37 protein-coding genes and 5 pseudogenes (1 of these 42 running past the window's edge) are annotated in these 57,671 nt (G+C 41.3%); 23 read left to right on the plus strand and 19 right to left on the minus strand.

Features of this window, described 5'->3' with window-relative positions; genetic code table 11:
- Positions 1-75: 75 nt before the first annotated feature.
- Together QYT14_RS03310 and QYT14_RS03315 are read right to left on the minus strand one after the other, a co-directional pair.
- Positions 76-1,077, minus strand: a pseudogene (locus QYT14_RS03310) (PDDEXK nuclease domain-containing protein); the annotation flags it as partial.
- A 66-nt stretch (positions 1,078-1,143) separates the two neighbouring features.
- On the minus strand, positions 1,144-2,424 hold the full coding sequence (locus QYT14_RS03315; RefSeq protein ID WP_005795594.1) for a site-specific integrase: 1,281 nt from the start codon (positions 2,422-2,424) through the stop codon (positions 1,144-1,146).
- Positions 2,425-2,812: 388 nt separating this feature from the next.
- Here QYT14_RS03315 and QYT14_RS03320 point away from each other — a divergent pair, with 388 nt between their 5' ends.
- Entirely contained in the window at positions 2,813-4,045 is a 1,233-nt protein-coding gene (locus QYT14_RS03320) for a 6-bladed beta-propeller (RefSeq protein ID WP_288325216.1), read from the plus strand.
- A gap of 1,055 nt (positions 4,046-5,100) precedes the next feature.
- Positions 5,101-5,667, plus strand: coding sequence for a DUF4840 domain-containing protein (locus QYT14_RS03325; protein WP_288325214.1), 567 nt, complete (start codon positions 5,101-5,103; stop codon positions 5,665-5,667).
- Positions 5,668-5,735: 68 nt separating this feature from the next.
- Here QYT14_RS03325 and QYT14_RS03330 read toward each other — a convergent pair whose 3' ends face one another.
- On the minus strand, positions 5,736-6,623 hold the full coding sequence (locus tag QYT14_RS03330) for a response regulator transcription factor (protein ID WP_288325221.1): 888 nt from the start codon (positions 6,621-6,623) through the stop codon (positions 5,736-5,738).
- A gap of 233 nt (positions 6,624-6,856) precedes the next feature.
- Between QYT14_RS03330 and QYT14_RS03335 the strand changes: the two genes are divergently transcribed.
- Positions 6,857-7,933 (plus strand): alpha/beta hydrolase, encoded by a 1,077-nt coding sequence (locus tag QYT14_RS03335; protein WP_288325213.1) that lies wholly within the window; start codon positions 6,857-6,859, stop codon positions 7,931-7,933.
- A gap of 76 nt (positions 7,934-8,009) precedes the next feature.
- Here QYT14_RS03335 and QYT14_RS03340 read toward each other — a convergent pair whose 3' ends face one another.
- A complete protein-coding gene (locus QYT14_RS03340; RefSeq protein WP_288325212.1) occupies positions 8,010-10,586 on the minus strand; it encodes a glycoside hydrolase family 3 N-terminal domain-containing protein in 2,577 nt (858 codons plus the stop codon).
- 197 nt (positions 10,587-10,783) lie between these two features.
- On the opposite strand from QYT14_RS03340, the gene QYT14_RS03345 reads away from it, so the two are divergent.
- From QYT14_RS03345 to QYT14_RS03370, 6 genes are read left to right on the plus strand one after another with little or no spacing between them, the layout of a single operon-like run.
- Positions 10,784-11,545: an amidohydrolase gene (locus QYT14_RS03345; RefSeq protein ID WP_237038378.1), complete on the plus strand. Its 762-nt coding sequence runs from the start codon at positions 10,784-10,786 to the stop codon at positions 11,543-11,545.
- Positions 11,546-11,592: 47 nt separating this feature from the next.
- Positions 11,593-13,209, plus strand: coding sequence for a thiamine pyrophosphate-dependent enzyme (locus tag QYT14_RS03350; RefSeq protein WP_288325211.1), 1,617 nt, complete (start codon positions 11,593-11,595; stop codon positions 13,207-13,209).
- Positions 13,206-13,787, plus strand: coding sequence for an indolepyruvate oxidoreductase subunit beta (locus QYT14_RS03355; protein ID WP_237038376.1), 582 nt, complete (start codon positions 13,206-13,208; stop codon positions 13,785-13,787). Before QYT14_RS03350 ends, QYT14_RS03355 begins: the two co-directional genes overlap by 4 nt.
- 6 nt (positions 13,788-13,793) lie before the next feature.
- Positions 13,794-15,101, plus strand: a complete 1,308-nt coding sequence (locus QYT14_RS03360; protein ID WP_288325210.1) for a pyridoxal phosphate-dependent aminotransferase — start codon at positions 13,794-13,796, stop codon at positions 15,099-15,101.
- A 39-nt stretch (positions 15,102-15,140) separates the two neighbouring features.
- Positions 15,141-16,442: a phenylacetate--CoA ligase gene (locus tag QYT14_RS03365; RefSeq protein WP_237038374.1), complete on the plus strand. Its 1,302-nt coding sequence runs from the start codon at positions 15,141-15,143 to the stop codon at positions 16,440-16,442.
- A 14-nt stretch (positions 16,443-16,456) separates the two neighbouring features.
- A complete protein-coding gene (locus QYT14_RS03370) occupies positions 16,457-16,873 on the plus strand; it encodes an ACT domain-containing protein (RefSeq protein ID WP_237038373.1) in 417 nt (138 codons plus the stop codon).
- An 81-nt stretch (positions 16,874-16,954) separates the two neighbouring features.
- Here QYT14_RS03370 and QYT14_RS03375 read toward each other — a convergent pair whose 3' ends face one another.
- From QYT14_RS03375 to QYT14_RS03410, 8 genes are all read right to left on the minus strand, one after another.
- A complete protein-coding gene (locus QYT14_RS03375) occupies positions 16,955-18,049 on the minus strand; it encodes an OmpA family protein (protein ID WP_237038372.1) in 1,095 nt (364 codons plus the stop codon).
- Positions 18,050-18,178: 129 nt separating this feature from the next.
- On the minus strand, positions 18,179-20,383 hold the full coding sequence (locus QYT14_RS03380) for a sodium-translocating pyrophosphatase (protein WP_237038371.1): 2,205 nt from the start codon (positions 20,381-20,383) through the stop codon (positions 18,179-18,181).
- Between the two features lie 317 nt (positions 20,384-20,700).
- On the minus strand, positions 20,701-22,605 hold the full coding sequence (locus QYT14_RS03385; RefSeq protein WP_288325220.1) for a YgiQ family radical SAM protein: 1,905 nt from the start codon (positions 22,603-22,605) through the stop codon (positions 20,701-20,703).
- 7 nt (positions 22,606-22,612) lie between these two features.
- Positions 22,613-22,942: a hypothetical protein gene (locus tag QYT14_RS03390; RefSeq protein WP_237038370.1), complete on the minus strand. Its 330-nt coding sequence runs from the start codon at positions 22,940-22,942 to the stop codon at positions 22,613-22,615.
- An 88-nt stretch (positions 22,943-23,030) separates the two neighbouring features.
- A complete protein-coding gene (locus tag QYT14_RS03395; protein WP_288325209.1) occupies positions 23,031-25,901 on the minus strand; it encodes a xanthan lyase in 2,871 nt (956 codons plus the stop codon).
- Between the two features lie 295 nt (positions 25,902-26,196).
- Positions 26,197-26,829, minus strand: coding sequence for a hypothetical protein (locus tag QYT14_RS03400; RefSeq protein ID WP_237038368.1), 633 nt, complete (start codon positions 26,827-26,829; stop codon positions 26,197-26,199).
- Between the two features lie 165 nt (positions 26,830-26,994).
- Positions 26,995-27,552 carry a lysophospholipid acyltransferase family protein gene (locus tag QYT14_RS03405; RefSeq protein ID WP_237038367.1) on the minus strand — a complete coding sequence of 186 codons (558 nt, stop codon included), beginning with the start codon at positions 27,550-27,552 and terminating at the stop codon, positions 26,995-26,997.
- Positions 27,553-27,566: 14 nt separating this feature from the next.
- Positions 27,567-27,815 carry a hypothetical protein gene (locus tag QYT14_RS03410; protein ID WP_237038366.1) on the minus strand — a complete coding sequence of 83 codons (249 nt, stop codon included), beginning with the start codon at positions 27,813-27,815 and terminating at the stop codon, positions 27,567-27,569.
- 151 nt (positions 27,816-27,966) lie between these two features.
- Between QYT14_RS03410 and QYT14_RS03415 the strand changes: the two genes are divergently transcribed.
- The 5 genes from QYT14_RS03415 to QYT14_RS03435 all read left to right on the plus strand — a co-directional run bounded on the left by QYT14_RS03415 (position 27,967) and on the right by QYT14_RS03435 (position 33,733).
- Positions 27,967-29,610 (plus strand): diphosphate--fructose-6-phosphate 1-phosphotransferase, encoded by a 1,644-nt coding sequence (locus QYT14_RS03415; RefSeq protein ID WP_288325207.1) that lies wholly within the window; start codon positions 27,967-27,969, stop codon positions 29,608-29,610.
- A 120-nt stretch (positions 29,611-29,730) separates the two neighbouring features.
- Positions 29,731-30,621, plus strand: a complete 891-nt coding sequence (locus QYT14_RS03420) for a glycoside hydrolase family 25 protein (protein WP_288325206.1) — start codon at positions 29,731-29,733, stop codon at positions 30,619-30,621.
- Between the two features lie 151 nt (positions 30,622-30,772).
- The gene (locus tag QYT14_RS03425; protein ID WP_288325205.1) at positions 30,773-32,080 is read left to right on the plus strand and encodes an ABC transporter permease; all 1,308 of its coding nucleotides are present in this window, start codon (positions 30,773-30,775) and stop codon (positions 32,078-32,080) included.
- 6 nt (positions 32,081-32,086) lie between these two features.
- Complete coding sequence (locus tag QYT14_RS03430) at positions 32,087-33,346, plus strand: ABC transporter permease (protein WP_237038362.1); 1,260 nt, start codon at positions 32,087-32,089, stop codon at positions 33,344-33,346.
- An 18-nt stretch (positions 33,347-33,364) separates the two neighbouring features.
- On the plus strand, positions 33,365-33,733 hold the full coding sequence (locus QYT14_RS03435; protein WP_237038361.1) for a YccF domain-containing protein: 369 nt from the start codon (positions 33,365-33,367) through the stop codon (positions 33,731-33,733).
- Positions 33,734-33,940: 207 nt separating this feature from the next.
- On the opposite strand, the pseudogene QYT14_RS03440 reads toward QYT14_RS03435, so the two are convergent.
- Positions 33,941-35,377, minus strand: a pseudogene (locus QYT14_RS03440) (RagB/SusD family nutrient uptake outer membrane protein); the annotation flags it as partial.
- 575 nt (positions 35,378-35,952) lie between these two features.
- On the opposite strand from QYT14_RS03440, the gene QYT14_RS03445 reads away from it, so the two are divergent.
- The 6 genes from QYT14_RS03445 (at position 35,953) to QYT14_RS03470 (ending at position 48,992) form a co-directional block, all read left to right on the plus strand.
- Positions 35,953-38,907, plus strand: coding sequence for a TonB-dependent receptor (locus tag QYT14_RS03445; protein ID WP_288325219.1), 2,955 nt, complete (start codon positions 35,953-35,955; stop codon positions 38,905-38,907).
- 16 nt (positions 38,908-38,923) lie between these two features.
- Positions 38,924-40,552 (plus strand): RagB/SusD family nutrient uptake outer membrane protein, encoded by a 1,629-nt coding sequence (locus QYT14_RS03450; RefSeq protein ID WP_288325204.1) that lies wholly within the window; start codon positions 38,924-38,926, stop codon positions 40,550-40,552.
- Between the two features lie 75 nt (positions 40,553-40,627).
- Positions 40,628-42,103: a DUF6057 family protein gene (locus tag QYT14_RS03455; RefSeq protein ID WP_288325203.1), complete on the plus strand. Its 1,476-nt coding sequence runs from the start codon at positions 40,628-40,630 to the stop codon at positions 42,101-42,103.
- Positions 42,104-42,114: 11 nt separating this feature from the next.
- The gene (locus tag QYT14_RS03460) at positions 42,115-43,578 is read left to right on the plus strand and encodes a cytochrome C biosynthesis protein (RefSeq protein WP_288325202.1); all 1,464 of its coding nucleotides are present in this window, start codon (positions 42,115-42,117) and stop codon (positions 43,576-43,578) included.
- A 491-nt stretch (positions 43,579-44,069) separates the two neighbouring features.
- Positions 44,070-47,183 (plus strand): TonB-dependent receptor, encoded by a 3,114-nt coding sequence (locus QYT14_RS03465; protein ID WP_288325201.1) that lies wholly within the window; start codon positions 44,070-44,072, stop codon positions 47,181-47,183.
- Positions 47,184-47,195: 12 nt separating this feature from the next.
- Complete coding sequence (locus tag QYT14_RS03470; RefSeq protein WP_288325200.1) at positions 47,196-48,992, plus strand: RagB/SusD family nutrient uptake outer membrane protein; 1,797 nt, start codon at positions 47,196-47,198, stop codon at positions 48,990-48,992.
- 104 nt (positions 48,993-49,096) lie between these two features.
- On the opposite strand, the gene prmA is transcribed toward QYT14_RS03470, so the two are convergent.
- The 4 genes and pseudogenes from prmA to QYT14_RS18835 all read right to left on the minus strand — a co-directional run.
- Positions 49,097-49,942, minus strand: coding sequence for a 50S ribosomal protein L11 methyltransferase (prmA, locus tag QYT14_RS03475; protein WP_237038354.1), 846 nt, complete (start codon positions 49,940-49,942; stop codon positions 49,097-49,099).
- A gap of 10 nt (positions 49,943-49,952) precedes the next feature.
- On the minus strand, positions 49,953-50,213 hold the full coding sequence (locus QYT14_RS03480; RefSeq protein ID WP_237038353.1) for a thioredoxin family protein: 261 nt from the start codon (positions 50,211-50,213) through the stop codon (positions 49,953-49,955).
- A gap of 97 nt (positions 50,214-50,310) precedes the next feature.
- Positions 50,311-50,883: pseudogene (locus QYT14_RS03485) on the minus strand (AAA family ATPase); the annotation flags it as partial.
- Positions 50,884-51,275: 392 nt separating this feature from the next.
- Positions 51,276-51,623: pseudogene (locus QYT14_RS18835) on the minus strand (DUF3874 domain-containing protein); the annotation flags it as partial.
- A gap of 270 nt (positions 51,624-51,893) precedes the next feature.
- Here QYT14_RS18835 and QYT14_RS03495 point away from each other — a divergent pair.
- Positions 51,894-52,517, plus strand: a complete 624-nt coding sequence (locus tag QYT14_RS03495) for an HU family DNA-binding protein (protein WP_288325197.1) — start codon at positions 51,894-51,896, stop codon at positions 52,515-52,517.
- Positions 52,518-52,673: 156 nt separating this feature from the next.
- Here the strand turns inward: QYT14_RS03495 and QYT14_RS03500 are convergent.
- A pseudogene (locus tag QYT14_RS03500) lies at positions 52,674-52,937 on the minus strand (DNA damage-inducible protein D); the annotation flags it as partial.
- Positions 52,938-53,315: 378 nt separating this feature from the next.
- Here QYT14_RS03500 and QYT14_RS03505 point away from each other — a divergent pair.
- A complete protein-coding gene (locus QYT14_RS03505) occupies positions 53,316-54,743 on the plus strand; it encodes a hypothetical protein (RefSeq protein WP_288325196.1) in 1,428 nt (475 codons plus the stop codon).
- Positions 54,744-54,791: 48 nt separating this feature from the next.
- The gene (locus QYT14_RS03510; RefSeq protein WP_288325195.1) at positions 54,792-56,372 is read left to right on the plus strand and encodes a hypothetical protein; all 1,581 of its coding nucleotides are present in this window, start codon (positions 54,792-54,794) and stop codon (positions 56,370-56,372) included.
- 204 nt (positions 56,373-56,576) lie between these two features.
- On the opposite strand, the gene QYT14_RS03515 is transcribed toward QYT14_RS03510, so the two are convergent.
- On the minus strand, positions 56,577-57,671 hold the 3' portion of the coding sequence (locus tag QYT14_RS03515; protein ID WP_288325194.1) for a DUF4421 domain-containing protein. The gene runs 39 nt beyond the window's last position; the window shows 1,095 of its 1,134 coding nt (coding positions 40-1,134); its start codon lies beyond the right edge, outside the window; it ends in the stop codon at positions 56,577-56,579.

Below are 57,671 nucleotides of genomic sequence, written 5' to 3' on the forward strand. Positions count from 1 at the left end.
ATACAAAGGATTAGAGTTAGAAGCCAACATAAATGGCTACGCAACATATGAATTGTTATGTTGTGCACAACATAATAATTCCACGACGACATAGGCGTGGAGCTTGATATTATATAGGATCAGGTCGGCGAAAAAGTCACTGTCCCCAATCTGGAAATGTTTCTGTCTGGCAACGAAAGCAAAGCCGTTACCCATTTCCAGCAAGTAACGGGTTACATGCTTTACCAGCTGTTCTTCTATATCCCTTTCGTCAGCCTTTTCCTTTGCTCCTGCCAAGTCAAAGATATACGGGTCTTTTAACAGATAATTGGCAAGATCGCTTTGAGGTGCCGGAAGTGTGGCAGTGAAGTTGTTTACCTTGTTACTCTTGATTTGTCTGTCATACAGATTACTTTCAATCTGCATTTTCAGCACATTACTGCTCCAACCCATTTCTACAGATTGTTTCATATACCAATACCTTACACCTAATGGTAGCGGATTATTGAGTATGACCATATGGCTTGCCCAATTTATCCTTGCAATCGGTGATGCCAAGAATAAATTTTCTATTTCCTCAATCTTTATTTGATAAATGGCAGATACTGTTTTTGCCACATTTAGAAATTGCGCAGGAACTTCCTGCGTAATTTCTAAAGATTGATTATCTGTAGATTGTATTTGCGCAGTAAGCTCCTGCGTAAATTGTCCGCTATTGAGCTTAAGGACTTCATTAGTAATGTTTTGAATATTTGGGACCGACAGTATTGAATCTGCTTCAATAAAACTACGAAGTACATTTAACGGATATAAACGGGCAAACTGGCACATATAAGTAAGATTACGCTCCGAATATCCCTTCTTTTCAGGATAATTGAATCTGATTGCTTGTGCCAACTTCTTGATAATTTTACCACCCCAGCCATGCAGGTTTTGGTGGTACAGTATATAATTGCCCATTTTCCAGTAATGGAACAACATCTGGGCATTGGCTGCGGTAATGAGCCGGACTTGTGCCTGTTCTATTTCCGAACCGACAGCATGGACAAAGGCATCAAAATGACCTTTCTTTATATTATGTTCGTTGTTATTTTCCATATTACTAACTATTACTTAACAAAGATAACTCTAATAATGGATAATCTGTGAAACAGACTGATACTTTTATAGTTGGTTAAACTTGTTCATTGCATTAGCCTTAATATCATCGGCTATGTCAATGTAGGGCTTCATGGCTTTATAATCACTGTGTCCTGTCCATTTCATTACAACCTGTGCCGGAATACCGAGAGCCAGCGCATTACAGATGAATGTTCTTCTTCCTGCATGAGTACTGAGCAATGCGTATTTCGGGGTAACTTCATCTATGCGCTCATTCCCTTTATAGTAGGTTTCACGTATAGGTTCGTTAATTTCTGCCAGTTCTCCCAGTTCTTTCAGATAATCATTCATTTTCTGATTGCTGATAACAGGCAATACCATGTGGTTTTCAAAATGGATGTCCTTGTATTTTTCAAGTATGGCTTTACTGTACTTGTTCAGTTCAATACTCAGACTATCTGCCGTTTTAACGGTGGTGACTTCTATATGGTCGGACTTGACATCACTTCTCTTTAGGTTGCGAACATCTGAATAACGCAGACTGGTAAAGCAACAGAACAGGAAAACATCCCGGACACGTTCCAGATACTGTTTGTCTTTGGGTATCTGATAGTCTTTAAGTCTGTTCAGTTCTTCCCATGTCAGGAAGATTACCTTCTTGGGGGTGGTTTTCAATTTCGGTTTGAACGTATCGTATGCTATATTCTGGTGATAGTCTTTCTTGAAGCTCCACCGCAGGAACCATTTGAGGAATCCCATTTGTTTACCGATGGTACTGTTCCTCATATCCTTTTTGTCGCGCAGGAAATTGACATATTCGTTCAGTCCGAATTCATTGAAATATTCAAAGGTTAAATCTTCCTTGAACTCCTTGAGGTGATTTTTAACGGCTGCAAACTTTTCGTATGTGGATTCAGTCCAGTTATTCTGGTTGCCGCATTCTTTTACAAATTCATCGAATACCTCCCAAAAACTTATCTTTACGTCTTCCTGGTCTTCACTTGTATCTTTCATCCGCAGGTTGAATGCGTCCTTTAGCTGTTGGGTAGTGGGCATGGCTTCCTGTACCTCAAATTCCTTGAACACGTTTTGAATTTCGGTATAGTATTTCAGCAGATCGGCATTGATTTCAGATGCACTTTGCTTTAGTTTGTTGGTACACCCGTTCTTCACTCGCTGCTTGTCAGCATCCCACTTGGCTACATCAATGCGGTAACCCGTTGTAAACTCAATGCGTTGGCTTGCGTATATGACGCGCATACGGATGGGGACATTCTCCACAATTGGCACACCGTTCTTTTTCCGGCTTTCCAATGCAAAAATGATGTTTCGTTTGATATTCATAATTGGGTGCGTTTGAAATTCTACACCCAAATATACACCCAATATTTGGAATAGCAAAAGATATTCAGAAAGATTTAGATTTACTATGTATTCCAAATTGTGTGTGATTATCAGTAATTTGTAATTTTATGATATTTCTTGAATGTATAGGTTCGAGAGCCTGTCTCTCCGCAAAAAAAGGTGCAAATCAAGTGATTACGTGATTTACACCCTTTTTCTATATCCAAAAATATAAACTTCAGATAGTGTGTTATGGAATGTTCAGGCTGATACATCTTCTTTAAAGTTTGGTCGCTTCAAAGAAAGATACAATTGGGTTGATACCGAAACTTCTTTAGAAAAAGATTTCAGGTATCTTTAAACAGGCTCTAAAACAAGTCTTAAAGAAATGCATGTAATTAAAGAAAATGTTGATAGTTTGTTTATAAACGAACTTTTAATAAAATGTAAGATTATGAAACTCGTTTGTTATTTGATGTTTTTTTTATTCTTTGGAATAACCTCTTGTACTAGTACTAGTAAAGAGGAACTGAAATACGGAACAATAGATGTTATAAACCTTAAATTATATCAGAAAGAAAATATAATACGACTGTCAGAAATAGCAGATTCTATTCATTATATTTCACTAGAAACATTAGACTCTTGCTTGATTGGAGCTATCGATAAAATACTACGGACTGATAATGATGATATAATTGTAGTAGATAAGGATGTGGCTTCTTCTATTTTTGTATTTAATGATGAAGGGCGTTTTAAATGTCGCATCGGTACACGAGGACCAGGTATGGCGGAATATATTAAAATAGAAGATGTGACTTATGGATATGGATTTATTTATGTATGGGATAGCGCACAAAAGAAAGTCTTGAAATATTCAGAGAATGGTGACTTTCTAGATTCTTATAAGTTTGACTATACAGCTTATTCGTTATGTTGTATAAATGAAAATCTGTTATCGTTTTGCTGTGATTATACTCCAAACTATTCATTATATAAGGATAAAAAATATCCAAGCGTGATATATTTCAATACAGTAGAGAATGAAATTGCTGGATATTTATATTTTAATGAAGATGTGAACAACTTGGCTTATACGTCCACACTAAATAACTTGTATGACAAGAATTTATATTTGCCATTAAATGATACTATTTATAGACTAGATGCAGATTTAATATCGGCAAAATGCCTTTTGAAATATGATGATAAATATTTGTTATATAAAAATGAGTACATAGAACGCAGTTATACTGAACGAATGACCGTAAATGATGCCGAAGAAGCCTGTAATGAAGGAAAATTCCCTCAATTGATAACATATTTTTCATGTGATAATGTGCATTTATTATTCATGCGTATGAATGGTTTTCTTTATTTCGGTTTTTATTATCCTGATACGAAAGAATACAAAGAGGCATCTTCTTTTGGGAAAATTCCTATAGAGAATGATATAGATAAAAGTTTTTTGTTTTCTCCGCGATGTGTTGAAGGAAATAAAGCTTATTGTGTTATAGAACCTTCTGAAATACCGGAAAATAATAATTTACCCATAAATGTTGGGATTGATGAAAACCCTGTTTTAGCTGAAATCTATATGAAGTATGGAAATAAAAAATAGAAGAATTAATATTGATATTAGAAAAAATGAGAAATGCTTCAACAACTATTGAAACATTAAGCTTAGAATGGTATGACGGAGCCTGACACAATGACATATATACATGCAGGCTTATGCATACGTACGTGTAGGCTTATGCGTATATACGTGTGGACCGATGCGTATATATGTGCAGGCTTATGTCACCGTATGTGTGACCGATGCGTGCGCATTTAAATATAGGCAGCCCACACAGAGTGTGGCTAAAAGACCTTGATGTTTTCAAAAAAGCTCGGTATGTTTTCTAAAAACATCAGCATCTTTTTTAAAAAGCTCGGCATGTTTTTCATGTAGGAGCAGATAAGATTACCCTCCCCTCACTAATCCGGTCATTCCTTTTTCTCCGTTCATCCTTACATTTGAATCAAAACATGCGGAGAATCAGTCGGTTAAGAATGACAGGACATCCCTTCATCCTCCTTTCAGCCGTGCTGCCCAAGTCCTTTCAAATCTGCCTTCAATTAGTCAATCAAAAACAGGAGTACACATTAAGTACACAAGGAGTACACATTAAGTACACAAAGAGTACACATTAAGTACACAAAGAGTACACAGGTATGCATTAAGTACACAAGGAGTACACATTAAGTACACAAAGAGTACACAGGTATGCATTAAGTACACAAGGAGTACACATTAAGTACACAAAGAGTACACAAAGAGTACACATTTAGTACACATTGCCTTACGGATGAAAGGAGGCTGAAAGGGTGATGACGAGCTGTCTATTCACTACCGGAACGCCCACCAACAGGACGTTTCAATGGCTGATGAAAGGAAGAAACGGCTCTTCGGACAAGGGTACAGAGCGGTGAGGCTGTGACTTTTTATGTGGCAGACAGCATTGCCAGATACATTTGCGCCAATAGAAAAATGAGCGTGTATCAAGGAAATGCAAAATGCGAATAAAAAAATTGCTTTTTATTCGTCGACTAAAAAATATTTGTGTAGTTTTGCTTTAAATGATAAAGGCATATGTATGTGTTTGGGGTAACATAATAATTAATCGATTTGATATGAAAACAAAAGGACTGTTAAGGATAGTAGTGTTATTCTGTTGTATGATAGGATTTGCCGGATGTAATGACGATGAATCTGGCTTTTCATCTGCTGAAATTCAACAAGCACTTTTCGACATGAAAGGCACGTACAAGGGTACCGTGGAAGTTTCATATTATAGAGGTAAGGAAATTGCAACCTTTCCCGATGGAATAGCAGTGTCAAAAGATTCTCTAATATTTAAATTGCCTTTATCGCCTATTGCAGAGATGATTAAAGATGAGAACATATCACGGCACTTAAGGGAAATAGGTGATGTTGAAGTAAAAGCAGGATATGAATTCCATCAGATGGATCAAGGTGTCATGAACTTTGTCCTGCACCCTGAAAATATAGTCATTTTAGGCGGATATGGTGCTCCATCGTCAGTGAGAATAGAATTCTCTCAAAATTTTGGAGGTGATGCAGAAATATATAGCCAGTTTATGATGTTTAATATTTCACCGACAGAATTGTGGATAGGCAATGAAAAATCAGAAGATTTTTCGCAGCTTGTTTATCATTTCAGCGGTAGTTATGAATGAGCGGGAATTGCTTTCGCACAGAATCTCCATGAATAGAAGGTTTCATCTTTTTTTAAGACTCAGGTCTTTTAGTTTTGTGAGTGCCGATAGTCATTCGGTGTACAGCCTGTCACCTTTTTAAAGATGAAACTAAAATATTGTACGTTGGGGTAGCCCAGCTGCTTGGCTACAGCAATGGGGCTATTGTCGTCTTTCAGTAATAATTGCTTGGCTTTTTCCAGTTGCTTGAATTGAATGTATTCTTCCCATGTCTTGCCTGTTTCGAATTTCAGCAGATCGTTAAAATAGGCTGCCGAGAGATGGAGCTTTTCTGCAATATGGTGAGGAATGGGGAGTTTGCCGCTTTGCAGTCTGCCGGAAGCCATGCAGTCGTCGAGTATCTTTTCTGTTGCTTCTAAAATAGCTTTGTTCTTGTTTTCCCTTGTAATGAACTGACGTTCGTAGTAGCGTGTGCAATAGTCTAGAAAGAGTTCAATGTGCCTTGAGAGGATGGTGCTGCTGTGTGCGTCGATTGGATGGTGTAACTCATCCTCTATATTTTCGAGGCAACAGGTTATCTTTGATGTTTCGCGTTGGGAGAGATGGAGTGCTTCTTCTTTCCGGTATTGGAAAAAAATATAGTTCTTGATATGGCTTTTCAGTGAGGTCTGAGACAGTAAGTCGGGATGAAAGGCCAGCAGATATCCTTTATCGGGGAGTGTGTTGTCCTCACTCATGCGAAATATTTCGCCGGGAGTGAGGAATACCATTGTGGCATTGGAATAGTCGTAATACTTACGGCCGCAGCAACAACAGCCGTCGGGACATTCCTCAATGAGCAGGATGGCATAGAATTCAAACTTCACGGCTTCCTGTTCCAGATTGGGATTTTCCAAATTAATGATGCTTACTTGCGGATGCCATGTCTTACAACCTAAATTTCGATTGCACTCGTATACACTTTTGAGGTCTAAAATCTTTTTCATTTTTCGGCTTCTGTTTTCTTACTCGACAAAAGTAAAGAATCATCCGGACTTCCTCATTACCCTGATTACTGATTATACAACCTGAGTTACGGATTATAATGAGTAATGCCGGAACTCATAGGCAAGGAACTGTAATTGAGGTTGGAACATCCGTAATTGAGGTACAATGGGATATGGTGGAAACCGCTACCTTTGCTGTTGTGAAAATTAATAGTGAAAACAGTATGAGAAAGTCATTAAGAAGTTTATGTGCGGCAACGGCGATAAGTCTTTGTGCCATGGGAAACCTGTTTGCGGTAGACAATAATCATTCTAACAGTGTTTATATGATAGAGAAAAAACAAAGTTTGGTTCAGGAGTGGGACAAAGTATTCCCACAGAGTGACAAGGTGCGTCACACGAAAGTGACTTTTCGTAATCGTTACGGCATTACCCTGGCTGCCGATATGTACATTCCCCTGGATGCTAAGGGAAAGTTACCTGCCATTGCCATAAGCGGTCCTTTCGGTGCAGTGAAGGAACAGGCTTCGGGGTTATATGCGCAGGCTTTGGCAGAGCGTGGTTTTCTGACAATTGCTTTCGATCCTTCGTACACAGGAGAAAGTGATGGCGAGCCCCGCTATGTGGCTTCGCCCGATATTAATACGGAAGATTTTTGTGCAGCAGTTGATTTCCTTTCCATACGTGATGATGTAGATGCAGAGCGTATTGGTATTCTCGGCATTTGCGGATGGGGCGGCATGGCGCTCAATGCAGCAGCTGTCGACACCCGAATCAAAGCAACAGTTACTGCAACCATGTATGACATGAGCCGTGTGAATGCCAATGGTTATTTTGATTCAATGAATGCCGATGCACGTTACGAATTGCGTAAGCAGCTCAATGCCCAGCGCACGGAAGATGCGAGGAACGGTTTGTATGCTTTGGCCGGGGGAGTGGCGGACCCGTTGCCTGCGGATGCTCCCCAATTCGTGAAAGATTATCACGGTTATTATAAGACGGAACGCGGTTATCACAAGCGTTCGCTTAATTCTAACAATGGGTGGAACAAGACTTCCTCACTCTCATTCATCAATATGCCTATACTTTCGTATAGTGATGAGATTCGGAGTGCTGTGTTGATGATTCATGGAGAAAAAGCCCATTCGCGTTATTTCAGTGAAGATGCTTTCAAGAAGTTGAAAGGCGGGAACAAGGAATTGTTAATCATTCCCGGTGCCAATCACGTGGATTTGTATGATAATCTGAATGTAATTCCGTTTGACAAGATAGAACGGTTTTTCCGTGAATATCTTAAATGATAAACATTGGCCGGCCGGTAGCAGGGGGTAGGTGGAATCACCTTTCCTGTGTCCGGCCGGCTAATAAAAGATTGTTTTACTGGTTCAATAGTCTGATATTGATAAGCTGTCTACCTTCAATGGGGATTCGTTCTGTCTTGAATTTGTTTCCGCTGACCACTAATGTATCAGTTGACATTGCCGGCAAAGAATAGCTGCCGGTAGCGTCTGTGACCGTTTCTTTCTTTCCTGCTTTAATGGTTACTTGCGGCAGCAGGTTGGCCTGCACGTCTCTTACTGTGCCCTTTACCACTACAGGGGTCGAAATCACATTTGTGGCGGTTGCCTTTTTATTCTTGTCTTTGGTCAGGGGAATCACTTTTTCCCGGTTTCTGTCCACAGTTATGATTTTCTTAATGCGAATATCATCGGAAGCGCGTCCTATCTGCAATTCAAAAGCTCCGGGTTCCACCACTTTTTCCATGTTCTTATTGTATAAGGCCAGTTCGGATACCGGGATAGACAAAGTCGCTTGCGCTGTCTCGCCTTTTTTAATCATTATTTTGGTAAATGCTTTCAACTCATGTATCGGAGTGATAACGCTGGCTGTTAAGTCGCGAACATATACTTGCGGCACTTCCAAACCATCATAATGCCCGGCATTGCGTATCGTTACTTTTATTTCTATATGGTCGTTGAGTTGATAATCTTCTTTGGAGGTAGATGCCGCCAAATATTCAAATTCAGTGTAACTGAGTCCCTGTCCGAAAGCCCATAGCGGCTTGGGGGATGAGAACACATAGTCTTTGCCCGGTTTGTTGGGAACGCCGGGTGAACGGTAAAAGCCTTTGTCTGTCGGCAGATAGTTGTAATGGCAAGGCAGATGACCGACACTTTGCGGGAATGAAAAGTTCAACTTACCCGACGGATTTACTTTTCCGAATAATACATCGGATAAAGCATGTCCGCCTTGTTCACCGGGATACCATTGTACCAAAATGCCCGGTATGTTTTCTTTTATCCATGGCATAGCAAACGGTTTGCCTGAAAGTAAGACAACAATAGTGGGTTTTCCGGTAGCATGAATACTCTTGACTAATTCTTCTTGTATTCCTGTCAGCGTCAAATCACTCAGGTCAAATCCTTCTCCACAAGTGGCATTACTGTAATCTCTGGCTAATGAAGCACTGGCCGAACCGATTACGACAATACAAACGTCACTTCTTTGTGCCGCATGGATAGCTTCTTGCATATTCAAGCGGTTGTCTGTTACCAAATCACAGCCTTTAGCATAGTTTATCTGTATGCGATTGCCGCATTGTTCTTTAATGGCATCCAATAAAGTTACTCCGTCTTTATTGTCGCGGCTCCAGGTGTAATCGCCAAATTGCACTTGGTCAGCGTTGGGGCCGATTACGGCGATTGATTTCAGTTGGTCCGACTGTAAAGGTAAGATATGGTTGTCATTCTTCAGTAGTACAATGGATTCTTCTGCTATCTTGCGTGCTAATGCTATATGCTGTTCAGAATGAACAACTTTATCATACGATTTTTCATTCGGCAATGCATAGTCGAATAATCCCATTTCGAATTTTGCTCTGAGGATGCGGCTGACTGCTTGGTCGATATATTTGATATCTAAGACACCTGTTTCCACTAAATTTTGTAGTTCTGCATAGCTGTTGTCCGAAGCTTCCGCATCCAGTCCGGCCGTCAAAGCTTGTAATGCGGCATCTGCACTGTTCTGTGCTGTCTTATGGAAATAATTCAGCATTCCAATTGCTCCCCAGTCCGAATATACATAACCTTTAAATCCCCATTGATTACGCAACAGTTCAGTCATTAAATAAGAAGAAGATGAGTTGGGTTCATTGTTCCATGAGTTATAAGAGGACATGACTGCCCAGGGAGATGCTTCCTTGATGACTGTTTCAAAGGGTTTCAGGTAGATGGAAAGCAATTCGCGCTGTCCACATGCAACTGATGCCAGGTTTAATCCCCCTTGGGGCGTTCCGTGTGCCCCAAAGTGTTTTATCATGGGAGATACCTTGTTGTCTAAATATCCTTTCACTTGTGATACGCCTATACGGGAAACCAGAAAAGGGTCTTCACCAAAACATTCTTCTACCCGGCCCCAGCGCAAGTCACGGCATACATCGATAACCGGAGTTAATGATTGTGTAATGCCTTGTGCTTTGAGTTCACGGGCGATGGATGAAGTCATGGCGTAAGCTAAATCGGGGTTGAAGGTACTTCCCAATGCAATGGCTTGCGGGAAAATGGTCGACCCGTCGTGCACTGAGCCGTGCAGAGATTCCGTAACCGTAAATATCGGAATTCCCAAACGAGTCTTTTCACGCATATATTTTTGTACTTCATTCATTAAAGTCTGGCATTCTTTTCCAGGTAATGTGATTGCTTCAATGAACCCCATGCTTTTACCATTCAACATTTGATTTAGTTTGGCTTTGTCAAGTTGTCCATTTTCCATAATGGAGTAGGCATGAATGTGACGCATTTGCGAGATTTTCTCTTCCAAGGTCATTTGATTTAATAGACTTTGTACGCGATGTTCTACCGGATAAGAAGGGTTCTTATAGTCTTGCTGTTTCTGGGCAAATGAGCCTGCAGAAATCAAGAGGGCGGATAAGGTGTAAATAAGTGTCTTTTTCATTATTCGTTATGTTTTTCAATAATAAGAAAATAGTTATGTACTAAGGTACACACTTCATTGGACAATGGGTATGAGTGAATAGTCTCTTTTATTTCCAAATATAAGAAAAATGTGCTATAAAGGAAATAGTTGGTGATAAAATGTTTGTCATCTTATTATAATTGTTACCTTTGTGGGTCTTATAATTATGGAAAACCATGAAAATAACAATTCTACAAAGAAATATAGAATGGGCGAATCCTCAAGTAAATATAGAACGGGCTGATGAGGCTGTCAATCGCTTGCCGGATGCTGACTTGTTTGTCTTGCCCGAAATGTTCTCCACCGGTTTTTGTACTAAGCCAGAGGGCGTGGCCGAGAGCGCCGACAGTGAGACATTGCACTGGATGCAACGTAAAGCGGCCGAACGCAATTGTGCTATTGCCGGAAGTGTGGCAGTGCAGGAAAATGGAAAATATTATAACCGTTTCTATTTTGTACATCCCGATGGAACGGTGCAGCATTATGATAAAAAGCATTTATTCACTTATGGGGGAGAGGATAAGCAGTTTACTGCCGGTACCGAAAGGGTTGTGGTACACTATCGGGGCGTGCGTATTCTGCTGGAAGTATGTTACGACCTCCGTTTCCCGGTGTGGTCTCGTAATTTAGGCGACTATGATATGATACTTTATGTAGCTAGTTGGCCTACCCCCCGTGTAGATGCATGGAGTGCATTGCTCCGTGCCCGTGCCATAGAGAACCAATGTTATGTGGCAGGAGTCAATCGGATGGGAACTGACCCGGCTTGCGAATATTCGGGCGGAAGTGCTATTATAGATCCGTATGGAAAAACGATGGCCGAATGTCCCTGGAGCTGCGAAAGCGAAGCCACTGCAGAGATAGATATGGAGAAATTGGCAGCATTTCGTGAGAAATTTCCGGTGCTGGATGATGCCGATTCTTTTAGCTTGCTATAAAAGAAGAACGGATGAAATCGAATAATAACTAATAATATAAATAGATAATGGCAGAAAAGAGATTATTGTTGGGCGATGAAGCGATTGCCTTGGGAGCGATACATGCCGGAATATCGGGTGTGTATGCTTATCCGGGAACACCGTCTACAGAGATTACAGAATTTATACAAAATGATAAGCTGGCACAGGAAAGAAAACTGCATAGCACTTGGTGTACGAATGAAAAGACTGCAATGGAGGCTGCCTTGGGGATGTCTTATGCAGGCAAGCGTGCTTTGGTATGCATGAAACATGTAGGTATGAATGTGGCTGCCGATGCTTTTGTCAATTCAGCGATTACAGGGGTAAATGGCGGACTGGTGGTGTTGGCTGCTGATGATCCGTCCATGCATTCTTCACAAAATGAACAGGACTCCCGTTTCTATGGAAAGTTTGCAATGCTTCCCATTCTGGAACCGTCAAATCAGCAAGAGGCTTATGACATGATGAACTATGCCTATATGCTTTCGGAAAGGTTGAAGTTACCGGTATTGATGCGTGTTGTCACTCGTTTGGCACACTCACGCTCCAGTGTGGAAGTGGCAGGAGTCCGGGAAGAGAATCAACTGAATCCCGACTGTGAACGTACTCATTGGGTATTGTTGCCGGCTATTGCACGCAATCAATATGCTGCTTTGATAAAGAAACAGGAACGGTTGGATGGGGCTTCAAAGATGTCGTCATACAATGGTTTGGAAGGTTTTAATCCGCAAGGTGATTATAAGTATGGTATTATTGCCTGCGGTATCGGATATAATTATGTGAAGGAGAATATAGCGGACGATGGCTCTGTTCCTGTATTGAAAGTATCACAATATCCTTTACCGGCAGATATGATTCAGGAGATGGCGGATCATTGCGAATATATTTTGGTTGTGGAAGACGGGCAGCCTTTCGTGGAAGAACAGGTGAAAGCTTTTCTTGGTTGCGATTATCCTGTGAAAGGCCGTTTGACCGGTGACCTTCCCCGTACAGGCGAATTGACTCCCGACAATGTGGGCAATGCTGTCGGTTGGGTTACCCAATGTTCTTTTGTTACTCCACAGGTGGTGATGCCCCGTCCTCCGGCTTTGTGTCAGGGTTGCGGTCACCGTGATGTGTACGATGCATTGAATAAGGTTGCTGCCGAATATCCCGGTGCACGTATTTTCGGTGATATCGGTTGTTATACTTTGGGTGCATTGCCTCCATTCCGTGCTATCGACAGTTGTGTGGATATGGGTGCTTCTATTACAATGGCAAAAGGTGCTGCGGATGCAGGTGTCTTTCCCGCTATTTCCGTTATCGGCGACTCTACCTTTACTCATTCGGGTATGACCGGATTGTTGGATGCCGTCAATGATAAAGCGAATATTACGGTTATTATTTCTGATAACCTGACCACAGCCATGACCGGTGGACAGGATTCGGCAGGTACAAATAAGTTTGAAGCCATTTGCCTGGGATTGGGAGTAGAGCCTGAGCATGTACGTGTGGTGGTTCCGTTGCCTAAGAACATGGAGGAAATAACCCGCATCATCCGCGAAGAAATAGAATATAAAGGAGTATCTGTTATCATTCCGCGCCGTGAATGTGTGCAGACTTTAAATCGTAAATTGAGACAGAAAAGAGTAGAAAAGGCATGAGAAAAGATATTATACTTTCAGGGGTAGGAGGACAAGGTATCCTCACTATCGCTACTATTATAGGAGAAGCCGCAACTGTTGCAGGGCTTAACTTGAAGCAAGCCGAAGTGCACGGCATGAGTCAGCGTGGAGGTGATGTACAGTCTAATCTCCGTCTTTCGGACGAATCACTCCACTCAGATCTCATCTCATTGGGAAAAGCGGATTTGATTATTTCCATGGAGCCTATGGAGGCTTTGCGCTATCTGCCTTATCTGGAAAAAGAGGGATGGGTGGTTACTTCGGCAAATTTGTTTAAGAATATTCCCAATTACCCCGATGAGGAGGAGCTGATGAGAACATTGAATACTCTTCCGCGTGTAGTCCAACTGGAAATAGAAGATATAGCGAAGGAAAATAATATGCCGAAATGTGCGAATGTCATCTTGTTGGGTATGGCTGCTAAATTTATTGAAATTCTGTCACCTGAACAACTGCGTGAAAGTATTGGCCGGGTGTTTGCTTCTAAAGGTGAGAAAATCGTGGAAATGAATAAGCAGGCTTTTGATATAGGTTTGAAAGCAGTGAAGAACTGGTAAGATGCTATGAAGATATTTAGTGAAGAATTGGTAGAGAGAGCTGTGTCGGAACTGCATATTGCCGACCTCTCACAGGCAACCATCGGTGATGTATTGTTGGTTGCCCAATATCTGGAAAAGGAAACCGGTATTCCTTTTATTCGAATGGATCAGGGATCTCCGGGGCTTCCTGCCAATCAAATAGGCATCGAAGCCGAAAAAGCGGCACTTGACAGAGGAGTCGGTTCACAATATCCGGCTGCTGCGGGTGTGGCAGAGTTGAAGAATGAAGCTTCCCGCTTTGTAAAGGCATTTATGAATGTGGATGTTTCTCCGCGTGCCTGTGTACCGACTACGGGTTCGGTTGCAGGTTCTTTTGGCTCGTTTATTGCTTGTACGCAGCGCATTCCCGGTAAAAACAAGGTTTTGTTTATCGATCCCGGATTTCCGATTCAGAAATCCCAGCTTCGCATTATAGGAGTACAATGGGAAGAGTTTGATGTTTACGATTATCGGGGGGCCGCTTTGCATGATAAACTGGAAAGTATGTTGAGCACAGGCGAAATAGCCGCTATTGTATATTCCAATCCGAATAATCCGGCATGGATTTGTTTGGAAGAGGAAGAATTGGCCATTATCGGTGAACTGGCAACTCAATATGATGTGGTTGTGATGGAGGACTTAGCTTATTTCTGCATGGATTTCCGTCGTGATTTGGGACATCCGTTTGAACCGCCTTATCCTCCTACGGTAGCACGTTATACGGATAATTATATTTTAATGTTGTCTTCTTCCAAGATTTTCAGTTATGCAGGCCAGCGCATGGCATTGACATGCATTAGTGATAAGTTGTTTGACCGTCAGTATCCGGCATTGGCAGAACGCTATAAAGATGCAGGTGTCTTCGGCCCTACTTTGATAGCTTCCATTCTTTATATGATAACTTCGGGTTGCACGGCATCCACTCAATATGCTTATGCAGAGATGCTCCGCCTGTCTACCGAAGGTAAGATTAATTTTGTGGAGGATACTCGTGAGTATGCTCGTCGTGCCGAACGCATGAAGAAGATATTTACCGACAACGGTTTCCACATTGTTTATGATTATGATGCGACTCAGGTGGTTGGAGACGGATTTTTCTTCACTATCGGTTATGGCAAGATGAAAGGTGGCGAGTTGCTGCGTGAATTGTTGTATTATGGTGTGAGTAGTATTTCGCTTTCGACTACCGGAAGTGAGCAGGAAGGTGTGCGAGCTTGTACTTCAAGAATGAGAGAAGAACTGTATCCTGTCATGGAAGAACGTATGAAGGCTTTCCATGAAGATCATCCATGATATATGAAAGAATGACATAAATAAAATCAATCTATTACTATGATTTGGAACAACAATAAAGAATGTATGAGCCGGGATGAGATGCATGCGCTTCAAAGCAAGCGCTTGCAGAAATTGGTAGCGCTGGTCTATCATAATGTCCCGTTCTATCGTAATAAAATGCAGGAAATGGATTTGTCTCCCGATGATATCCGTAGCATTGATGATATCGTGAAACTTCCTTTTACTACCAAACAGGATTTGCGGGACAATTATCCTTATGGGCTTCAGGCGGCTCCTGCCTCTGAAATAGTGCGTGTGCATGCCTCTTCGGGCACTACAGGAAACCCTACCATTGTGGGCTATACGCGTCGTGACTTATCTGTGTGGTCGGAAGTAATGTCTCGTTGTCTTGCCGCTTATGGGGTGACTCGGGAAGATACGTTCTCGGTGAGCTATGGTTATGGCTTGTTTACCGGCGGTTTGGGTGCTCATTATGGTGTGGAAAATTTAGGTGCGACGGTTATTCCGGCATCTACGGGAAATACTGAGAAACATGTGCGTCTGATTCGTGATTTAGGCATAACCGGTATTGCTTGTACTCCGTCATACGCTCTTTATCTGGCGGAAACGGTGGAACGCATGGGACTTACTAAAGATGATATAAAACTGCGTATCGGTGCTTTTGGTGCAGAACCTTGGACCGACAATATGCGCAGGGAAATCGAGGAACGGCTGGGCTTGAAAGGTTATAATCTGTATGGATTGAGCGAAATTATGGGGCCGGGCGTTTCTTTCGAATGTCAGGAACAAAATGGCTCACATATTAATGAAGATCATTTCTATCCTGAAATTATTAACCCTGAAACATTGGAGCAACTTCCTAACGGACAGCAAGGTGAGTTGGTATTCACTACACTTACCAAAGAAGGAATGCCGTTACTGCGTTACCGCACAAAAGATTTATGTTCGTTGATGGAGGGTACTTGTGCCTGTGGCCGTACCAGTGTTCGCATGAGCCGCATCATGGGACGTAGTGATGATATGCTGATTATTCGTGGTATCAATGTATTTCCCTCACAAGTGGAAAGTGTTATATTGGGAATGCCCGAATTTGAACCTCAATATATGTTGGTGGTTGACAGGCAAAACAACCTTGATATCCTTCAGGTTCAGGTTGAGGTTCGTCGTGACTTCTTCTCAGATGATTTAGGCCGTATGCTTGCTATGAAAAAGACATTGAGTGACAAATTGAAGAGCGTGCTTTCTATCAGTGCGGATATTAAACTGATGGAGCCGAACAGCATCAGCCGTAGCGAAGGAAAGAGCAAACACGTGATAGATAAACGAGTATTAAAATAAAAATCTTACGCAATATGACAATTAAGCAATTATCTGTTTTTCTGGAAAATAAAACCGGAAGAATTAATGATGTAGCAAAGACATTGGCGAAGTATGACATTAATATGCACGCGTTCAGCATGGCTGAATCGACTGATTTTGGAATTCTTCGTCTGATTGTTTCTGATGTCGATAAAGCAGTGGAAGCGCTCCGTGCTGAAAACTTTGCTGTAATGCTGACCGATGTGGTATGTATCAGTTGCCCGAATGTGGCAGGTTCTTTGTCGGCAATTCTGGAATGTCTGGCTGTCGAACAAATTTTTATTGAATATATGTATGCTTTCGCTCAGGGCGATACGGCAAACGTGGTCATACGTCCTAATGACTTGAAGAAATGTGTACAGGTATTGGAGAAATGTCAATGTGATATTCTGAATAAAAACAGTTTGTAAGATTTTCGTTTATTCGTTATGATATAGAAAAAGGCAGTCTCGTTTGTCGGGACTGCCTTTTCTGTTGGAGTAGGTTATTAATTATTCGGCGATACAAATAGAAACACGGTTTTCTTCAGCTGTTGAGAACGGCTGAACTGTGTCACCTTTGTAATCTACATTAATTCTGTTTTCAGTGATACCTTTAGCTTTCAATGCTTCTGCAACAGCATTGGCACGCTTTTGCGAGATTGTTTTGTTGTAAGCGGCAGTACCGGTTTGAGCATCTGCATAACCGGTGATAGTTACTTTAGCATTAGGATATTTATTCAAATAATCCACGATGCTGTTTACTTTACCCAGTTCAGCTTCTTTAATTTTAGAAGAGTTGATAACGAAGAAGATGTTTTCTGTCAAAGCTTCAACTTTTACAGGTTTAGGTTCTTCCTTTACAACCGGTTGAGGTTTGGGTTCTTCTTTAGGGGCAGGAGCAGGAGCCGGTTCATAATAAACGGGTTCTGTCTTCTTGTAAGTCTTGCCAAATTTGAAAGTCAAACCTACTAAACCGTTGAACTGCCAGTCTGCATTACCGGCTTTCTTTGAATTGTATTTGTCAGATAATGCGTTGGCATTCACTTCCAAGTTGACGAATACGTGGTCGCTCAAACGAATGTTTGCGCCCAAACCTCCACGTCCTACAATAAAGTTTTTGCTGTCATTCCATAAATATCTTAACGCGTGTCCCTGTGCATTGATAGCTACAGCTTCATCATTGTCAAATGCATGGTTGAAACCTACTCCTAAGAAACCATAAGCATTGAATACACGTTTCGGATTGAATTTGCAGAATAAAGCACTTAAATCCAACATTGCATCTACATTACCCTGTACAAATTTATATTTATACACGGTTGAAGGAGAAGCCCAGGCTCCTTTTGCTTCCCAGGCACTTACTCCGGCACGCAGACCAAATAATGGACTGAATTGGTAACCCCCTGTAACTTGTGCAGCCGGTGATATCAAATCCGAGAAACTAGCCTCACCCAAAGTATGGCTAGCACCACCTTGAATTTGCATAAACCAATGAGGGTTGAATACTACTTTACCTTCTTCTTTCACTTCCTGAGCAAAAGAACTAACTGTGCAAAGAGAGAATGCACAGATTAAGAATTTCTTTGTTAAATTTGAGAGTCCCATTTTCTAAAATATTTTGGTGATTTTGCAAAGGTACAAAAAAATAATATATCAACACGTTTTTTCACAAAAATATGTTGATATATTAACGAAATCGGAATTTGAGCTTACCAAATGAGACTGTAATCCGGTTTAGAACAAACTCCAGGCAACGGTCAGTCCTGCCATAACAATAGCTACCATACTCATTAATTTAATAAGTATATTCAGACTGGGGCCAGATGTATCTTTAAACGGATCTCCCACGGTGTCTCCGGTGACAGTCGCTTTATGTACTTCACTGCCTTTGCCGCCAAAATTGCCTTCTTCCACATATTTTTTGGCATTATCCCATGCACCGCCTGAATTAGCCATGAAAATGGCGAGAACAAAGCCGGATGACAAACCGCCAATCAGTAGTCCGATAACTCCCGGAACACCAAATAAGAGTCCGGTGGCAATAGGTGCAATGATAGCCAGCAGAGACGGAAATACCATTTCACGCTGTGCACCCTTGGTTGAGATTTGTACACATCGTGCGTAGTCGGGTTCGGCTTCACCGGTCAGAATACCTTTTATTTCCCGGAATTGTCTGCGCACTTCTTCCACCATGTGGGCAGCTGCACGTCCCACTGCGTTCATTGTCAGTCCGCAGAATAAGAATGCCATCATACTGCCGATAAACATTCCCGAAAGGACTTTCGGATTCATCAGTGTCACATCATAGTACAGCATATAGTCTGTGAAACTTGCATTGTGTACTTCGACAGTGATACCGTTAGGCAGTTCCAAAATGGTTTGTCCCAATCGTGTCAGACCGATGCGTATTTCTTCTATATATGATGCCAGCAGTGCCAAGCCTGTGAGTGCGGCAGAGCCAATGGCGAATCCTTTTCCGGTAGCAGCTGTCGTATTGCCTAGAGAATCGAGGGCATCTGTGCGCTTACGTACTTCTTCGCCTAATCCACTCATTTCCGCATTGCCTCCGGCATTGTCGGCTATTGGACCGTAAGCATCGGTAGCAAGTGTGATGCCCAAGGTGGAAAGCATTCCTACAGCGGCAATTCCGATACCATAAAGTCCCATAGAGATATTGGCAAAATCAAAACCTGATGCGAGCCAATAAGAAAGGATTATTCCGACTACTACCGCCAAAACGGGGATAGTGGTAGATACCATGCCCAGTCCGATTCCTGAGATAATCACGGTTGCCGGACCGGTCTTTCCGCTTTCTGCCAGACGTTGCGTCGGTTTATAGGATTGAGAAGTGTAGTACTCGGTAGAACGACCGATGATAATTCCCACTATCAGTCCGATAACCACGGCAAATGAGATATTTATCCAATTCTGTAAATTCAGTATCCAAAGGATAAGGAACGTTGCAACAACTATTAAGGCAGAACTTAGGTTTGTTCCGACAGCCAGTGAACCTAACAGCTCTTTCATTCCTGCATTTTCCTTTGTTCTGACAGAGAAGATTCCCACAATGGAGAGAATAATTCCTACAGCAGCAATCAGCATGGGTGCAATAACAGCTTTAAACTGCATGACTGTATCGTCGGTACCTATATAGGCAGCAGCGCCTAATGCAGCAGTGGCGAGAATTGAACCGCAATAGCTTTCGTACAAATCTGCCCCCATACCAGCTACGTCGCCTACATTGTCACCTACATTGTCGGCAATGGTTGCCGGATTGCGTGGGTCGTCTTCGGGGATGCCGGCTTCTACTTTACCTACAAGGTCGGCACCTACATCGGCAGCCTTAGTATAGATTCCGCCTCCGACACGTGCAAATAAAGCCTGTGTACTGGCTCCCATACCGAATGTCAGCATGGTGGTGGTAATGATACACAATTTGGCAGATGGATTCATGACGTCTGCCGGAATACATTTATCCAGCAATAGATACCAAAATGAAATGTCAAATAAGCCGAGTCCTACTACAACCAGTCCCATGACCGCTCCGCTTCGGAATGCGACACGCAAGCCTTTGTTCAAAGAACTGCGGGCTGCATTGGCGGTACGCGCTGAAGCATACGTTGCCGTTTTCATTCCCAAAAAGCCGGAAAGTCCGGAGAAGAAACCGCCGGTGAGGAAGGCTATGGGCACCCAGGCGTTTTGCAGGTTGAAACCATAAGCCATGATAGAGAATAGAATGACCAGTCCCAGAAATACCAGTCCCACTACCTTATATTGCTGTTTGAGATAGGACATGGCGCCTTGACGTACATACAAAGCGATTTTCTCCATCGTTGGAGTTCCTTCGCTTTCGCGCATCATTTGTCTGTAGAAATACCAAGCGAGTACCAATGCCAATAAAGAGGCGATGGGTACAATCCAGAAAAGATAGGTTTCCATACGCAGTATTGATTTAGAAGTTACTTTCCAAAGATAGAAAAAATAAGTGATATTCAAGGGTATAGGACTACTTTTTTATTTGTTAAGGAAAAGAGAAAAGTAATTGGGATATTGTGGGCTGTTAGGGTTGTGGAATATGTTGGGGATGTCTGCGGGAGACTTTTCGGGAAGCGGAAAAGGTTTACCGTTTCATGAGGGGGTGTCGAAACTATTTCGATAAAAGGGAAGTTTCGACACATCCCCATGAAACGATAAAGCTGCCCGGATTCATATAAGCATTCGGACGATATAGTGATAAAAGGTGGACGTGGGAATAGTTATTTCCCATACAACTTATCTATCAAGTCACTACGGCCTATCTTGCGTAATTCATTGATGATGGCACGACGTTCTTCGGGTTTATACCAGAAGAAGAACATTCGTTGCGCCAATTTTTCCTTTTGTGTCTTGGCTGAAAATACCGGTTGCAAAGTATAGGGATGATAGCCCGTATACCAAGCTTCGGTAGCGACGGTCATGGGAGTGGGAGTGAAGTCCTGTACCTGTTCCAAATGGAAGTCTAACCTTTTGGTGATGACTGCCAGCTCTGCCATATCTTCTTCTGTGCATCCGGGATGGCTGCTTATAAAATAAGGAATGATTTGCTGTTTCAGGTTCAACTCCTTATTGATTTTATCGAATGTTTTCTTGAATTCATAGAACTGAGAGAACGAAGGCTTCCGCATGATGTGTAACACTTGCTCGCTGGTATGTTCAGGAGCAACTTTCAGCCGTCCGCTTACATGTTTGGCTATCAGCTCGCGCGTATATTCCGCAGTGCTGCGGTTGACCGCCGGGTCTTTGCTTTGATACTGCAACAGGTCGTAACGTACACCGCTTCCGATAAAGCTTTTCTTTATTCCCGGTATAGCATCTACCGAGCGATAGATGTCGAGTAGCGGGCGATGGTCGGTATTCAGGTTCGGACATACTTTAGGATGGATGCAGGACGGACGTTTGCAATGCCGACATTTGTTTTCATCCATTCCATGCATGGCATACATATTGGCACTTGGTCCTCCCAAATCGCTCAGATAACCTTTGAAATCAGGCATTTCTGTAATTTCTTTCACTTCTTTCAGAATACTTTCCTTGCTTCGGCTGACTATAAATTTTCCTTGATGGGCAGAAATGGTGCAGAAAGCACATCCGCCGAAACATCCCCGATGGAGGTTGACGGAGAATTTAATCATATCATAAGCCGGGATACGTTTTCCCTTATATTTGGGATGGGGCAGTCGGGTATATGGCAGGTCGAAAGACATATCCAGTTCTCCCTGTGTCATTGGAGGATAGGGAGGATTGACCACGACGGTATTGTTTCCTACATTTTGCAGGATGCGGGAAGCTTCGTATTTATTGCTTTCCTCCTCGATGAAACGGAAGTTCTCTGCTTGTTTTTTCTTGTCCTTCAGACATTCTTCATGAGAGTGGAGAATGATGTCGGGCTTTTCCTTACTGTTGTGCTCGGATGTTGTGCTGATGTCTTGGAGCGGATACATGGGGTCGCCCCTACGGATTATGTAGGCTGTTTGTAAGATATCATGTGGAATAGGAAGACTGGCTGCTGTAGGGGCAGACCCATGTGTCTGTCCGGTAGCATCCGTCAGTGCTTTCATCCTTTTACAAAGTTCTGTAATCGGCTTTTCTCCCATTCCATAAATCAGTAAGTCCGCTCCCGAGTCTATTAAAATAGACTTACGCACACAGTCCTGCCAATAGTCGTAATGGGTGACACGGCGTAAAGAAGCCTCGATTCCACCTAAAATGACAGGCACATCCGGATATAGTTGTTTCAGAATCTGTGTATATACAATACTGGGATATTCGGGACGCATATCGTGACGTCCACCGGGGGTATAAGCATCTTCACTGCGTAAGCGTTTATTGGCAGTATACTTATTCACCATACTGTCCATACATCCGGCGGATACACCGAAAAAAAGACGTGGACGCCCCAGCTTTTTAAAATCGCGCAGGTCGTCACGCCAGTTAGGTTGAGGCACGATAGCTACTCTTAGTCCTTGTGCCTCTAATAATCTTCCGATAACGGCTGGCCCGAAAGAAGGATGGTCTACATACGCATCTCCGCTAAACAAGATAACATCCAGGTTATCCCATCCACGCAGTTCAACTTCTTTCTTTGTTGTCGGCAGCCAATCTGTAAGTTTATGTTCTTTCAACTCCTTTTTATTCTTCTTTTTGGTCTTCTTCTTCATCCTGATTCTTTTCTCTTTCCCAACGGATATAGAGCAAAATCAATTGATGAAGTCCGAAGGCTTTCATATTATTATGATAAATCACGTCTATGCAAAGGTCGAGCAATTCTTTGTTGTTTCCCTCTTCGCTAGTAATCAGTGAGCGTATATTCAGTTTTAATTTTTCCAGTACAGACTCATCTACAATGCCGTTACTGTCTATTAAGTGCTGAAATAGAGCATATTTCTCAATCGTTTGCAGGTTTTCTTCTGAAATATCCATGCTACGTGTGCCTGAGGCATTTGTTTGTATAGTGTACATAGTCTTTATTTTAATGGTTTATACGGACAAAGTTAGGCGTTTTTATGAAATAACCTCTACTTTACTTCTTTATTTTCATAGAAAATTCTTATTTGCTTCCGAAGAAACTTAATATTGCACTCATTATCCGTGTCCGTTGCTGCACTTCTTCGATACTTTCAAAAGGAAAACCCAGTACAAAAGTGCGGTAATTGCCTTTGTAGGCAATGCCGGCACTGTAATTGCCGGGAGTGTACACAAAAGTGGAATAAGCCGGTGCGACAGGAGTCAGGCAGTCGGGGGCAGGTACGGCATACGTTTTTTCATTCACGGTGCAGGGAATGGTGAAGTGGGTGTTGGCACCGTAAATATTGCCTGATGTTTTTCCGCCCATACTTCCACCAAAACTGTATTTCAGTATGTTTTCGGTAAAGTCAAGTGCTGAAGGGCCGTTCATATTGCTGCCGATATAAGAACCGCTAACCAATATATTTCCACCACGGCGGCAATAATCCGTGATAAGTTGTTGTATGATAGGGGAGAAAGGTTGTTTCTCTGCACCCATGATGAGGTCTGTGACCGGATAGTCTGTCAGTCGGACAAATCCGTTTTCTACTGATTCGTCGCTGCATGAGACAAAGGAATATCCTCCGGCGGATTGTATGGCTTTGCCGTGCACGAAAGGATAATCGAAAGTGTTTCCGGCTATCAGCATTCCTTCGAGCTCACTGCCACTGTATCCCAGTCCGTCGTTTGTTTCGCGTCCGATGCGGCTTCGGTCAAAGCTTTGTTGTGCACCGCAATAGGCCGGCGTGTGTATATAAGGTATTCCCGGATCTGCCTTCAAGTCAAATCCTTGTATAAAATTCGATTCTACGGTAGCGGGACCGCTTAGACGATTGAATGCATTTACTATTAAAACCGTTCCTTTGCTTTTTCTGGCTTTATAGGCTGACAGGATTTCGGAAGGGAAACTTTCTCCTCCACGATTGACGGTAGTGACTTTGAAACTGTATACCAATCCCGGTTCGGCTTCGAAAGTGTATTCTGTGTCGCGCACCAGTGTACCGTTGTCAAACCCGCCATGCCCCAAACGCGTATAAACGATATATTCCCGGGCTTTTGCCGTGGGTTCCAATGGGTCGTCTACTGCCTGCCAACTTAGGCGGAACGTATTTTTCTTGTTCCCTTCGACAATTGAAAAATTGTTGACCGGCAAGGGTTGTACGACATACTCGGTGCCATGCATAGTGGCTATATACTTTAAGATTGATTTATAAACCGAACGTGCAACCGTGAATTTGAATCGGGGATCATGTCCCAGTTTAAGGTCGGCAAAGTTTTGGTGAGAGAGCAGTTCCAGAATCATGGATGGAACACCCGGCAGGCGTGTTTCACTGTAATTGCGGTTCCATAGACTGCGGCGTGGCCATTGAATGCCGAATCCGGCGGAGATGTCCCGTTGCAGTCCGGTCAGTATCATATCTGCCAAGTCGCGGGAAGCATATCGAGAGATTCCGGCATTTAATTTTCCGTTGTTGCAGTCGGTGGTATAAATACCCAATGTCCCGATCAGTTCGTCCTCTTTAGAGAAACCGGCATCACTGTGCAGCCCGAAAGTCATTTCAAACGGTACTCCCAAACCTTGTTCTTGCGGATTATAGACGGAGCCTCCATTCATATAATTAATCATCCGACTGCGGCTGTTTATATCATCGGTATAATCGTTCTTACCTTCACTGGGGCTATATACACTGTAAGGCATTCCTGCCCATTGTGCTGCATAACGTGCTCCTTCCAGATAACGTGGAAGTCCGCTGGTACTTCCTCTTCTCGAAATATTTCCCATACCTCCCCCGAAGCGGACAGCATCGGCGCATACCACTCCTTTCTGGTTGCTCTCATTACTTAATATCACCATCCCGTAATCATTGGTTCCTTTGTCAAATTCAAAAGTCCCCAAATACACCCAAGTGCCTCCACCTATTTGCTGGTTGACTTTGAATTCGGTCACTCCGCCTTTGTGGAAAACCAGATATTTGGCGTTGCTTATACTTTCGGGCAATGTCTGATAAGAAACGTATACGGCATATTTACCTGTTTCGGGAATGTCGGGAATCCATTGTGCAAAAGCCTTTTCAGGCTTCTTCTCTGTTGCGGCGAAGCGTGCCGTACCGTCTTGAAAGGGATTTTGCCCGTCTGTATAAACCGAACGCTTTTGGGCAAATCCTGCTAATGGGGAAGTTAGCCATTTCCCTTTGCGGCTTTTTACTTCTTGGTAAATGCTGTTTTGTGAAACCGTATTATTGTCTACTATCACTTCATTGCGTTGCCAGTCGCGTTCGCGTGGTGTATAAACAATGGCACCGGCGTTTTCCAGCATGGGGATGATATAAGGAACGACAAAAGACTGTGTGAAGAGATCTTCTGTGGTACAGAATAAACGCGGGCGTTGCCATTCCCAACTGCCTTTGTCATTCTTATAATACTTTCCATGACTTTGCCATAGGGCGATATGTCTGCCTTCCAATCCTTTAGGGGCGGAGTAGGGGCGTGACATATTCTGTACCCAAGGGCTACCTTTATAGTCAATTCGTTGCCACAGCCTGTTTTTATCCTGTTTCTTTTGTAATATATTGGGGATTAATTCTTCAATCGGCTTTCCGTCTGTGTAAATGGTAATGTCGTAATAGTTGACCGGGCCGGGAAGACTTTGTTTCAGCAACCTGTAAATGGCTTCCGTATTTTCAGGTGTGAAAGGTTGGTAGCCAAAGTTTGCATTGGCATAAACATCCAGCTTCTTCTTGCTGTGATTTACTTCATAGCGATCAAGTCTACATTTGCCGATATTAGCATAAGACGTCTCAAAATTGGTGAAGAAATCCTTTAGGCGTTGTTCCACGTTGGCGTCTAAGACTTGTGCCGGCATGTACAATATTCCTGCCATTATCAGCAAGAATAACAAAAATATCTTTTTCATGTTGTCTGTTTCTTTATTTTATGGTTGCGAAGTTAAGACTTTTTGTTCGCTTTGTCATCCTGACTAAGTTATAATGAACCTAAATGAAACGAATTATCTTTAATTTATGCTTTGTATCACGAAAAACCTCGTTTTCGCTTGCTTTGTACAAAGGATGTGAGGATTGAAAATGATGATTTGAAGGATGGAAGTATGAAGTCACCACTAAGCTTTTTCTTACAGATTTAGGAAAAAGTTTACTGCTGTTATTATTCATGCACTTCCTTTAAACGCGGCAAATAAAAAATGGACTCCTTTATTTGCCAAATATAAATCCTAACCCTATAGAAAAATAACTTAGGTTGTTATCAAAAATACTTTGATATACATTGGGATCATCTCTGTTCCATTTAGGAGTATAGTCCGGATTGGCATGCCAGTCGGCCATAATCATGCCACCTTTTATCTGCATTGCGATGCCGGGAGCCACTGCAAATTCATATCCTAAAGTCAAAGAAATAGCGAAATAACCTTTACTGAAAGTGCTGTTTCCATACTGTTTACTGTATAATTCATCATTATAATGGAGATAGCCCATACCTCCCGAACCCCAAAAGCCTTGTTTTCCGTTTGCCCATAGACCACGAAAGGTTAAAGTGGGCGCAATATAGTGGCTGTACATTTTACTTTTATACTTGCTGCTGCCTATATAATCATAAGAGATTCCTAAACCTACAGTCGGTGTGTAATAATGTCTAAATTCTGCACTCAGATTATAACATACAGGATTGTTTGTAATATCCATATAGTCTCCTTTGCTATTCGAAATACCTCCGGCAATACCGCTTCCGAATGAAAAACTGTTTTTCAGAGGAAGGTAGCTTTGTGCTTGGGAACCTAAGTGGCAAGCAGCTGCAAGAATTGCAATAAGAAAAAACTTTCTGTCCATTTGTCCTGTTCATGAAGTGTTATGTGGGTGTAAATGTAGTAAAAGTTATTGTATTGTAAATTCTGAACAGAGTTTTTTTTAGTGTTATTATAAAAACGTACCACAATTACTATGAAATATGCCATTCATGTCATTGTGGTACGTTCTTTTTTAGAAGAGAAAAGATTATTCTACTTTTCCGATACTGAAATTTTCGGGATGTTTTCCTTTGAAATTCTTATAATACAATTTAATATCACGCATATCTTTCTCTAAATCCCCGCTTGGGTGAATCACCTTTTCAGCAGTGATACATTTCTTTTCGTAATCTATACCTACTAATATGATGGGCAAACCGGCTCCTTGAGCAATGTAATAAAAACCTTTTTTCCAGTTCGGATTTGCTTTGCGTGTGCCTTCTGGAGTAATGGCCAAATGAAATTTCTTGCTTGATTTGGCAATGTTAATCATTTGGTCTACTAATGAAGTTTTGCGGCTGCGGTCTACCGGAATTCCCCCCATCCAACGGAAGATGGGGCCTAAAGGCCAAAAAAACCAGTCTTTTTTCATCATGAAGCCTGTCTCGCGACCAATTGCTCCCATGAATAATTTGCCGATAAACAAATCCCAATTGGTGGTATGCGGGGCTGCACAAATAATGTATTTGTCATAATCGGGAACAGAGACTTTGGTCTTCCACCCCAATAGTTTGTAGTAGATAAAACTACAAATAGCTTTCTTCATTCTTTTTATCAGTGTTATGCTTTTGATGCCTTATCCATTTCGTCTGCCACTATTTTTATTTCTTTGTCCAGGTCTTCGTGCAGTTTCTTATAGAAACCTTTTACATTGCCCGGTTCGGTGTGGCTGATACGTGGAATCAATGCCAATACATTGTGTATTGCATGGATAACAGCTTCACGGTTAACACCTTCCATCAGGGTAGCAAAAAATAAATCACTTGCTATATAGGTTATTTTTTTCTTTAAATTTCTTCTACTTGCCATAATTGTAATGTTTTTAAGTTAATACAAAAATCTAATTTCGCGGTAAAGTTAGCATTTTTATTTGTATACGTTTTCATATTTGCGAAAAAAGAGCGAAATTTGCACGTGATTTCTAAATGAGTTTATACACCTTTAAATAGAATAATAGAATATGACTAAAAGTGCATTACAAATTGCCAGAGCTGCTTATCAGCCCAAACTTCCTAAAGCGTTGAAAGGCGCAGTTAAAGTTAAGGAAGGTGAACCTACACAGTCTGTAGCTGACCAGGAAGCTATCAAAGCATTGTTCCCTAACACATACGGAATGCCGTTGATACAGTTCGTTGAAGGCGAAGCTGTTAATCTGCCTGCTATCAATGTAGGTGTAATTTTGTCCGGTGGACAGGCTCCCGGCGGACACAATGTGATTTCAGGTTTGTTCGACGGTATTAAGGCGCTGAACAAAGACAGTAAATTGTTTGGTTTCATCTTGGGCCCCGGTGGTTTGGTTGACCATAACTACATGGAGCTGACTGCTGATATCATTGACGAATACCGCAATACCGGTGGTTTTGATATTATCGGTTCGGGACGTACCAAACTGGAAAAAGAAGAACAGTTTGATAAAGGTTTGGAAATTATCAAAGAACTGGGCATTAAGGCATTGGTAATCATCGGTGGTGATGACTCTAACACCAACGCTTGCGTATTGGCAGAATATTATGCTGCTAAGAATTGTGGCGTACAGGTAATCGGTTGTCCGAAAACTATCGATGGTGACTTGAAGAACGAAATGATTGAAACTTCTTTCGGTTTCGATACTGCTTGTAAGACTTATGCCGAAGTTATCGGTAACATCCAGCGTGACTGTAACTCTGCACGTAAATACTGGCACTTCATTAAATTGATGGGACGTTCGGCTTCTCACATCGCTTTGGAATGTGCTTTGCAGGTTCAGCCTAACGTATGTATCATTTCTGAAGAAGTTGAAGCTAAAGATATGTCTTTGGATGATGTAGTAACTTACATCGCTCAGATTGTAGCCGACCGTGCTGCTCAGGGTAACAACTTCGGTACAGTATTGATTCCTGAAGGTTTGGTAGAGTTTATTCCTGCCATGAAGAGACTGATTGCTGAATTGAACGACTTCCTGGCTGCTAATGCTGCGGAATTTGCTTTGATTAAGAAATCTCATCAACGTGAATATATCATTTCTAAGTTGTCTAAAGAAAACTCGGCTATCTATGCTTCACTGCCCGAAGGTGTTGCCCGTCAGTTGTCATTAGACCGTGACCCGCACGGAAACGTACAGGTATCATTGATTGAAACAGAAAAACTGTTGTCTGAAATGGTGGCTACTAAGTTGGCACAGTGGAAAGAAGAAGGCAAGTATGTTGGTAAGTTTGCTGCTCAGCACCACTTCTTCGGTTACGAAGGACGTTGCGCTGCTCCGTCAAACTTCGATGCTGACTATTGCTATTCATTGGGTTACACTGCATCTATGTTGATTGCTAACGGTAAGACCGGTTATATGTCTTCAGTTCGCAACACGACAGCTCCTGCAGCAGAATGGATTGCAGGTGGTGTGCCTATCACAATGATGATGAATATGGAACGTCGTCATGGCGAAATGAAACCGGTTATCCAGAAAGCCTTGGTGAAACTGGACGGTGCTCCTTTCAAGAAGTTCGCTTCACAGCGTGACAAGTGGGCTGCTGAAACAGACTATGTATATCCGGGTCCTATCCAGTACTTCGGTCCTACAGAAGTTTGTGACGAGCCGACTAAGACTCTGCAGTTGGAACAAGGTAAATAATTTATAGAAATATTAATACTGTAGGGGCGAGGTGTTTTCGCTCGAATACACTTTATGGTGTGTTTTCGGGGGAATTCAGTTCGCCCTTGCTTTAAATAATTCGGTATATATCAACACTAAATGAGTAAGCAACCGCCCATATCGGTGGTGAACAAACCACGCAAGACGACTTCCCGGAAATCTTCTTCTTCTCCGCGCAAACCGCGGAAAAAAGGTGCTTCGCCCCATAAAAAGAAGGTTATCAAGAAATGGGAAATTCCAACTTGGCTTTATTATATCCTGATGGGGGTGATTACCGTTGTGTTTTTAAGTGCTTTCTTCTATTTCTTTATCCGTCCTTATTCTTACCGTTGGAAACCTTGTTATGGCTTGAAAGCATACGGTGTGTGTATGCCGGCCGGTTTTCATATTCATGGTATTGATATATCCCATTATCAGGGAAATATTGACTGGCAACGGCTGACGCAGACCCGCCAAAGTCAATTCCCTATTCATTTCATCTTTATGAAAGCTTCCGAAGGCGGAGATTATGGTGATCGTGTTTTTCAGGCAAATTTTGATTCAGCCAAGGTTTATGGGTTTATTCGAGGGGCTTATCATTTCTATAATCCGAAAACAGATCCGGTTCGTCAAGCTGATTTCTTTATCAATTCCGTAAAGCTGGATGCGGGTGATTTGCCTCCCGTACTCGATATTGAAAAACGTGGAGATGACGCCCGAACTCTTCGTCGGGATTTAAAAATATGGCTGGATAGAATAGAGAGACATTATAAAGTGAAGCCTATCCTTTACACTTCTTATAAATTCAAGACTCGCTACCTCAATGATTCTATATTTGATTCTTATCCTTATTGGATTGCTCATTATTATGTCGATTCGGTGGAATATAAAGGTAATTGGAAATTCTGGCAGCATACAGATGTGGGTACACTTCCCGGTATTAGGGAAAAAGTAGATTTGAACATATTCAATGGCTCACTGGAGGAATTGAAATGCATGACTATTCGTTGAGGCATCTCATAAAAGAATGTGGCATTTGTTCGATTTTACGTAAAGTGTCCGTTTTCGGACATTGGCTTTAAATGTATCGTTTTGATTATCAAAACGATATTGCTGTGGCACATACTTTGTTTTGAGAAAGTGAATCAATTATGTGCATATTATGATAAGAAAGTATTTTAATCAAGCTCTTCACTTAATCAGGCAGAATCCATTGTTCAGTGGTTTCTATATACTTGGAACCGGATTAGCCATATCGATGGTCATGTTATTAGTCGTTATCTATTATATAAAGGTAGCAGGGATTTATCCGGAAACTAATCGTTCGCGGATGATGGTCATATCGGACGTGCATATGCAGAATGTCGATGATCCCAGTTATAATTCGACCGGTTTGATAGCCTACCATATAGTGAAAGACTTTTTTTATAATCTGAAAGGTACAGAGGCAGTTTCGGCTATAGGAACCTATGTGGCAGGAGATGGTTATGCTCAGTTGCCTTCTTCCAAACATCGCATACCGGTCGTACAAAAAGCAGTCGATGTTGCCTTTTGGAAGGTTTTCGACTTTCACTTTATAGATGGAGTTCCGTTTAGCGAATCCGATTTTGCCAGCGGCATTCATCACATTGTCATTTCAGAGGAAGTGGCGCAACGGATTTTTAATACTTCGAAGGTTGTGGGAAAGTATCTTACTATAGATTTTGTGGAGTACAAAATATGCGGAGTAGTCAAGACACCCAGTTATGCCACGGAACTGAGTTATGCACAGGTATGGATTCCATATACTTGTTTTCCAGGGTATGATAAGTATAATCAATACGATGCGCTAGGTGCTTATGAAGTAGTCATCTTGGCACATTCGTCTTCTGATTTTGGTGGCATAAAAGCCCAAGTCGATGAATTTACCCGAAAGTTTAATGCTATTTCTCATGATGGTTATAAACTGCTTTGGCACGGACAGCCTTACGCTTACTGGAAAACATTATTCCGTGTGGACTCTATGACGGATTTGGATTTTATGAAGATTTTCCGTCAGATAGGGGTTATTCTGCTGATGCTGTTGTTAGTGCCGGCATTGAACTTATCAGGTATGATATCGGGACGGATGGAAAAACGTTTGCCCGAGATAGGAGTGAGAAAAGCATTTGGAGCAACGTCTCATGTATTGTTTTCACAAATAATCTGGGAGAATCTAATCTTGACTGTTATTGGCGGTTGTTTGGGGTTGGTTATATCTTATGGGATGGTGCTATTGTCTAAAAATTGGTTGCTTACTTTGCTGGACGACAACGTAGCGGCATTACCTGATGGGGTAGGCGTGAGCATAACTCCCCAAATGCTGTTCAATCCTGTTCTGTTTATAGTGACCTTTCTGATATGTGTGGTGATAAATTTGCTTTCAGCCGTTATCCCGGCGTATCTTTCTCTGCGAAAAGATATTGTGTATTCCATTAATAAACAAAAATAAGAGGTTATGTTGCATCATATATTTAGAAACCTTTGGAACTCGCGTAAGCGTAATGTATGGATATTGTTGGAGTTGATTGTCATTACCATTGTATGCTGGATGGTGGTCGATCCTTTATTTGTTATTTTCTATAACAAGTCGATTCCTGACGGATATGAGGCGGACGGATTGTACAGGCTTCAGCTTTCTGTGGTTCCTTCCGATGAAGAGATCCGCCCGGAAGATTTCCGGCAATTGATGGAACGGCTCCGAAGCCATGAACAAATCGAGTCGGCCACTTATGTACTCAATAACCATTATCCTTGTTCGCGTGGAAACAGTTTCAATAATCTTACTTTGGATACAATGAGTGTCCGTGTCGCCTTTATGAATTTTGTTCCGCACACCGATTTCTTTCAAACCTGGCGCATACGTTCGGCTAAAGACGGTACGTGGGAAAGCCTTGAAAATGCCGAATATACAGTGAACAGTATCTTGATGACTTCAGATGCCGCCGCTTGCCTTTCGCCCGATAAAGATTTGACCGGAGGTGTGGTTTATGTGAGAGATAGTATTCCTCTGAAGGTAGTGGCATTGATGCAACCGGTCAAAATGAAAAATTGTATGCAGCCTTATTATCTCCGTCTCAATGCACATACCGACGGCATTCCGTCATGGGCTTACGATGGAGGCTTGATTGTCTTTGCCCGTACAAAACCCGGAGTAGTGGAAACTCGCTTCATAGAGGAATTTATTCCTTGGATGGAAGAGTATTTGGCAGTGGGAAGATTGTTTGTCAGCAAGATTGAACCTTTCAGTAAAGTACGTGAACAGAGTGACCTGAAAGAGGGGGCTACCAGTGAGATTCGTATTAAATATGCCCTTTGTTATTTTTTTCTGGTGAACTTGTTTTTAGGGGTCAGCGGGACATTTTGGTTGAGTACCCGTACACGTCGGGAGGAAATGGGAGTAAGGCTGTCTTATGGGGCATCTCCCAGACGTATTCGTCTTTTATTGTTGGGTGAAGCCGGTGTGTTGACCACAATAGCAGTACTGATAGGTTGTCTTTTTTATTTCCAATGGGTGCTGAAAGATGGATTTTATGTGTTGTCGAGTATGGCACCTAGTGATAATATGCGTTATATTACTAATCATTTTGCAATTCATTTTTTGATAGTGTCGGTGATTGTGTATCTTGTTATGATGGCGGTAACATGGATTGGGGTATGGATACCAGCTTATAATATCAGTAAAATATCTCCTGTGGAAGCACTGAAAGATGAATAATGTTTTTATATTTGCCGTATGAATGTAGTAATGAATATATTGTGGATTGTTTTGGGCGGGCTGTTTATTTGCATAGAATACATTATAGCCAGCCTGTTGTTGATGGTTACCATTGTCGGTATTCCTTTTGGTTTACAGACTTTGAAGCTGTCTGTTCTGGCACTTTGTCCGTTTGGTATGCAAGTGCGTAGCTGTCCCGGCGGTGACGGTTGTTTGAGTGTTTTGATGAATATACTTTGGATATTGGTAGGAGGTATCTGGATAAGTTTGTCCCATTTGGCTTTCGGACTGTTATTATGCATCACCATTATCGGTATTCCATTTGGTTTGCAACATTTCAAGTTAGCAGGATTGGCACTTACTCCTTTCGGAAAAGAGATAGTTTAAGTCGTGCTGTCATAGAAAAAGAGTGTGTCAAAATGTGAATAATACTGTCGTTAAGTTCGTAGGGGCGAGGTTCGCTCGCCCGAAAACAGTTTGCTTTGTGTCTTCGGGCAGGCAACCCCTGCCCCTACAGCTGACGATGGGATAGACCGGTTTAGTTTTGGCACACTCCCTTTTATTATGAATGTTATTTTTTTCTGTTATGATAGATTAATATCCGGGATTCTGTTTGATGTTCGGATTCTTATCAAGTACATCAGTTTGAGAGAATGGTAAATAACGGTTCTTCGGAGCAAACTTACGTGGTTCAATTGTTGCTGTTCCTGTAACTTCTGCACGTTTGTAAGGATCGGTTTCACTATAATTGATAGTACCGGTAATACGTTTTAAATCACCGTTCATTAAAGTTTCTGCCAACATCTTGCCACTGGCATCTTTCCAACGCAGGATATCTGCACGGCGCAAACCTTCACCTGCAAATTCTACGCAACGCTCACGACGGATTAACTCACGTAATTTATCCTGAGTGTCATATTTTGTTCTGACTACTTTAGGCATACCTACGCGTTCACGAATCTGGTCGATATAGTTGTACACCTGGTCTGATGGGCCGTTTAATTCGTTTTCGGCTTCTGCCCAACTTAACAGTACTTCTGCATAACGGAATACGATAACACAGGCAGCTGTATTCCAAATATTAGAATATTGTTCGTATGGATCTAGATATTTAGCCCATGTTAAAGCTGTTTTTGAGGCATTGTCCGTGTAGGTAGGGAAGTTTTTGTTCTTTGTTCCATCAGTCATCTTTTCATCCAATGTATTTAATATTGCTCCTCTCCATTCTTGTCCGGGATAAAGGATAGTCATATCCATACGCGGGTCACGATTGGCAAAAGGATGTTTGGCATCATAATAGTCTGCAGCTTCTTCTTTTGTCAAGCCATTGTCCATTTCATACATGTCGACCAAGTTCTGTGTCGGAACAATTGAAGACCATCCTGCATCCTCATTATTATACATTTGACCGATAACGCCCAGTCCAAAGACACTTTCAAGGCGTTGATCTGCCAGAATGATTTCTTTAGAATCTATACCTGTCAGTTTGAATAAGTTCTCATAATCGGAATCCAATTCGTATTGTTTTAAATCGATAATAGCCTGAGCTGCATCTTTTGCTTTCTGCCAGTCACCGTAATACAGTGCTTCGCGCATTTTAGTAGCCAAAACAGCTCCTTTGGCAATACGTCCGCGTGCTGCCGGAGTGGTGTTGATGGCTGTAAGTGCATCGTCCAAGTCCTGTGCAATTTGTTCGCGTACTTCTGCTTCCGTATTACGCGGTACCTGTGCTTCTTCGGCCGTAGTATAAGAACCGATGATGGGTACACCGCCATACCACCAGTTCATAATGAAATATCTATAGGCACGGATGGCTTTGGCTTCTGCTATTAGTTCTTCTTTCTTACCTGCAGTAGTGAATTCTACATTGTCGATGTTTTCTAACACTGTATTACAACGGCGGATAATGGCAAAGTCATAGAAAGAAGCACCTGTGTTACCACTGGATAAAGAACCGTCGCCCCAAGGACGCCATCCTTCCCATGAAAAATTATTATAACCTATGTCGGAACCGCAGTCTAAATATAGAAGAGCTCTAAAAGGATAAGTTCTTCTAGAACTATGTTTTTCAATATGATTTAGATTAATGGCGCAAATATATAATATTTTTAAAAAAGAACAATCATTTTTGAAAATAATCTTTGTTTTTCCGTGTGATTTAACAATCAAACGCTAAAAACATTTAATTAAAGAACGACTCTAAAGAGACTTAACTATTTAGTTGGTAGAATTTTAGTAATATAATGATAATATATAAAACTCTTTTTTACCTACAATATGTATATGAATATCCATGTAAAACCGTTATAAACAGTAATATAATGATAGGGAGATTAATAAAAGCGAATAGATAATCGGTAGAAATCATGTCTTTTTTTCTCATTTATTGTTACTTACAGCATGAATAAACGATGAACTCATTTAATGTTAGTATTGATTATCAATGATTTATAGACAGCGATAGTTCTAGAAGAACTACGTTGGTAGTAACTTATTTATTATCTTTAAATTAATACTTTATGTTAAAGAGAGTCAAGTCGGTCAGTATGCTGCTATTCCTTATGGCTGCATCTACAGGAAGCATGAACGCTGTTTCTGCTCCTGCAATGGCAAGTTCAAATGCTATTGAACAGCAGACCGAAACCTGTAAAGGAATTGTAAAGGATGCCACAGGTGAAACTGTAATTGGTGCATCCGTAGTAGTAAAAGGTACAACCAATGGTACTATTACCGGTATCGATGGTGATTTTACCTTAAGTGGAGTACCTAAAGGAAGCACTCTTGTGGTTTCCTATGTAGGTTACCTTACTCAAGAAATTAAATTTAATGGCCAGCCAATCAATGTGGTCTTGAAAGAAGACAGTCAAACTTTGGATGAAGTAGTTGTAGTAGGTTATGGTGTGCAGAAAAAGGCAAACCTGACTGGTTCTGTTGCTTCTATCAATGCAGAAGCTCTAGAATCTCGCTCTGTTGCCAGTGTTTCTGCAGCTATGGCAGGACAAATGCCTGGTGTAACTGCTATTCAAACTTCAGGTGCACCGGGTGCACAGACAGGTACCATTACTATTCGTGGTAAGAATTCAATTAATGCGGCAAGTCCGTTGGTTATTGTTGATGGTATCCCCGGCAGTATGAATAATATTGATCCGCAGGATATTGAATCTCTTTCTGTATTGAAAGATGCTGCTTCATCTGCCATTTATGGTGTGCAGGCCGCCAATGGTGTTATTGTAATTACCACTAAAAAGGGTAAGAAAGGACAAAAAGCACGCGTTAGTTATTCGGGAACTGTATCTTGGTCAAGTCCGACAGCAACTTTGGATTTCTTGGGCTCTGCAGATTATGCTATCTTATATAATGAAGCAACACTTAATGAAAACCCCAAAGCTGTGGTTCCGTATACAGACGAAGACATTCAGAAATTCCGTGATGGCTCAGATCCTATCGGTCATCCGAATACTGATTGGTATAATGAAGTTATGAAAGGTAGTGCAATGGAAACTCAACATAGTTTGTCTATCAATGGAGGTTCAGAAAATACTAGCTATATGGCTTCTTTAGGTTACTTGTATCAAGATGGCCTTTCGCAGGAAAAGAACTATGAACGTTATAATGGACGTGTAAATATAGATTCAAAAGTAGCCAAATGGGTAAGTGTAGGTCTGAATGCTTCTGCATATCGTGGCTTAAATAATGATGAATACGAAGGATTCGGTTCTTTGTTACAATATGCGAACCGTATTTCCCCAACAATCAGTATTTATGACGGAGATGGCAATTATAATTATTCAGGTTTAGCGAATCCTGTTGCACAGCAAGGTAAAACGGGACTTTATCGTCAGCTTGACCAACAATTGAATGCGACAGCTTATATTAATATTACTCCTATTGAAGGTTTGAGTATCAAAGGAGTATATTCATTAAGACACGATTACCGAGACATTCGTAAATTCAAGAAACATTGGAGTTATGGAAACTTTGACTCTGGTAAGCGTGAAGGTGAACATAATTATTACAATTGGAATTGGTATACTAGTCAGGTATTGGTTAACTATAATAAAACTTTTGGTAAACATAGTATTGGTGTCTTAGCTGGTTTTGAACAGGTTGATTATACATATAGATATACAGAAACCAAACGTACAGGTGGAGGTAATGATGAATTGAGTGAATCATTGAATACTCTTGATGCATCATCACAAACAAATAAAGACGGTGGTTATGATACAGGTCGTCAATCTTATTTTGGACGTATCCAGTATGATTATGAAAATAAGTATTTGTTTGAGGCCAATCTTCGTACAGATGCTTCATCTCGCTTCCCTAAAGATAATCGTTGGGGTGTGTTCCCTGCTTTCTCTGCAGGATGGAGAGTTTCTGAAGAAGCATTCGTTAAAGACAACTTGGATTGGTTAAGCAATTTGAAGTTACGCCTTGGTTGGGGTAGAACCGGTAATGAAGAGTTGAAGAGTGATGATATTTATCCGGCTATAGCTACTTATGCTTACGGAAAATATATGTTTGGTAATACTTTGTATTCTACTGCTTACGAATCACGTTACGTAAATACCAACTTGCAATGGGCTACGGTTACTAACTATGAATTGGGATTGGAAGCCGGTTTCTTGAATAATAAAGTTGGATTTGAACTTTCTTTATACAAGAAAAAAACAAATGATATGTTGCTGTATTTGCCGATTCAAGGAGTGATTGGTATGGATGCCCCTGCTCAGAATGCAGGTAGTGTAGAAAATACCGGTTTTGACTTGAGCATTTTCCATAATAACAGTATCAACAAAGATTGGAGCTATGCAATTAATTTCAATGTGGCTTATGTGAAGAACGAGATTACTGACATGAACGGTACAGAAGGTGTTGACCCGGACAATGGCAAGTATTGGCGTTTGGAAGGTTATCCTATCGGTTCTTTCTATGGATATGTAGCTAACGGATATTTCAATACCGAAGATGAATTGAAGAACTATCCTAAGCGTTTGGGAAGTGAAAAACTGGGAGATATTAAATATGTAGATAGAGACGGTAATGGTAAAATTGATGCTGCCGACCAAACAGTTATCGGTAAGAATTTCCCAAGTTGGACAGGTGGTTTGAATCTTGCCGTATATTACAAAGATTTTGATTTATCTATGTTATGGCAAGGTGCATTTGATGTAGATGCTTATTATACCGGTGAGGCTTCTTATGCATTTTATAATAGTGGTAAGGTGCTAAAGAGACACTTGGATCGTTGGACACCCGAAAATCATAATGCGAGCTATCCACGTTTGACAAGAAGTTCACAAACTAACTTTGCTACTTCTTCATTCTGGTTGGAAGATGCTTCTTATGTACGTTTAAAGAACATTTCATTAGGATACAACCTACCTAAGAGCCTTTTAACTAAAATAGGTGTTGAAAAAGCGAAAGTATTTGTATCAGGTGAAAACTTGTTGACCTTCTCAGGCTTAGACGGCTTAGATCCTGAGTCGCCGTCCGATACTCGCGGTGCATTTTATTCTAACGTGAAGAAAATTTCTTTAGGACTTAAAGTTTCATTCTAATACTTATCAACGAAATATGAAAAAGAACTATTTATATATCCTTGCTTCAACTGTTTTATTGGGATTTACCTCCTGTGTTGACTTGGATCGTTATCCATTGGAGGAACTCTCGGATGGAAGTTTTTGGAAAACTGCAAATGATGCAGAAATGATTGTTTCAGACTTGTATGGGGGATTACCATACTGGGATGTAGATGATGATATTAACTCGGATAATGCTGTTCATGGTATCAAATGGGCTGCCGGTAATGTATCGAAAGGTATTTACGACCCTCAGGATATGTCTTGGAGTGGAAATTATGCAAATATCAGACAAGCTAATTTGATATTAAGTAAAATAGATGAAATACCTAATTATGATCAGGCCGAAAAAAACAAAGTATTAGGACAGACTTATTTCTTCCGCGCTTTCCAATATTTTGATTTGATTCGTACTTTTGGTGATGTTCCTTACATTGAGAAACCGTTAGAGTTATCAGATCAGGAAGGTATTACTCGTGCTCCTAGAGCTGAGGTTTATGCAAAAGTAATGGAAGATTTTGATAAAGCCATTGAACTTTTGCCAACCGAATGGCCGGATTCTGAATACGGACGTGTGACAAAAGGTGCAGCAATGGCCATGAAAGCACGTGCTGCTTTGTATTATGGTGATTGGCAGATAGCTGCAGATAATTCAAAGAAAGTCATGGACTTAGGACTTTATGAATTGTATGATAAAGATAATACCGGCAAATATGAAGAACTCTTTTGGGAGAAAGCTGATGGTTGTAAAGAATTCATTTTGGTAAAACAGTTTAAAGAGGCGGAAAACTCTTGGTATCTGATTGGTTGGGAAGCATTTCCGACAAAAGGATGGGGTGGTATCAACCCTACCCAGAGTTTGGTTGATGCTTTTGAGGATATTGAAGGTGCTCCTATCAGCAAATCTAAGATTTATGATGAAAAGAATCCGTTTGCCAATCGTGACCCGCGCTTGGAAGTTGATGTATTACATGACGGAGAAGTGTTATATGGCGAAACAATTAAAGTTGCTCCTTTGAAATCTTGTTATCCGACAGGTATTGCTCAGCATGGTGACGCAACGGCTACCGGATACTATCTACAGAAATGGTTGGATCCAAGTATTGACCCAAGTTCTGCAGGTTGGGATATGGGTAAAGATGCTGTTGTAATACGTTATGCAGAGGTATTGCTTACTTATGCTGAAGCAATGAACGAACTGCACGGATTGAGTAGCGAAGCATTTGATGCGGTTAATCAGGTTCGTAAGCGTGTAGGTATGCCTATTCTTCAAAATTCAGATGCAAGTAAACCTACTTATTGTGGCACTCAAGATGAGCTTCGTCAACGTATCCGTAATGAATGGCGTGTAGAATTTGCACTCGAAGGTGGCAAGCGTCAATGGGATATCCGCCGTTGGGGAATTGCTAAAGAGGTGCTGAATGCTCCATTCTTAGGATTAAAATATAAATTGGTGGAATCACCTGATGCTGATCCGAATGATGGTGGACAAATTTGTATTCTGTATGAAGGAGAGAACATTGAGTTGTCTGGCAGCAAATATCAGGATCACAATTATATTTATCCTGTTCCCCAAGCAGAAATCAATTTGAATCCTGGTTTGACTCAAAACCCCGGATATTAATATGATATCTGATTAATGAAATAAGTGAGGGCATTGGCAAGAATAAATGTCCTCACTTGCTTTTAATATATACTTATGAAACGGTTGACCTATATTTTGATGGGAGTATTATTTCTCCTCTACTACATATGCTATCAAGGGGTGTTGTCACATATAGTTTTCTATCATGAGGAACACCACCTTTTCCTTTTTTCCAACCTTTATTTTCACCAATGTATCCAGTCTGAGGGTTGGTTAGGTTATCTAACTAATTTTATCATCCAATTCTTTTATATTCCCAGTTTGGGAAGTGCCATTTTAGCATTAATGCTTACTTTGATTTATTGGTTTGTAAACAGGATTATAAAAATACTTAGTGGAAAGAATGATTTGCTTCAATTATCTCTTATTCCTTCTCTATCTTTTTTCTTTTATACGATGAGTGCAGATCATTCATTGTCTGTAGTAACAGGTGGATTCTTGTTATTATTTCTTTTATATGTTATACTGTTTCTTCTCCAATATTACTATTCTCTTTTTCCTTTCTTTAATATACCTCGTATTTCTAATAAATATATACGTTTTGTTTTATCCGCTATTTGTTTAGCTGGTTATACAGGGTATGGCTTTTATCATTTTATCCATTCTTATAATCGCAGCGAACGTATCATGTTGAAAACAGAACAGTTAGTCAAATCCGGTGAATGGGAGAAAGTATTGGAATATACTAACGGATATTTAATGACCGGACGCAGCAACCAGCTTATTTCTTATTTTCATCATTTAGCACTTTATCATACAGGTCAGCTGCCTTATCGTTTGTTGGATTATCCACAAAAACAGGGAGTTAAGGGCCTCTATTTCCCATGGAACAGTGACAGTCGTGAGAGTGAATACGGACATATTCTCTATGAGGAGTTGGGATATATCAATGAAGCACAACGCTGGGAGTTTGAGTCGATGGTGGTATGGGGAGAGACAGCCCCCCACCTGATAAATTTGGCACGGTATAACATTGTAAACCACCGCCCGCTAGTGGCACAACGCTTTATTAATAAGCTAAAACAATCTCTTTTTTATCGGGAAGCAGCATTGGAGCTTGAGTCATTGGTAAATGGGGGGAAGGTTCCCGGGCTGAGAAACGCATTGGATGGAAAGGTGGATACTCCGGCACGGTTTGCCAATGTCTTGAATATAGGGCCGGAATTGCAATATTTATGTGAGAATGACAGCACCAACAAAATGGCTTTTGAGTATTTAATGAGTAATTTATTACTGAGTAACCATGTGGTTCGTTTTGTGGATAACTTGAAATTGATGTCGCATTTTTCTTATACGGAACTTCCTCGCATTTATGAAGAGGCTCTTTATATTTATAAATTAGGTGTTGGCGAGGAAGAGTTTTCAAAGGTAGGGATAAAGATAAGACCGGCAACGGAAGATCGGTTTAAACGATATTATGGCCTTGTGCAAAGCAAGCAGTGGGGCACTTTGCAGAAGGAGTTTGGAAATACATATTGGTTTTATTTGAATTATATCAGTCCTTATGGCAATAAGGTGATAGCTAATTAATGGAAAATTATATGAGAATACAGAATCTGCTTTACTATACATTACTTGTTTTTCTGTCCGGATGTACACAATATCATCAGGCAGAAAGCATGAGTGATCGGTTACCATTGGTTTATCCTGATTATACGGATGTAACTTTCCCTATGAATATCGCTCCTCCTAACTTTAGAATCCAAGAGGAAGGGGAGGCTTTCCAGACGGAAATAGGATGTGGGGAAGAAAGCCGCTACATGCTGATTCAGGATGACGAACCGGTAGTCCGCATACCGGAAAAAAAGTGGAAGGCCTTGCTGGAAAAAGCTGCCGGCAAAAAAATATATTTTAGAATCACGGTTAAACAGCATGGCAGATGGATGCGTTATGCCGATATTCAAAATAGTATATCTGCTCATGAAATAGATCCTTTTTTGGCGTATCGTCTGCTTTATCCCGGATATGAGCTTTGGAACGAGATGGGGATTTATCAGCGTGACCTGACAACGTATGGGCAGACTCCCATTGCGGAAAACAGGGATTTTGGGAAGCAATGTATTAACTGCCATACGTTTAACCGGAACTCTCCCGATACAATGATGGTTCATGTACGCGGCAAACAGGGAGGCACTTTGATTTCCCTGAATGGTGAGATTGAGAAGGTTAATCCCAAACCTGAGGAATACACGCATGGTGCCACTTATCCCGCCTGGCATCCTTCCGGTAAATATATTGCCTTTTCTGCCAATGAGATACAGCAGTTTTTCCATTCTTCCGGACGGAAACCTATAGAGGTGTCTGATTTGGCTGCCGACCTGATGGTTTATGATGTGCAGACTCACGAAGCTTTTACCGACTCGTTGGTTTATGGTGAACAGTATATGGAGACTTTTCCGACCTGGAGTCCGGATGGAAAGCAGATTTATTTCTGTCGTGCAGAAGGATACCGTCAAGGGATGCCTTTGGATAGCATCCGGTATGATTTATACCGTATACATTTTGATGCGGAGCATTCCAAACTGCATACATTGGAATGTGTCTATAAGGCGTCGGCACTCCATAAGAGCGTTTCCTTTCCGAGAATTTCACCGGATGGCAGGTTCCTTGTATTTACTCAGTCTGATTACGGTAATTTCTCCATCTGGCATCCTGAAAGTGATTTGTATCTGCTTGACCTGGCTACAGGTGATGTACGGAATATCACGGAAGTGAATAGTGACAATGTAGATAGTTTTCATACTTGGTCTTCGACGGGGCGATGGCTGGTTTTCAGTAGCAAACGTCTGGATGGTTTGTGGGCCCGTCCGTTTTTTGCGTATTTTGATTCCGAAACAGGACATTTTGGCAAGCCTTTCCTGCTGCCTCAGAAGAATCCCGATTTTTATGATACCTTTACATATACTTATAACTTACCGGAATTAATCAAGGCACCTGTAAGGACTGGCAAAAAGTTGTTGAAAACAATAGCTCAACCGATACATCAGACCAAAATAAAAAATTAACTGTCCGTTTTAAGGAAAATATATAAAATATTATCTTAATAAAGACGTGTGTTAGTTAATATTGTATTAACAAAATAAGTGGTTGCTAATCAATTGGTTATTCTGCTTTTGGAATATCTGGGAAAGGGATATTATCAAAGTACTGGGGATGGAAAAACAGATAAAAAAAGCAGTAATAACTGATTGGGTAGAATTTTAGTAACTTCATACTAGTGTTATGATATATAATAAGGAGGCCTTAAAAGAGTATTTCCACGGAATATTGCTAATAAAGCTGAATTAGCACCTTATTTAAGCGGTTTAAATACATAAACTAGTAGGATGCAGGTAGAAAATATTTGGCCAAATAGACTCTACAGAGCGTATGGAGGCGTTTTTATGAAGTCGGATTTATTTCTATCGTTTTGATTATCAGTAAAGTAGTTTAGAGAATAATTCTAGAAGAACTATGGTATATAGTTCTTATTTATTATTCTTTAAATTAATACTTTATGTTGAAGAGAGTCAAGTCGGTCAGTATGCTGCTATTCCTTATGGCTGCATCTACAGGAAGCATGAACGCTGTTTCTGCTCCTGCAATGGCAAGTTCAAATGCTATTGAACAACAGACCGGAATCTGTAAAGGAATTGTAAAGGATGCCACAGGTGAAACTGTAATTGGCGCATCCGTAGTAGTAAAAGGTACAACTAATGGTACTATTACCGGTATCGATGGTGATTTCACCTTAAGTGGAGTACCTAAGGGGAGTACTCTTGTGATTTCTTTTGTGGGCTATGTCACACAAGAAATAAAGTTTAATGGTCAGGCGCTTGACATTGTCTTGAAAGAAGACAGCAAGACTTTGGATGAAGTAGTTGTGGTGGGTTATGGCGTGCAAAAGAAGGTAAACCTGACCGGTTCGGTAACTGCTGTCGGCCCTGAAGAATTGACAACACACGCTAATACTAACCTGTTGGCTACAGTTCAAGGTCAGGTTCCGGGTGTTACCATCATCTCTCGTCCGGGTTCCGATCCAGCAATCAATATGCGCGGCCGCGGTAACTTGGGTACATCGGCTCCGTTGTTTGTTGTCGATGGAGCTATTGCCGATGCCGGTTTCTTTTCCAGCTTGGACCCGAATTCCATTGAAAGCATTTCATTCTTAAAAGATGCGGCTTCATCAGCTATCTATGGTTCGCGTGCTGCATACGGTGTAGTACTGGTAAAGACTAAAGGTGGTAAGGAAGGTAAAGTGAAAGTAAGCTATGACGGAACTGTCAGCTTGAAGTTTGCTACTTATACTCCGAAAGTGTTAGGCTCTGAATGGTATGCCCGTTTGAGTAACGAAGCGGCATTGAATGAAAACCCCAATACGGCATCACTTCCTTATACAGAGGAAGCTATTCAGAAATTCCGTGACGGTAGCGACCCTGATATGTATCCTAATACAAATTGGTATGATTTGGTATTGGATGACCAAGCGGTGATGACCAAACATTCTGTCAGCATCAGTGGTGGTAATAAAGTGAAGTATTATACTTCATTAGGTTATATGTATGATGATAAGTTTACACCGGGATCTAGTTCTAATCGTTATAACTTGATATCAAATCTTTCTTCAGATGTGAACGATTGGCTGTCTTGGCGTTCGAATATCAATTATATCCAAAATACATCGGATACAGAAACCGGTGGTATCGCTTATGTTAATTTGCTGACTATTCCTTCTACTTATGTGGCTCGCCAGAGTAATGGAGAATGGGGTAGTTACGAAGGTGGAAAGCCGGCTGCTTTAGTGAATATGCAGCGCAATCCGTTACGTCAATTGGAAGAAGGCGGATGGAATAAGAGTAAGTCTGAAAATACATTGATAAACTTGGCTGTAGATATCAAACCGATAAAAGGATTGGTGTTAACCGGTGAGATGATTTATAAGGCGTATGATTATAAATATAGAGTCTATGAAGCTAACCGTCCTAAAATCAAGGACTTTGTTACCGGCGCGGAGCTGAATAGTACGAACACAGACTCTAAAATGACTTATGACTGGCAGGAAAACAGCCGTTTGACATACAATGGTTTAGCTAACTATACATGGAGTAATGATATTCACAGTATTGGTGTTTTAGGAGGTATCTCTTATGAACATTACCAGTACCAGAAACAAAAATCCTATCGTAAGAAATTCCCGACTAATGGGATGACTGATATCAATGGCGGTTCCAGTGCTCCCGAAGATATGCATACGGAAGGTGGTACCAATGAAGATAAGTTGATGTCTTATTTCGCACGTGTCAACTATTCTTATAAAGACCGTTATCTGTTTGAGGCTAATCTTCGTGCGGATGCTTCTTCTCGTTTCCACAAAGATAATCGTTGGGGTATCTTCCCTTCATTCTCTGCCGGATGGCGTGTGAACCAAGAGGAGTTTATGAAAGATATTCATTGGATTAACAACTTGAAGATACGTGCTTCTTGGGGACAGTTGGGTAATATCAACAACGTAGGTCAATACGATTATTTCTCAACTTATGAGCAGGGAGACAACTATAACTTTGAAGATACAGTTGTGAATGGTATCATTGAAGCAAAACCGGCAAACGTAGGTTTGGGCTGGGAAACTGTAACTGTTACCAATATCGGTGTGGACTTTGATATCTTTAATGGTTTATTGAGCTTTACCGGTGACTACTATGATAAGCAGACCAAAGATATTTTGATGTCTTATCCGAGCCCTGCTGAAGTAGGTATTCCTTCAAAGTATAAAGTTTCTCAAAATATCGGTAAGGTTAGCAACAAAGGTATTGAAATTGCTATAACGCATAATAATAGAATAGGTGATTTTTCTTATTCTATCGGTGGTAACATTACCAAAAACTGGAATAAAGTAAAGGATTTGGGCGTGAACGATCCGATGATTGAGGATCCATGGATTAAGAAGGTAGGTTACGCTATCGGTACATTCTATGGTTATCGTTCAGACGGCTTGCTTACTCAGGAAGATATCGATAACGGTAATTACATTACAGACGGTAATTCAAAACCCAATGCCGGTGATATTAAATATGTTGACCTTGACGGTGATAAGAAATTGACGGATAAGGATAGGGACTATATCGGCTGTGACGTTCCCGATATTACTTACGGTATCAATTTGAGTATGCAGTACAAAGGATTTGACCTGAGTGTGTTCGGTCAGGGTGTAAGCGGTACTAAAGTTCGTTTCTATCAGGAACAGGCGTGGGCATTCTCCGATTATGCCAGCCCCCGTGAGTATCACTTGAAACGTTGGACTGTAGAAAATCCGAATCCGAATGCAGCTTATCCGCGTATTTACCCGTGTACCAGTGCACATTCTACATTTAATAATAAGTTCTCGGATTTCTGGTTGTTTGATGCAGACTATTTCCGTATCAAGAATATCACATTGGGATATACGTTCCAAAAGAATGTAGTACAGAGTTTGGGTGTAGAAGCACTGAAACTTTATGTAGCGGCAGAAAATCCGTTTACTATCCGTGCCGACCACAGAATGGAAGACTTTGACCCTGAAACAGCTTCAGGCCGTGGTGAAAATACACGAGGCACTACTTCTCTATCATTTGGTGTAAATCTAACTTTCTAATAAAAAGACAAAATGAAGACATATAATAAATTAATCAAAAATATTTTCTTCTGTACTGTTTTGGGAGCAACTGTCTGCAGTTGCGACTTGGATGTGGAGCCTACTTCCAACATTGCTACAGAAACTTTCTGGAAAACAGAAAAAGATGCATGGTATAATTTAAATGCTATTTATGCTAAGTCGATTCCCAGCAGTAATGTTCATGGGGAATCTTATACCGAAGATGTATATTGTCAGTATTCCTGGGAGTCATCAGGACCGACATTCCTTCAGGATGGTTTTAGTCCATTGTATGACTCGGGCTGGAATTTTGAGACGATTCGTAAGCAGAACAACTTTTTGGTAGAGGTTGAGAACTGTGTAATGGACGAAGATTTAAAGAAACGTTTTATTGCCGAAGTGCGTGCAATGCGTGCCTGGACTTATTTAGGAATGACAATTACTTTTGGTAAAGTGCCTTTGATTACGGAAGTATTGCCTTATGATGCTCCTAATGTTCCTCGTGACGAAGCAAGTGTCGTTCGTAAATTCATTTTGGATGAATTAACCGAAGCGGCAGCTGTATTGCCAGCCAAGTATAAAGGTGGTTATCCCAATGAAAAAGGACGTATGACAAAATATGCAGCTTTAGCAGTAAAGGCGAGAGCAGCACTTTATTTCGGAGAATATGCAGTGGCAGAACAGGCTGCTAAAGAGGTTATGGATAATGGAGGCTATTCTTTGTTTAGAATTTCTGAGCTGAGTGATGCACAAAAGAAAGAAGCGGAAGAAATGTCTTTATATATTGATTTTGATAAATATGGCATTGACCGTGATAAGTTTGTTAAAGGTATGTTTAGTTATGAAGCTTTGTGGCATACAGAAAATGCTAATCCAGACAATCCTGAATATATTATGACACATCAATATGTTGCCAATAGTGATCAGGATTGGGTGCGTTATACTGCGATACGTCCGAATCAGTTAGGCGGATGGTCTTCTGTAACACCGACTCAAAATTTTGTAGATTCTTATTGGACAGTCGATGGAAAAGAGGCGGATGTACCTTCTGTGGAAGAACGTGCTGCTGCTTATGCAAAACTTAAAGCTGATGCGGATGCCTATAGTTTGACTTCAGAAGATAAAGATAAAAACATGTCTCAATTTGTAGCATTTACATCGAATCTTATTAAAAGCGGTGAATTGAAAAATTATGAATATATGAAAGAATTCCGTAATCGTGATAGCCGACTGTATGTTTCAGTTTTATTCCCATGCAAGAGTTGGTATGAATCGGATTATGGAACTAATTATGTATACGAATGGGGGAAAGGTGGAAATAATGAATCGAAGACCGGATTTAACTTCCGTAAAATGTCTCCATTGGAAAATGACCCTATTGATGATGGTTTTGGAGAGGCTACCGGTGATTATCCTTGTATTCGTTATGCAGAAATTTTGTTGATATATGCCGAGGCTCATACTCAGACTACCGGATTTGATTCTCAGACTCAAGCGGCACTTAACCAATTGCGTGACCGTTGCGGTATGCCCAATGTTCCAACTAGCCTGAGTAAGGAAGCCGGTCTGGAACTGATTGCAAACGAACGCCGTATTGAGTTGGTTGGTGAAGGATTCCGCAGTGATGATATGTATCGTTATAGTGATGAATATTGGAATAAGCATATTAATAATGTAGATATTACTTCACCTGATGGTGATAAAATTATCACTATGAAGTGGAATTCTCGCATGCATTTGAGACCTATTCCTCAAACTGCAATCGACTTGAATCCGCTTTTGGCTAATGACCAGAATCCAGGTTACTAAAATCCTATAAATCTTTTTATACAATAGGGTTAATTATATAAAGAAGAAAGCCGGCTGAATGATGGAAGATTCAGTCGGCTTTTTTAATTGGTATGGGACTCTTTTTATTGCATGATGAATTTCACTGCAGCCCAATTGTTCTTTTCCCTGTGATGGATAAATTTCATTCCCAGACTTTCCGCTTTTTCCCGGATGGCAGGAATGTCCTGCACATAGAAGCCGCTCATGTAAAGCTCGGAACCGGTATGCATGCAGGCAGCGTACTGAGGCATATCCGCCAATAATATATTGCGGTTGATATTGGCGATAATGACATCAAAAGGTTTGCGTCCCTTCAATAAGGAGGCATCTCCCAATTCTACTGTAATATTATTAATCTGATTAAGAATAATATTGTCTTTGGAATTGTTTACACACCAATCGTCTATGTCAATGGCAGTAACGGGATTGGCGCCACGCATGGAAGCCAGGATAGCAAGAATGGAGGTGCCGCATCCCATATCCAGTACAGACTTGTCTTTTAAGTCGGCATCCAGCAGTTCGCTGATGATGGAACTTGTCGTTTCATGGTGCCCCGTTCCGAAAGCCATTTGGGGATTAATCAATATTTCGTATTCTGTTTTCGGAGTATCCTTGTGGAAAGTGCTGTGAATGCAGCAACGGTCACCGATAACGATAGGTTGGAAGAAATTCTTTTCCCATTCTTCATTCCAGTTTTTATCTTCAGCCTCTTTGACGGTATATTCCACTTTTGCGTCAGGAATGGGAAATTCCGCTACCATTTCCTCCAGTACTTCTTTATTGAACAGAGTTTGCTGGATGTAGGCTTGTACACCGCCTTCACATTCCACAAAACTCTCGAATCCGATATCTCCTGCCAATGCCGATACTACATCATTGATTGTTTCCGTGCAGGGATGGGTATAGAATGTAACTTCAAAATATTTCATACGTCTTTGTTTATTCGATTACTTTGCGGAGTAATGCTTCCATTTCGTTTTTGAAGATTCCGGCTTCGTGCACTTTCACTCCGTCCACATAAAAAGTCGGAACATAGTAATAGTCATATTGGTCGGCTATATCAGGATGTTGTGTTTCCTCTATCATTTCTATTTCTATCGGTTGGAATTCAGGGTATTCTTCTTTCAACTCTTCGATGTAGCGTAATGCCTTTTTGCAAAACGGACATCTTTCCTGATAAAATAATTTCACTGTTTTCATGTGGTTGTCTATTTTAGGTTTATATTTCTTCACATACCGGTATTTCCATTCCTCTATATACCACCACAATCTTATGCAGAGTGGTGGTGCCGACAGCTTTCTTCACGCTGTCCGTATCAGCATAGCGGATGGCGTTGGTAAAGTGGTCATACTCGTCGATGAAAAGATAAATTTTCTGACCGGCACGTTCGCATTCATGATAAAGATAATCCAACTGATTGACGGCTCCCTCTTTCTCGTCCAATTTTTCCTTGATGCCTTGCGGCAAATACGCTGCATATACATCGCAAAAATAGTCGAAACAGATTTTGCAATGCGCATCCAGTCCTTCGCGGTAGTTGCACAACTCACCGTTGATGCCGGAGAAGTTGAGATAAATCACCAGATAGCTGTTGCGATTCTGCGTAGGATGCTTCCCGATATATAAATCACCGAAAAGTTCCTCGAATCTGTCCTTGGTGCGTATGTCGTAATAGTGCTGCAACATATTTATTGTCAGGTTTTTACCGAAGCGGCGCGGACGGATAAAGAAGAAAAAACGGTCCGATTGTTCTATTAAGGGGATAAATGATGTTTTGTCTACGTAATAGTAATCGTCACGGCGGATGACAGCAAAGTTCATCATGCCGTAAGGCAACCGTTTTCTGTTGGGCACTATATATTCTTCCATAATTTGTTCCTTTTTTAAAGAAATATTCCTTTATAAATGGATAGTGACAAAGATAACTTCTTTTCATTACTTTCACAAACAAACCCTTTGTCTTTTTGTTTCGGATGTTTCTTCTCACAATAAAGCTGGATGTAATTATGCTCTCATTTGTGGCATAATTCGCTTATAATAAGTGTGCTATTGATGATGGAAACATAAATGAGTGGGAGTGTGTCCAAACTAAACCGAGCTATCCCATCGTCAGCTGTAGGGGCAGGGTTTGCCTGCCCGAAGACACAAAGCCTGAAGGCACAAAGCAAACTGTTTTCGGGCGAGCGAACCTCGCCCCTACAAACGAAACGACAGCATTATCCACATTTTGACACACCCACATTCTCATCTTGAAAAATAAATTATTCCAACTTGACTACATGGTACAAAGTACCTCTGATACTGGCTCTTTTGGGTACATTCAGCTTATGCAGAATATGTCCGAACCAATTTATCTTATTGATAGGCAGCTTGTCACGCGTGTTCTCTTGGAGGTAATTGAAAATCTCCATGGCAGTCAGCAATTCTCCCTCTTTATCAGCGGTAGCAGAAGAAAAGTTACAATTGAATAAATGCTCCAAAGGCGAAATTTGCTCGAATTTGCTGTTGCTTTGACGCAAAACAGCCTCATCTTCATCATTCAGCCAGTAACGTTACTGCTGATAAAGCAATGGCATGGCTTGTGCATAGAGCTGGCGGTAGTCTATGGTGTTTATTATGTACCTCAACATGGAGAAGATAATGTTCTGGTGTGTGGAGAAGACAGCGTGTGTTTTATTCTTTGTCCTTGTCTGCTTTTCCCTTTCTTTTATTTGTTTACGTACTGTTCTTTTCCTATCTTTGTATGTTTATCATTGCTTGACCACCTTCGTGGTTAAATCTAACTACGAAGGTGGTCAAAGTTAACTACGAAGGTGGTTAAGTCTAACCACGTCCGTGGTTAACAGATATTGAAAGTTCATTAATAAAAGAAGAACAGTATGGCAATACAATTTGATTGGTATGAAAATCCTAAAAACTCTGAGCAGCAAGGAGAAAAGACTATTTTTCATCCGCGTCTCCGGCTGAATGGAAAGGTGAGCACGGCCCAGCTTCGCGCCCGTATACAGAAATATTGTACGTTGACGGAGACGGATGTGGTTGCTGTGCTCGATGCGCTGTCGCATGCCATGGGCGAGGAACTGGCGGAGGGCAAGCAGGTGCATCTGGACGGCATCGGCTTTTTCCGTCCTAACCTGGTGAGCACCGAGCCGGTAACCGAAGAAACGAAGCGCAAAAGTACGAAGGTGAAACTCAAGGGGATTGTCTATCGTCCCGACCAAATATTGATGGATGAAGTGGGAAAGGTAAAGGTACAACGTACTCGGTTCTCTTTCCACTCGAGTAAACTGGCCAATGAGGAAATTGATGCGCTGCTGACAGAATATTTCACGACTCATGATTTTGTGCAGCGGAAGAGCTTCCAACTTCTTTGCGGCATGACGCAAACCACGGCCAACCGCCATTTACGCCGCTTGTGTGAAGAAGGAAAGCTGATAAATGTGGGACTTCCCAAACAACCGGTTTACAAGCCGATAAATGGATATTGTATTGTGAATAAGTAAGTTAAGTGCGTATTGTAAAAAATGAAGGGTGAGAGCATGAGAGTAATGCTCTCACCCTTTATTATGCTCTCATGGCGTGTATCGTGTTCATTGCCAATGAGTTGGAATTGCGGGTGAGAGCATGAGAGTATAAGTGGGTGCAACTTATTATTGTGTTATTTCACGCTTGGCTCCACTGCCTAAGATGACCATTTTCGTGACTTTACGAAAATGATTATCTACGTTGATATTCTGAGACTTGCATGAATCGACGGCACGACCTATCGCTACTATAAAGTTTTCCCAATGGGCATAACCTAAAATAGATTGCAGTTCACGGGCAAACCAAATTTCTATTTGTTCTTCTCCATTGTCGCTTTTGACCTCATGTGTTATGTCATCAAACGTTTTCTTATATTGGCTGATTCTTTGTATATCCATTATATTACTGATTTTAGACGAATAGGAAATTCACCGATATCTGTAGTATCATAATATCGTTCAATTCAAGTCATCTACTACACGTTCATTTATATTATTTATTAGTTTGGGCAGTTCCATTTTCTTCTATAATAGACTATTTAATCAGGTTTTTATGGCTGATTAAAGGTGCGTATAGATGCAAAGATACAAAATACTTCATTCAAGAAGCGGTACCGGCCGGTAATTTTGAAGAAATAGCTTCGTATCCTACTGAATAAAAGTAAAATAGGGAAATCCCTACCAACTAATAGGGATTTTCTTTGTTATGTAGTAAAACCTCGGGCTATCTTTGTACCAGAAAAAAAGGATAAAATAACAAATAAACAAGTAACGAGTATGAAAAAGATTGTATTGGCTTCGCTTATGATGGCGTGCTTGCCTTTTCTGGCAATAGCACAAAGCGTAGAAGACGACCTTTATTTCATCCCGAAGAAGAAAGCCGAAAAGAAGGAAGAGGTTAAGCAGGCGGTAAAGGTAACTGTTCCGCAGAAGCAGAATAATACCACTGTCTATGCTGCTCCCGGCTCTACGGTTGTCGTAAAGGATGTAAAAGGCAATACGCGTGATGTGGATGAGTATAACCGTCGCTATACTTCACGGGATAATACGTTCTCGATGAAGAATGATACTTTATATATCGAGGAAAAACCCTTGAATGAGAGAGGCGAGTGGGTAAATGGTTTCGAAGGTTCTCAGGATGATTATGAATATGCCATGCGTATCGTTCGTTTCAGAAATCCCCGATATGCTATTCCGGTGAGCAGCCCGCTGTATTGGGATGTGGTTTACGGATTGTCTTCTTGGGATTGGAATGTGTACGATGACGGATTGTATGCTTATGCGTTTCCTACTTACACCAACAGATTATGGTGGGATTGGCGCTTTAACTATCCTTACAGACCGAGTTGGGGATTCAGTTGGGGATGGAGCTCACCGTGGTATTACAGCAGTTGGTATCCAAATTACTGGTATGGCGGCTACTGGGGCGGCGGTTATTGGGGACATCATCCTTGGCACAACCATTATTATCCCAGCTACGGTTGGGGCGGCGGCTACTGGGGTGGCGGACATGGATGGTATGGTTCCAATGCTCATCGTCCGAGCATTCATGCCGGCAGATATAACAACAATTATAACTCGTCACGCCCGAACCGTAATAATTACGTAAACAATTATGGTCGCACTAACAGTAACTCTTATGTGGGACGCAGTGAAGGCGGACGTACCGGCGCAAGTAGTTATCGTTCGGTAGGACGCAGCGGTTCCAGCTCGGGAAGAGTGGTTTCCGGTTCGGATAAATCAAATTCAGTCCGCCCGGGAAGAACGGTGTATCGCTCTCGTACCGGAGAAAACATATCAGTCGGTCAGTCGACAGGTGTACGTAATGAGAATACGTATAGCCGTCCGGAGGCAGGAAGAGGTTCTTCCTACAATAGGCCCAGCAGCACTCGCAGCAGTGTTTCAGGCTCGTCTTCTTATCAGAGAAACGCTAACGGTACGGTAGGGCGCGGAGCATATCGCAGCAACAATAGCAACAGCTCCTCTCGCAGTAATTCTTATTCAAGGGGTAATTCTTATTCACGTGAGAATTCGACTTCCCGGGATAATACATCGACCTCCAGAAGTAATTCGTCATACCGCAGCAACAGCTCTTCGTCATCTTCACGCAGCAGCTATTCGAGCGGTGGAAGCAGTGTCTCACGCAGCTCCGGCGGTGGTGGCGGTTCTCGTTCAAGCGGTGGCGGTGGCTCTCGCAGAAGATGAGTTTGAAAATTAAACTAGACAGATGATAGAATTAAATAGACTTGGTATATGAAAAATAAAGTAATACTAACCGCTTGTGCGTTGCTGGCAATGGCAACGGCAAGCGCACAAAATGCATATGATGCCGAGCGGTTGCTCGGTAATGACTTGAACGGAACGGCTCGTTTCGTGGGTATGGGTGGTGCAATGGGTGCCTTGGGCGGAGATATGTCTGTAATGGGTACAAACCCTGCCGGTATTGGTATTTATCGCAGCAATGATGTCGCATTGTCTTTCGGTTTTAATAATACGGCGGCGAAGAGTAACTTTTATGGCATGTCAATGAAGGAAGACCGGACACGCGCTTCTTTTGACCAAATCGGTTTTGTATACAGTAATAAGATAGGTAATAATACCTCTCTGCATTTTGTGAACTTTGGGTTCAACTATCATAAGAGCAAGAATTTTAACCGCTTGTTCTCGATGGGAGGAATATTGGATAACGGTCTCTCGCAGAGTTGGCAATTGGCTGAACTGATGAACGGAGGAATGGCGGGTGTAGGAGTTACCGGTCCTGAATCGTTTCAGGATAAGATTATAAATGTCGATAATCCTTATACAAAGTTTTGGAATAAGTTGCCGGTGTTGGGAGTCTTGGGAGCCCAGACCGGTGTGGTGGACTGGCCGGCCGGTCAGGATAAGGTGATGGGTTGGAACTGTTATAGCAATAACTTCTTCAGCAAGGAGACCGGTGGCATCAATCAATATGATTTCAATGTATCTTTCAATATAGAGGACAGGGTGTATCTGGGTGCTACATTAGGAGTATATGATGTCAGCTATAATCGCTTCTCCTCTTATACGGAAGAATTGAATGATGATTTCGGCAAAGAAAACGGCGGTTATACCTTAGATAATTATTATGCTTTGGACGGAACCGGTATTGACTTGAAACTGGGTGTGATTATCCGTCCCTTCGAAAGTTCGCCTTTCCGTTTTGGCTTTGCCGTGCATACTCCCACATGGTATGATTTGAGAGAGAGCTATGATGCCACTTTATCTTCAAACATTGATTATTACGGCGAGGCATACAATCAGAATCTTGGTGATTTCTTGATTGGACGTGATTATGATTATCTGACTTATGATTATAATCTGACTACACCGTGGAAGTTCAATGTCAGTGCAGGTACTACTGTCGGAGGCCTGGTAGCCGTAGGTGCTGAATATGAATACTCGGATTATTCTTCCAGTAAATTAGAGGACGTGGATGGTTATCCGTTGGGCGACCAGTCAAGTGTGAACGATTACTTGAAAGGTGTTCACAATCTGCGTGTAGGTATGGAAGCACGTATTGTTCCAGAGTTTAGCATTCGTGCCGGATATAACTATACATCGGCTGCTTTTGCCAAGGATTCTTATAATGCGCTGGCTTTGTATAGCACACATACCGATTATAATAATACAGAGTCGAAGAATACGTTTACTTTCGGTTTAGGTTATCGTGGAAGCGTGATATATGCCGATTTAGCCTATAAATATGATATGTATAAGTCTAAGTTCTATCCTTTTGACGATGTGGAACTGAAAGCCGCACAGGTGGATAACTCACGTCATCAACTGTTGTTCACTGTAGGAGCGCGTTTTTAATGGATTTATTGTGAGTCTAATATAATTAAATTAAATGTGAATGTATCAGGAGCGAAGCATTGCTCTTGATACATTTTTTTTGTAGCGGGGATTGTGAGTTAAAGGGAAAAAGCAGTCTGTTACTTGTAACGCAAGAGTTGGGAGTTTACCGGATATATGATTGTTTTCTCGGTATTTGGTTGAAGGAGAATTATTAATATGCCACTATTTATGACTGTATTCTTTCTTTTTCCAGAAGTTGAGTCCGACATATACGCGTAGGGTTCCGAAAGTATTAGTCAGTGAAAAGTCTTCTTTCCGATAATCGTAGGTGTGCATGACCAATGCGGCACCTGCGAAGTATTTACTGTTATTATAGACGATGGAGGCACGGGTAATCAAGTCGAAATTGATATCTTTTATCCAATGGGTACGGGGCTGGGGCGTATCGTCTATCTTTGATTTCTTATAGGCGATGGCGGGAAGGAGTGAAAGGTTGGATACCCAGTTCTTGGCAAAGACCCAGTTATAACCGTAGCCCAGACAAAGGCTGTAATCCGAATATTTCACTTTCTTGAAAAGTAAAGCATTGTGTAACTGTTCCCTCATCTCGGTCGGCAGCTTATCATAATCAAAGGAAATATTATGTTGCGAGTAAGAGAATCCTGCCATTAAAGAGCCGGCGCTTTTCCTCTGGTTGGTAGACTGACTGTAGGCGGCAGGGTAAGAGAAGCGTTTGTAATTGAATATCCAGTAGGCGTTCAAACCCTTGATTTTACTTTGGAAGCTGTTGAAGTCCATATTTTTGACAGGCTCGTTTAATTGGAAACCATTGTATGAGCGTATCTTGAAATCGCTCCCGGTCTTTCTCCAATATAAGTCTACACCAAATTTAGAGCTGTAAAGGTTGAGTGCCATTTCTGTTTTTTTGGCTTTGTTTTTGTGTCCGCCAAAGATGTCTTTTACATCAAAAGAGTATCCCAAGAATATCCACCGCCAACCAAAATAAACTCCTAACTTGAAATTGGCGTTCGGTGAGAAACTTATGCTTTGTTCACCGTTATTGTTGTTGCTGCCCAATCGGTAGTATTCATACCAACTGCTGTGTTCCAACATAAATGCCAGATTATAAAGATTGGGTGAGATGAACGTGGTGTCGATGGCATTGAACTCTTTGCCCACCTTTCTGATTTTGCGGCCGGTGTGACGCACTGTGGTGGCAATGCCGTCTGTCAGATTGACAAGAACGCCTTTATTGTTTTGCACTGTCGTGTCCTTCTCTATCTCTTCTTGTGCGGAAGCACTCAGGATATAAAGAAA

Origin of the sequence: uncultured Phocaeicola sp., assembly GCF_948499155.1 — a bacterium.
Taxonomy (GTDB): domain Bacteria; phylum Bacteroidota; class Bacteroidia; order Bacteroidales; family Bacteroidaceae; genus Phocaeicola; species Phocaeicola faecalis.

What these genes read in the sequence shown, in the direction of transcription:
- QYT14_RS03315 (WP_005795594.1), bottom strand. Translation starts at nt 2,424, where the DNA reads ATGAATATCAAACGAAACATCATTTTTGCATTGGAAAGCCGGAAAAAG.
- QYT14_RS03320 (WP_288325216.1), top strand. Translation starts at nt 2,813, where the DNA reads ATGCATGTAATTAAAGAAAATGTTGATAGTTTGTTTATAAACGAACTT.
- QYT14_RS03325 (WP_288325214.1), top strand. Translation starts at nt 5,101, where the DNA reads ATGAAAACAAAAGGACTGTTAAGGATAGTAGTGTTATTCTGTTGTATG.
- QYT14_RS03335 (WP_288325213.1), top strand. Translation starts at nt 6,857, where the DNA reads ATGAGAAAGTCATTAAGAAGTTTATGTGCGGCAACGGCGATAAGTCTT.
- QYT14_RS03340 (WP_288325212.1), bottom strand. Translation starts at nt 10,586, where the DNA reads ATGAAAAAGACACTTATTTACACCTTATCCGCCCTCTTGATTTCTGCA.
- QYT14_RS03345 (WP_237038378.1), top strand. Translation starts at nt 10,784, where the DNA reads ATGAAAATAACAATTCTACAAAGAAATATAGAATGGGCGAATCCTCAA.
- QYT14_RS03350 (WP_288325211.1), top strand. Translation starts at nt 11,593, where the DNA reads ATGGCAGAAAAGAGATTATTGTTGGGCGATGAAGCGATTGCCTTGGGA.
- QYT14_RS03355 (WP_237038376.1), top strand. Translation starts at nt 13,206, where the DNA reads ATGAGAAAAGATATTATACTTTCAGGGGTAGGAGGACAAGGTATCCTC.
- QYT14_RS03360 (WP_288325210.1), top strand. Translation starts at nt 13,794, where the DNA reads ATGAAGATATTTAGTGAAGAATTGGTAGAGAGAGCTGTGTCGGAACTG.
- QYT14_RS03365 (WP_237038374.1), top strand. Translation starts at nt 15,141, where the DNA reads ATGATTTGGAACAACAATAAAGAATGTATGAGCCGGGATGAGATGCAT.
- QYT14_RS03370 (WP_237038373.1), top strand. Translation starts at nt 16,457, where the DNA reads ATGACAATTAAGCAATTATCTGTTTTTCTGGAAAATAAAACCGGAAGA.
- QYT14_RS03375 (WP_237038372.1), bottom strand. Translation starts at nt 18,049, where the DNA reads ATGGGACTCTCAAATTTAACAAAGAAATTCTTAATCTGTGCATTCTCT.
- QYT14_RS03380 (WP_237038371.1), bottom strand. Translation starts at nt 20,383, where the DNA reads ATGGAAACCTATCTTTTCTGGATTGTACCCATCGCCTCTTTATTGGCA.
- QYT14_RS03390 (WP_237038370.1), bottom strand. Translation starts at nt 22,942, where the DNA reads ATGTACACTATACAAACAAATGCCTCAGGCACACGTAGCATGGATATT.
- QYT14_RS03395 (WP_288325209.1), bottom strand. Translation starts at nt 25,901, where the DNA reads ATGAAAAAGATATTTTTGTTATTCTTGCTGATAATGGCAGGAATATTG.
- QYT14_RS03400 (WP_237038368.1), bottom strand. Translation starts at nt 26,829, where the DNA reads ATGGACAGAAAGTTTTTTCTTATTGCAATTCTTGCAGCTGCTTGCCAC.
- QYT14_RS03405 (WP_237038367.1), bottom strand. Translation starts at nt 27,552, where the DNA reads ATGAAGAAAGCTATTTGTAGTTTTATCTACTACAAACTATTGGGGTGG.
- QYT14_RS03410 (WP_237038366.1), bottom strand. Translation starts at nt 27,815, where the DNA reads ATGGCAAGTAGAAGAAATTTAAAGAAAAAAATAACCTATATAGCAAGT.
- QYT14_RS03415 (WP_288325207.1), top strand. Translation starts at nt 27,967, where the DNA reads ATGACTAAAAGTGCATTACAAATTGCCAGAGCTGCTTATCAGCCCAAA.
- QYT14_RS03420 (WP_288325206.1), top strand. Translation starts at nt 29,731, where the DNA reads ATGAGTAAGCAACCGCCCATATCGGTGGTGAACAAACCACGCAAGACG.
- QYT14_RS03425 (WP_288325205.1), top strand. Translation starts at nt 30,773, where the DNA reads ATGATAAGAAAGTATTTTAATCAAGCTCTTCACTTAATCAGGCAGAAT.
- QYT14_RS03430 (WP_237038362.1), top strand. Translation starts at nt 32,087, where the DNA reads ATGTTGCATCATATATTTAGAAACCTTTGGAACTCGCGTAAGCGTAAT.
- QYT14_RS03435 (WP_237038361.1), top strand. Translation starts at nt 33,365, where the DNA reads ATGAATGTAGTAATGAATATATTGTGGATTGTTTTGGGCGGGCTGTTT.
- QYT14_RS03445 (WP_288325219.1), top strand. Translation starts at nt 35,953, where the DNA reads ATGGCAAGTTCAAATGCTATTGAACAGCAGACCGAAACCTGTAAAGGA.
- QYT14_RS03450 (WP_288325204.1), top strand. Translation starts at nt 38,924, where the DNA reads ATGAAAAAGAACTATTTATATATCCTTGCTTCAACTGTTTTATTGGGA.
- QYT14_RS03455 (WP_288325203.1), top strand. Translation starts at nt 40,628, where the DNA reads ATGAAACGGTTGACCTATATTTTGATGGGAGTATTATTTCTCCTCTAC.
- QYT14_RS03460 (WP_288325202.1), top strand. Translation starts at nt 42,115, where the DNA reads ATGAGAATACAGAATCTGCTTTACTATACATTACTTGTTTTTCTGTCC.
- QYT14_RS03465 (WP_288325201.1), top strand. Translation starts at nt 44,070, where the DNA reads ATGTTGAAGAGAGTCAAGTCGGTCAGTATGCTGCTATTCCTTATGGCT.
- QYT14_RS03470 (WP_288325200.1), top strand. Translation starts at nt 47,196, where the DNA reads ATGAAGACATATAATAAATTAATCAAAAATATTTTCTTCTGTACTGTT.
- prmA (WP_237038354.1), bottom strand. Translation starts at nt 49,942, where the DNA reads ATGAAATATTTTGAAGTTACATTCTATACCCATCCCTGCACGGAAACA.
- QYT14_RS03480 (WP_237038353.1), bottom strand. Translation starts at nt 50,213, where the DNA reads ATGAAAACAGTGAAATTATTTTATCAGGAAAGATGTCCGTTTTGCAAA.
- QYT14_RS03495 (WP_288325197.1), top strand. Translation starts at nt 51,894, where the DNA reads ATGGCAATACAATTTGATTGGTATGAAAATCCTAAAAACTCTGAGCAG.
- QYT14_RS03505 (WP_288325196.1), top strand. Translation starts at nt 53,316, where the DNA reads ATGAAAAAGATTGTATTGGCTTCGCTTATGATGGCGTGCTTGCCTTTT.
- QYT14_RS03510 (WP_288325195.1), top strand. Translation starts at nt 54,792, where the DNA reads ATGAAAAATAAAGTAATACTAACCGCTTGTGCGTTGCTGGCAATGGCA.